This window comes from Streptomyces sp. NPDC003247 (assembly GCF_042888135.1).
Classification (GTDB): domain Bacteria; phylum Actinomycetota; class Actinomycetes; order Streptomycetales; family Streptomycetaceae; genus Streptomyces.
Window position 1 is genome coordinate 1 of the sequence record NZ_JBIAPF010000018.1, and the last position, 57671, is coordinate 57671.

The window sequence follows — 57671 nt, forward strand, 5'->3', positions numbered from 1 at the left end:
ATCGCCCGCCTCCACAACCTCACCCTCGCCAGATGAGAGGCAACGATGCTGGTCAACCGGCATGTCGTAGATCATTTACGGGACAACGCTTAGCTGACCGGCCAAGAAAATCACCGGACGCAAGCGGCACATCGTCACCGACACGCTCGGCCTCCTGCTGGCCGTCACCGCCGCCAGCGTCCACGACTCCGCCGCCGGCATCCAACTCCTGACTCGCGTCCGCGAGCGCCACCCCACCATCACCGAAGCCTGGGCCGACAACGGCTACAAGACCAAAGCCGTCGAACACGCCGCCGGGATCGGCGTCGACCTGGAAATCGTCCAGCGCGATCCCCCCGTCCGCGGCTTCCGGGTCCAATCCCGCCGCTGGGTCATCCAACGCACCCTTGGCTGGCTCATGCACCACCGCCACCTGGCCCGCGACTACGAAACCCACCCGCACCGATCAGCCGCCATGATCCAACTCGCCGCCATCAACCTCCTCACCCGCCGCCTCACCCATGAAGCCACCCCGAACTGGCGCGACAGCTAAACCGAACGAAACGGACAAGCAAGAACCAAACGCTCACTTCGAGGTCGCTTTCTCCCTTAAATCGTGCTTTATCCTGCATTTTTCGATGCCGAGGTGTTGTTCCGGTGGAGCTGCTGGAGCGAGTGCGGCGGATGGGCCTCATGGGGTGACGGCTGGGGTGGATGATGGCTTGCGCCTGTCTCATCCCAAGACGCCCGTCGCGTGGTCCGTGCTCCCGTTGCTTGCGGTGTACGTCTGGGCGCACGCCCCTGGCCGGCGGTATCTCCAGGTCATGGCCGAACGTCGTCCGTATCCCAGTGATTTGTCCGAAGTCCGCTGGGCGTTGACCGAGCCGGTGCTGAGCGCCTGGCGGGCCGAGCGCCGTCGGCATGCCCTGGACATCGGGCGCCCGCCCGAGCACGATCTGCGCGAGATCATGAACGCGATCCTGCACCGGCAGGCGGACAGGACAAGCACGAACAGCGGGAGGCGCGGCGGGGCCACCCACCGGAACGAGCAGGGTGCGGGGAAGAGCACGGTGGAGGAGAGCAGCAACACCTGCCCTGGCACCCGGAGCGAGCGCCCCGGACCGAGACCGGAAGCCGGCCGGCGCGGCCGCACGGCAGGCGGGGCGCGGGAAAACGGGCGCAGGCGGGGCGCGGGGACGCCGAGCACCGGATACGGCACGGGCAGACGCCGGCAGCACGGCACGGAGACCGGGACGCGGCAGGATGACGCGGAGGCGCGGGGGACGCACGAGACGTGCATACGAACCGGGCGGGCCGGTACAGGCGGGCCGACGGCACTGGGACGGCGCGCGCGGTACGACGACCGCGCGACGGACCGGCGCGGGCCGGGGCGCGGCGGGCGGCCGGGCGGCGCGGCGGCGGGCGTACGACGACCGCGCGACGGACCGGGGGTGAGCGGACCGGGGCGGCCGGCGGGGACGGCGGCGAGGCGACAGGCGGGCGGTGGCGCGGCGCAGCGGGGCGGGCGCGGCGCGGGCGGCGCGACGGCGAGGGCCGAGGCGGCCCGGCAGGCACGGGCAGAGCGACGAGCGGCCTGAGACAGGGCTCGGACGTGCCGGCAGACGACGATGTCTCAAGCGGCTCATACCGCCCTCGCAGACACGACCTGCCAGAGGGACTGATCCCCACGCCGGAGTCGGCCTGACGAAGCGTCAGCCATCCGGCCCGCCGTGGGAATCGTATGGCTCCCCTGGCGGGACTTCCGGCTTCCCACCGACCCCATGGACGCGATGCGCAAACTCCACCTCGCCCACGAGCGCGCCGCGAGCGAACGCGTGGAGCTCCGCTGCGGGGACGGCATAGGCCGGACCGGTACGGCGCTGTCCGCGAGCTGCGTCTTCGAGGGCATGCATCCCGAGGAGGCGGTCCAGTGGGTGAGGCAGAACTGTCACCCCCGTGCGGTCGAGGTGCCCTGGCGGCGACGTTTCATCCGCCAGGTCGTCACCGCCGACGCCTCAGGCTCGCCACAGACGTGGCAGCCGGCCACATCGGCACGGACACCGGCATCCGGTGGGCGAGAGCGGACCCGCTGTCCGTGGAGGCTCGCGGCGGGAGGCTCCCGCTGTACCGAGGTGAACGGCGCCCTCGGACGGCTTGGCCGGACCGAGGAAGCGGAGGCGGAGGCCCGGCGGACGCGTAGGACGGAGCAGGGCCGCCGCTGGTTCCAGCACAACCTGATCGGCGCGCGGACCATCGCGGCCGCCACGAAGGCCGCCGACGCGGCCCGGGAGCGCACTGCGGGGGCGGATGTGCTCCGAGGTTCCTTGCCCCTCCTGTCGGATCCGACGCCTAGGCTGTTCTCCCGAGTTGATCAAGGAGTAGGACAGTGCGGATAAAGCGTCATCAGGTGGACGGGGCCGCCGTGTCGGCGGCACGCGAGGACTTCACGAACCGGATCGGGGGTCAGGTGCGGTCCATGTCGCGGGCCGGCCGGATGGCCACCTACGAATGGCAGTCGATCGCCGACGAGTTCCTCGCCTACCTGGGCGCTCTCTCCGTGGAGACACCCGACCTCGACACCCCGGAGGCCAAGGCCGCCCTCACGGACGCTGCCGAGGCTGCGGCCGGCGCCGTCTGTTACGCCGCCTACCACCCGCACTGCAGCTTCCAGGTCTTCCTGGAGTACGTGAACTTCGGCATGGGCTACGAGCCGGGCGAGGACGCCCCCGAGGAGAGCGTCACGGCCGGGGAGTGGACCGACGCGCTCTGCCTGGCGCTCCTGAGGGACAGGGCGAAGTGGCACGGCGAGGCCTTCCACTTCGCCCGGGACAAGTTCGCCGGGCAGGCGCAGGGGACGCCCGCCGGTGAACTCGCCACCGGACTGATGGCCGTGGTCCTGGACGACACCGGCAACGACGAGGAGTATCCGCCGAGCGCGCAGGCCAGGCTCGCCGCCATCGACGCCGCCCTGCACCGCATCGCCACCCGCGCCCAGGAGACCGGCGAGGCGCTGCTGGACCGGCCGGACACTGCGGCGCTGCGCACGCTGCGCGCTCTGGCGGCCGATGACCGGGAGGCCTTCGACACCGCGCTGGCCGGCCTTCTGGCCAGGCACAGCACCCTGCACGGTCCTTCGGCCTCCCCGAGCAGCCTTCTGCCGCTCGTCCCCATCGCCCTGGCGGCGCTCGCGTACCGGACCCTGGGCTGGGCGCCCGCCGTCCGCACCGACTACCTCCCGCATGCCCTGGTCACCGGCTTCGAGACCCGAGGCCCGCGGGTCGCGGGGTTCGGCCGGGACCGGCGGCCGGACGCGGTCGCCGAGCTCGCCGTCGGCCCGCTGGTGGTGGAGCGGCCCGCCTGCGAGCGGACCGTGCACCCGCAGACCGAGGCCATGTACGAGGACCACGTCCGGAAGGCGTTCACCTCCGCCGGCGGAGAACCCCTCGACGTCTCACGGCTCGGCACGGTCATGGGCGATCAGGAGCGCCTCTTCAAGTGGCGCGCCGGTGACCCCGGCGGCGGCGTGACGGACGCCCAGCTCGCGAACCTTCGGCTGGCCTCCCGGACGGGCGCGGCCCTGTTCCGCATCGCACTCGCGGAGCCGGGCACCGAGGCCGAGGTGACCATCGACGGCCGCACGCTGCGCTACCCGGCCGAGCGGGGCGCGGAAGCCTGCGCCGACACCTGGCAGAGAGCCACTGCCCTCGCCCTGATCACCGGCGCACGCGAGGACCTCGCCCCGCTGGTCCTCACCGGACCCGCCTTCGCCCGCCCGGACGGCTCCGCCTTCACCGCGTACCGCGAGGCCCTCCACGCCTACCTGAAGGGCGCCGACCCCGAGCCGGCCGTGCAGCGGGCGCTGCAGCAGGACGAGAAGGCCAAGGACTGGGGCTTCGCCATGCCGCCGGCCGTGCTGCTGTCGCAGCTCGTGGAGGGAGACGAGGAGAGCTTCAACCTGGCCCTGGCCGACGCGCTCGAAGCCCACCGCGCCCACTACCAAGTCGCCGACCGCGCCGACGATCCGGATGCTTCCGTCGACCTCGACGTCCTCGCCCTGGCCTGCCACGCACGCCGCCGCGGCTGGGCCATCCGCGTCGAATCCCCCTACCTCCCGCCGGCCCTCCTGCGGGCCGCCGAACCCTTCTAGGGGCTGGTCCGCGGCGGAACGCTCCTGCCGCCCGTGGAACGGATCGTGACGGCGACCAGCACGCCTCCGCCGTGCTGGTCGCCGGTCAGGGGGGACGAACCGACGCGGACCGTGCTGCCGATGCACAGGTCCTTGTCCACGGTGACGCACCACCTGACTGTTTGCGTCGCCCGTCCTTCCGCAGCTCTACGAGACGACGCCTCCTCCGGAGTCCCGTGGAGCGACTCCTTGGTGCCGGTGGAGCCGAGCCCACCGGCAGAAGTCCACGCTCTAGCGGAGGCGGGCCAGCAAGTGGGCATCGAGGAAGCCCCGCTCCGAGGCCGGGTCGTGGAGCAGCCGGGCGAAAGTGACGAGCCCGGCCCCGGCCAGCAACTCGGCGAACCGGTCCACCGGCCAGCTGTAGGCGGGCGTCACCTTGTGGTCGAAGCGGACCGGCTCCGGTCCGTCGGTCGCGAAGAACGAGACCAGGAGCAGGCCACCTGGTGCCAGGACACGCGCCTGCTCGGCGAGCAGCGCGGGCAGTTCCCCGGGCGGGGTGTGGATCATCGAGTAGTGGGCCAGCACTCCGCCGAGCGCGCCGTCCTCGACCGGCAGGGCCTCCATGCGCGCCTCATCGAATCGCAGCGCCGGATGGGCCCGCCGGGCGTGGTCGACCATGGCCGGGGAGAGGTCGAGCCCGAAGGCGTCCAGCCCCAGGTCGTGCAGCATGGCCGTCAGATGTCCGGGCCCGCACCCGACGTCGGCTGCCTGCGGGTTCCCCGTCGTACGCACCAGCTCGGCGAAGGTGCCGATCATGTTCCGCGAGAACGGCTGCGTCTCCAGCCGATTGGCGAACAGCGATGCATACAGCTCGACGACCCCGTCGTAGGCCGCCCTGGTCTCGTCCTGGTGTTCCACCACGGGAAGGAAGCTAACACCCGCGCCGTTCGCAGCCGTTCTCCGGTCCCCGCTGCCGAATCCCGCACCCGTCGTAGCGGACTCGCTCGGTACCACGTCGAGACCACCACCCGGCTCGGCGACGAGACCAGTGGGACCCGGAGCGATACGCCGCCGGCGGCCCACAGTCGGTCACCTGCTCCGCCTCCGAGGCCGCCGTGATGGTCGAGGGAGTGCTGCGGCACTGCACGGACGTGGAGATCGACCAGGCAGTACACCGACGCGCACGGCGCCCCCATTGCCGGGTTCGCCTTCGCGTGCATGCTCGGCTCCAGCCTGCTCCCGGGGCTGAAGAACATCGGCGGTTCCCACCTCGGCCCCGCCGCTGTGGCGTAAGCCCGGCTAGGTGGCCTGACCTGGATCGTCGGTCAGAGCAGCCGCGGTCAAGGTGAGGTGCTGGACCAGGATCGCGGCTGCGGTGTCGGCGTCGCGGGCCAGCGCCGCCTCCTCCAGCCTGCGGTGTTCCATGACGCCGTCCCGGCCGGGGTTGCGGTGCGCCGACCAACGGCGGGCCAGCTCACTGGCGGTCCACAACCGGTCGAAGGTCTCCAGCAGCGCGCGGTTGCCGCAGCCCTCCAGCAACGTGCGGTGGAAGGCCCTGTGCGCCTCGGCCCAAGCAGCGGTGTAGTACTCGCCCTCCTCCGGCACGTACGCCGGAGTGCGCGCCAGACGATGGTGGGCGGCCCGCACACGCGCCTCCCAGTCGACGTCGCCGCGCTCGATGGACATGCGCAGGACGACCGGCTCGACGGTCCGGCGGGCTTCCGCGATCTCCTGCCAGCGACGGTCGGAGAAGGACGGAACCACGAAACCGCGGTTGGGCAGCCGGTCGGCGAGCCCCTCGCCGACCACCCGCACGAGCGCCTCGCGCACCACGGCCAGGCTCACGCCCTGCTCCTTGGCAAGATCCTGCGGCTTCAGGGGGGTTCCAGGGGGATGCTCCCCGCGCATGATCGCGTCCCGCAGGTGTGCGTAGACCTGCTCGGAGAGCATCTGCTTCCCCGGCGGGGCCGGGGAGTGCGCCGTCTGAGTCATGAGCCCATCCTAGAGGACCTGGTAGACGATCCCTAGAATAATCGATTATCGGTGTTACAGTCGATTTCAACAGCCGATGAGGACGTCCTCGTCCGGAAAGGAACGACCGCCGTGTCTGCCGACGATCCCTTCGCCCGCCTCGCCCGGGCGGCCTCGTTCACCGTCACCAGCACCACCGTCACCGACGGCGCCGCGTGGCCGCCCGAGCAGCACTCCTCCGGCCTGCCCGGCGGGAAGGACACCTCCCCGCAGCTGTCCTGGAGCGGCGCCCCGGACGGCACCAAGAGCTACGCCGTCACCGTCTACGACCCCGACGCCCCCACCGGGTCCGGTTTCTGGCACTGGGCGGTCGCCGACATCCCCGCCACTGTCACCGAGCTCCCCGAGGGCGCCGGCGACGACACCGGCTCACAACTGCCCGAGGGCGCCTACCAGTTGCCCAACGACGCCCGCGTGGCCCGCTACCTCGGCGCCGCCCCGCCGGCCGGACACGGCCCGCACCGCTACTTCATCGTGGTGCACGCCCTCGACATCCCCTCGACAGGCGTCCCGGCCGACGCCACACCGGCCGTCCTCGGCTTCACCATGGCCGGTCACACCCTCGGACGCGCGGTGTTGACCGCCACTGCCGAAACACCCGCCTGACAGCCCCGCCCGACGCCCCCCGGAGACACCACCGCCATGCGCCTCGACGCCCTTCCCGACTCCGCCCGCCCCGGCGACGGCCCGATGGACCTGAACGCCGTCCGTGACGTCAGTCGCGCCGTCACTGCCGCCCACCTGTTCATCTATCTCGTCCCCGAGAGCGCCCAGGAGGCGGCCGAGCTCGGCGTGACCGACCGCGCGCCGGCGTATCTGGCCTTCCGGTCGGCCGCGATGGGCGCGGTTCCGTGGCACGTCACGGCCGCGGCCTTCTACAACTTCAGCCCGCGGGCGGTGCGGGCCATGGCGGGCGTGTGGGACGCCGCGCCGCCCGAGCGGTGGCAGGCCGCCCGCTTCCTGGCCGCAGGACGGGCGATGCGGCGCGTCGACGTACAGCTCACGGACGACCACCTCGCCGAGGCGCGCTCGCTGATCGACCCGGTCGTCGCCGGTGCCGACTACGCCGGCAAGGTGCTGGCCGCCGCGAACGCCTCGGTCGCGCTTCCCCCCGACCCTCTTGTCGCACTGTGGCAGCAGATCACGGTGGCGCGCGAGTGGCGCGGCGACGCCCATCTCGTCGTGCTCGCCGACAACGGCCTCGGGCCGTGCGACTGCCTCGTCCTGCACACCGCCACCGGCCGCCTCCCGACAGCTCTCGCGCGAGCGACCCGTCAGTGGAACGACGAGGAGTGGAACGCGGCGACGGCACGTCTCGTCGCGCGCGGCTGGCTCGACTCCCACGCCACGCTCACCGACGCCGGCCGTGCGGCACGCGAGCGCATCGAAGTGGAAACGGACGAGCACTGCGCCGCGCTGTGGGCACCGATCGGCGACGCAGGTGCCCGCCGCTTCGCCTCGCTCATCGCCCCGATCACCGACGCCTTCACCGCGGCGGGGACGTTCCAGGCCGTTCATGGACGGCCTGATCTCGGGTAGCGGGTGTGCCGCGGCGCACAAGCGGGAGTGCTCGTGCACGGTGTTTCGTCGGATTGCGGGGGCAGGCGCCGGTGGTCGCCGCGATGACGATGAAGGGGGCGGCAACGGGGTTGAACCGGCCCTGCGTCACACCCTGCCGGCGCTGGGGCGGAAGGGCCCCGAGCGGGCGAGAGGCGAGACGGTCGGCGGCTCTCGGATCGTGGGCCGGCAGCACGCTCACGTCGGGCCGGCGTGCGAACTCCTTGATCCCTGGGCGGCCGTCCTCGTCAGCCGGCGGGTGGGGTGAGGGCGGTGCGGTCGAACGGGCCGCCGTGCGAGGCGGCGTACGCGACTGCGTCGTTGACCGCGTCGAGAGGGAAGGACCGGACCCGTTCGGGGGCGAGGTCCAGCGCGCCCGAGGCGAGGAGCCGGATGATGCCGACGTTCGCGGTGCGCGGGCCCATCCACTGCCCGCGCACGGTGATGGAGTTGCGCATGATCCACGGGTAGGGGAGCGCGAGGTCGTCGCCGCCGAGCATGCCGATGCCGCCCATGAGGACGACGCGGCCGTACTCGCGCACGGTCATGGCCGCCGCGCGGGCCGCCGAGCTGGGTGCGCCCGGTGGGAGCAGGTCGATGACCATGTCGATCGGGCCGTCGGCGGCCGCGGACATCGCGGCGCGGTCGGCGGCCTCCTCCCCGCCCAGCGCTACCGGGCGTACCCGCGGGCCGAACCGGTCGGCCAAGAGGGCGAGAGCGGCCCGGTTGCGGCCGGGGACCACCACGCGGCCCGCCCCCATCGCGAGCCCGACCGCGACCGCGCTGCTGCCGAAGTTCCCGGTGGCCCCGCTGACGAGCAGCGTCTCCCCGGCCTGCAGCCCGCCGGCCAGCAGCCCGCCGTAGGGCACGGCGTGCACCGCGAGCGCGGCCCAGCGGGCCGGGTCGTCCCCCGCCGCGGCGGGCAGGGGGAAGACGTTCTCCGTCGGAACCCGCATGAGCTCGGCGAACGCCCCGTCGTGCAGGTGCCTGGCGAGTCTCGCGCCGCCGTCACCGCGGGAGCTCCAGCCCTGGAGCGCGATGTCGGGCGTGAGGGCGTCGTCCCGGGAACGCACCGTCGGGTCGCACCAGACCAGGTCGCCGACGCACAGCCGGGTGGCGTCCGCACCGGCGTGGACGATCCGTCCCACGCCGCCGAGACCCGGCACGACGGGAGGGACCAGGGGGTAGTTCCGTACGCCGCCGAAGACCTCGGCGGCGTACGGAAGCACGCAGGTGGCGAGCACTTCGACCAGTACCTCACCGCCCGCGGGCTCGGGGTCGGGCACCTCCCGCACCGTGAGCGGGGCGCCGAACTCCGTCAGAACTGCTGCTCGCACGTGATGACCTCCGCATGCGTCCGTGTCCTCGCGATCAACGCTAGGAGCCCGAGGGACATGCGGGAAGCGACGATCCGGCATCCGTGGTATGCGTATGACGCATGGACGTCTCCAGTTCGGGCCTGCGGGTCCTGCAGCAGATCGCGCAGTCAGGCAGCTTCACCGCGGCGGCCGCCCGGCTCGGCTACACGCAGTCGGCGGTCTCACGCCAGGCCGCCTCCCTCGAACGCAGCGCGGGCACCACCCTCTTCGAACGCCGCTCCGACGGGGTGCGGCTCACCCCCGCGGGGCTGACCCTGCTGCGGCACGCCCGCACGATCCTGGACTCCCTCACGGCGGCCGAACGCGACCTCACCGGCACCGCCCCGCGCACCGAATCGGTACGGCTCGGGGTGTTCCTCAGCGCGGGCGCGGTCATCCTGCCCATCGCGCTCGCACGGCTCGCCACGGCCCACCCGCAGATCACGGTCACCACCATCGAGGGCACCACGCCCAGCCTGACCCGGGCCCTGCGCGCGGGCACCATCGACCTCGCCGTGCTGACCTCCCGCCCGCCCCACCGGCCCCCGGACGGCGAGTCGCCGCGCCTGCACACCGACACCGTCCAGGACACCGAACTGGTCGTGGCGGCACCCTCGAACGGCGCGTTCGCCGGCCGCACCGCGGTGCACGTCGACGAGCTGGTCGACGCCCCCTGGATCGCCGCCCCGTCGTCGCGCTCCGAGCCGCTGCTCGGCGTCTGGCCGGGCCTGCCCGGACGACCGCGCATCGTCCACTCCACCCGCGACTGGCTGACCAAGCTGCATCTGGTCGCCGGCGGCTTCGGCGTGACGACCGTGCCCTCCCGCCTCTCCGCGCTGCTGCCGCCCGGGGTGAGCCTGCTGCACGTCGAAGGCGCACCCCCCGAGGTCCGTCGGGTCCTCATCGCACGCCTGCCCGGCCACCCCACCCCGGCGGTCACGGCCGTCACCCGAGCGATCACCTCGACCGCCTGACCCCTCTCGGGGTGGCGTACCCCTGACAGGCAGGAGCAGCGTTGCGCTGCCGGACGAAGTGATCCGGTGACCTGCCCTGTCATCGCCGCCCTGGGCGACTCCCCCGAGAGTGCGGCGGGCGTCGGCTGGGCGGCCGGCAAGACGTCGCTGCGCGGCCCGCCGGAACAGATTGCGCGTCAGGGACCGGCCACCGTACGGCAGTGCGGGCGGGCCTGAAGGAAGCAGCCTGCCGTAGTGCCTCGATGGCGGCCGGCCTGGAGACACAAGCTGCCGGCTACACCGGCGCGGTCGCCCGCGGCATGTCACGCCTGTCGGCGTTCAACCTCGTACCCGACGGCCTTCCCGGCAAGCACAGGACTGGGCGCGGCCCATGACGGTGCGGAGTGCACCCCGCGGCAGCCGCGCTCTCTCGCTGAAGAACGCCGGCTCCAGCGGCGGCGGGGATCGGCCGCCCGGCCCGGTCCGGCCGCTGCTCGCCGAGATGTCCGCGAAGTTGTCCACGAACTCCCCCGGAATCGTCCGTGATCGGTAACGGACGCATCCCCTGGCCGCCACCCCTCGTCCTGCCAAGTGGTCGCAAGACGACCAAGGACCGGCGAGGAACTACGGGAAAGCGGGGCGGACATGGCACGGCACGGCGGCGGACGGGGCTGGTACGGCAAGATGGTCGGGGCAGCAATCGGAGTGACGGTCCTGGCCGCCGGCGCCTCGCTGTGGACCGCGCAGGCCGACACCACGGGCAGCCCGTCGCCTCAGGCGGCCGCCTCGGCCACGCCGGGCAGTGACATCACGCCGGTGGCGGCGACCATCGTGCACGCCTCCGACCAGGGCGCGCGCGGCGTCAACATCACCATCGACGACGGCCCCGACCCCGTGTGGACCCCTCAGGTCCTCGACGTCCTGAGCGAGTACGGGGTGAAGGCCACGTTCTGCATGGTGGGCACGCAGGCGCAGGCGCACCCGGACCTCGTGAAGAAGGTGGTCGCCGCCGGGCACCGGCTGTGCGACCACTCGGTGTCGCACGACACCGCCATGGACAAGGAGTCCCAGGCCTACCAGTCACAGCAGATACTCGACGCCGAACGCATGATCACCGAGGCGTCCGGAGGCGTCCGGCCCATGTACTACCGGGCACCCGGCGGCGCCTTCACCCCCTACAGCCGCCAGCTGGCCGCCTCACGCGGCATGCGCCCGCTCGGCTGGAACGTCGACACCAAGGACTTCGAGCGGCCGGGCACCGACGCCATCGTCGCCACCGTCGAACGGGAACTGCCCAACGGACCGACACTCCTCTTCCACGACGCCGGCGGCGACCGCTCCCAGACCGTCGAGGCCCTCCGCCAACTCCTCCCCCAGCTCAAGGAACAGGGCTACACCTTCGGCTTCCCCCTGCGCTGAACCCCCACCCCGGCGCGGTTGCGGCCGGTCTGCCAGCGCACGTGGTCCGGGGCGAGGCCGTGCCCGGCGGCGGCATGGTCCTCGGTGAGGACTCCGGCTGTCGCCGTCCCATCCGCGGCCGGTGAGCTGTTGCAGGCCGACCGTGAGACTGTCCCTGATCGTTTCCACGGTGAATCCGTACGGCAGGTCCGGATCGGTGAAGTCCACGGTCTCGGGCACCTGGCCGATCAGCAGAACACGTGTCATCTTGGCATGTCCTTTCAGGGAGGGGGCGTCCCGTCCGTGACGTTCTCGCGGGCCAGCGCGCAAGAAATACCCGCAAGTGGATCAACGTAACGAAACGTCGTTTCGGGTGAGGGGCGCAACGGCGCATGCAGGCGACGGCGTCCAACGGGGCACCGGCTTCGTCCCGCAGGCCAAGAGGTGGATCGTGGAGAGACGCTCGGCATCCTCATGCTGTTCCGGCGGCTCCTGCGGGACTACGAGAGCGGGCCGAAGTCCTCGGAGTCCAGGGTGCGCTGGGCCGTGATCGACGTGACAGCGCGCCGCCTCACCAGCCAGACCACGCCCACCTGGTGCGGGTGAACCGCATGGATGTCCAGGTCACGCCGCTTCTGGAGCGGGGCGACGCACGCGAGCGGGAGCTCACCGCCGCCGCGGAACAACTCTCCACGCAGATCGACGAGCTCACCACGCGCCTGCGTGAACTCGACGGGGAGGGCGTCCTTGCCGTGGCCGAACCGGGCCTGTTCGCTCAGCGCCGCCCGTAGCCGCTCCCTCACTTCAAGCCGTACGTCACCGCTGCCGCACTCGTCATCCGGCTCACGACGCGATTGCTAGCGGCCCGTCGCGCGGAGCCACCGCATCGTTGTGACGAGCTCCTCTCCGAAGTCCTTGCACAGCGCGAGCAACTCGCGACCGGTGGACGAGTCGAGCAGCCCTGCGCAATCGGAGAGAGAGCGGAGAGCGCCGTGGCAAGCGGATTCGACGGCGAAGTTGCGTGACGCGAAATACCCCTCGCCCGCCCGGTCCGCCAGATTCGCGAGGTACTCGCGGTGGGCTTCCTCCGAGGGGTGCGAGTAGAACGAGCCCTCGACGAGGTCGTCGAGGTAGTCCGCCAGGCGGGCCGAGCCTTCGACCACTCGCTCTGCTATGTCTACGCCAGGCTTGTCCAGCAACTCGCTGAAGGTCAGCAGGCTGCTGATGCTCTCCAACTGGAAGAGCTGGACCGTGTCCGGGTCGACTTCAGACGTGAAGAGTGGGGCCGTGCACAGTTCGGCGATCGCTCGCCGGAATGCGCGATCCGACTGTTCACCAGCAGGTGACGCCGCCAGTTGGAACAGCGACTCCAGCACGGCCTGGTCGATACCCCACTCCGCATCGAGCTCGAACGCGAGCACTGGCGCACGCCACCGCCACAGGGCCAGGCCGGCAGCCTGACGCTGGTGGACGGGCTTCAGGTCTGCCAACCGCTCGATCTGCACCACGTCCTTGCGCCGACCCTTCTGATCTTCCGATCCTCACCTGCGCCCTCAATCGGAACACTGTAGAAGCCGCCGTCCGACCGCTGCTGCCGGTACACGCCTGGCTGCGCGGCTTCTACGCGTTCTTCCGCTGCTGGCGCGACCACGCCTTGGTCAAGAAGTTCCACGACCGGGTGCGCTCGAGGATCCGCGAGAGGGAGGGGTGGGACATGGAGTCGACGGCCGGCGTGATCGACTCGCGGTCCGTCAAGGCGGACGCCGTCGTCGGGTCGGACAGCCGCGGGTTCGACGGCGGCCAACTGATCAGCGGGCGCAAGCGGCATGTCGTGGTCGACTCGCTCGGCCTGCTGCTGGGCGTGATGGTCACCGCCGCGGACACCGGCGACCGCGCCGCCGCCCAGGCCCTGCTCGCGCAGGTGGCCGACTCCGGCCCCGGCCTGCGCGAGGGTGAACCGGCCCGGCGTGGGCTCGGTCAGCCGGCCGCGCGCGACCAGGCGTATCGCCTTCGACCGCAGTGCTTCCACGGCAGGGCGGCCATGGCCGTGCAGAGGCCGACTGGGAAGCCCAGGTCCGCCGGCTTGTCGCACGTAGTCCGAGTTCCAGGCTGGTGCGGAATGTCGAGGGTGGGGCACGGCCGTGACGGCCGCTGAGGTCACGGGTGTCCGCACGGGCCTGGACCGGTGGCCGGGTCGGTGGCAGCGAAGGCGCCGTTCGACTCCACCGTGTCGCCCATGGCGTCCAGCGGGTCGGTCCGGCCCTATGTTTTCCGGTTCGAGGGATGTGCTGTACGCGCCGCTTTCCTGTCGCCATACTCGGCCGCGTAGAAACCCCGGGACCCTGATGATACGGCATTCCTGCACATCCATAAGCGAGTTCTGCGCTTTTGTCCACGTCGGTCCGGGTTCCGTCAGCGAAGGGAAAAGACCGAATGCGGAGATTGAGAACGGGAAGAAAGAGACCCAGGTCGAGATTAGTGCCGCACTGCGTGGTGGCATTCATGGTCTCCTTGGCCCTGCTGGTGACCGGAGCCGTCACACCGGCCGCCGCGGCGGCGGAGGAGACCGTACCGGAGTCGGCGGGTTCGTTCGCTGCCTCGGTCGTGACCGCGGACGACGGCAGCCTCACCTTCACCCTTGACGCGGGGACCGTCTACGACCCGGTCGTCATGCAGAAGAAGCTCGACCAGGCGGAGGCCGAGAACCCCCTGCTGAGCGACACCATCAGGTCGCACATCGAGCAGTACCCGGTGGGCATCCCGGGTGAAAGCGGCTCCAGGTGGGCCGATTTCGACGGCACCCTGAGCATGACCGCGGGATACACCGGCCTGTCCCTCACCATTCCGGCTTCGGACGTACAGACCTCCGAAACCTGGCTCCAGTGGGCATTCGCCATGGCGATGGGCTGGCTGGCCGGCAGCCAGACCGAAACCGCCTGCCTGGGCCTCTTCCCTGAATTCGTCGTGGCCTGCCCCGCTGTCGCCGGATTCACCGGGGCGCTCGTCAAAGGGCTCCTCATCCAGTACTTCGACCACACACTGGGGGATCCGGAAGCCCTCACCAAAACCTTCCTGGATGCGCTCAAAGGGGCCATGTGGGGGTATGCGCGGGGCAGCTTCGGGAAGTGGATGGAGGAGAGATACCCCGGTCTGATCAAGGCCATCAGCGACTCGCTCAAGACCATAGCCTGGTCCGTGGCCAGGGACGCCGCGCACTGGGTCGCGGAGGTCCTGCGTGACATGGCCGACCTGCTGCCGGACGGGATCATCGAGTGGGGTCCGCCACCGACGAACGCGACGTCGGTCCGGCTGCTGCCGGTGGGCGACTCCATCACGTACGGCGTGGGATCGACGGACGGCAACGGCTACCGCAAGCTCCTGTGGGACGCGTTGGACGCGCAGGGGCTGGAGCCGGACTTCATCGGCTGCAACGCCTCGGGAGACATGCCCGATCCGGAGCACGAGGGCAACCGCGGCCACCTCATCGCCCAGATGGCGAATCCCGCGGTGCGGGACGCGACCTCGATGCGCCCCAACGTGGTGACGCTGATGGCCGGCACCAACGACGTCTACAGACAAGAGCAGATCGCGGAGGCGCCCGGCCGGCTGAGCAGTCTGATCGACCAGTTGCAGGAGGCCTCCCCGGACGTGGCGATCGCGGTGGCGACGATCGTGCCGGTGAAGAACGACACGGAGGCGCAGAAGCGGCGCGACGCGTACAACGCCCAGGTCCGGTCGCTGGTCCAGGACCGGCAGGACAGCGGGCAGAAGGTCATGCTGGCGGAACTGGGGCCGATGACCGAGTCGATGCTCTTCGACACGCTGCACCCCAACGACATCGGATACACCTACATCGCGCAGAGGTTCGGCGAGGCGGTCACCGCGATGGTGAGCAAGGGGTGGGTGGTCGACACCGCGGACGGGACCGCGAACGCCGACGCGTGCGTGATGGCGGGTGGCGGCTGGCAGCAGCTGGGGCGGATCGCGGAGGGCCCGATCAACCCGGACAGTTCCAGCGCCGGGATACGGGGTCAGGTGCGGCTGGCGGACTTCGACGGCAACGGCAGGACCGACTACGCGGTCGTCACCGACACCGGCGCCGTCTACCTGTGGACGAAGATCACGGGCGGCTGGGTGAACCGCGGCAAGGTCGCCGCGGGCAACGGCGTGCCCGGCCGGGGATCCCAGGTCCGGTTCGCCGACCTCGACGGTGACCACGACGCCGACTATCTCGTCGTCGACGACAACGGCGCGGTCCGGGCCTGGCGCAACGACGACGTGTGGATCAACGGCGGCAGCGCCTGGCACTACATGGGCACCGTCGCCGAGGGCACCGGAACCGGCGGCGGCTCGGACATCCACTTCGCCGACCTCGACGGCGACCTCCTGGACGACTACCTCGTCGTCCATGACGACGGCTCGATCGACGCCTGGATCAACGACGACGTCTTCGTGAACGGCCACAGCGCCTGGACGGGCCTCGGCCTGATCGCCGGCGGCGTCGGCTACCCCGGCTCGAAGGTCCGCCTCGCCGACCTCGACGGCGACAAGGACGCCGACTATCTGATCGTGCACAGCGACGGCTCGACGGAGGCGTGGCTCAACGCCAGCGTGCCCGAGGACCTGCGCAAGGGGTGGACGTCCATCGGCAAGATCGCGACGGGCACCGGGACCGGTGGCGACGCCGTGCAGTTCGCCGACACCGACGCCGACCGGGACGCCGACTACTTCGTCATCGACACCGCCGGAACCGCGACCGCGTGGGAGAACGACGAGGTCGCCACCCGCAGCGACAAGGAGAACGGCTTCAAGAAGATCGGCCTCTACGGCGACCACCTCGCGGACGCCGCCGCCAACGCCCGCTCCGTCCGCTTCGCCGACCTCGACGGCGACGCGGACGCCGACTACCTCCTCGTAGGGCCGAAGGGCGAGGTCGAGGCCTGGCGCAACGACGGTGTCGCCACCCGCGGCACCAACGCCTGGACCAAGATCGGCAGAGTCGCCGAAGGCGTCTCCCCGGGCGAGACCGAACGGGTCGTGTTCGCCGACTACAACGGCGACGGCCGCGACGACTACCTCGTCGTGGACGACACCAACGGCAGAGTCAGAGGCTGGCGCAACGACGGCCCCTTCACAGGCGGCATCACCGCCTGGACCGGCCTCGGCGTCATCGCCGCGGGTCCCGCCACCGCGCCCGAACACGAAGTCCAGTTCGCCGACATCGACGGCGACGGTGACGACGACTACCTGCTCGTCGCGGTCGACCACTCCGTCACCGCCTGGAAGAACAACGGCACCGACGCGCCCGGCGGGGGCGGCTGGGCCGCACAGGGCCTGCTCGCACGGCCCCAGGAGGCCACCGTCACCCAGAAGACCGTGTTCGCCCGCATGAACACCGACGAGCTCGCCGACTACGTCCTGCGCGACCCCGGCGAGAACAACGCGCTCTACGGCTGGATGAACCTGGGCGCCTTCACCAACCAGTGGACCGCCAAGAAGAAGGTCGCCCACGGCGTCGTGATGGGCTTCCCCGTCGAGGTCACCCTCGCCGACCTCTCCGGCGACGGCCTCGACGACTACCTCGTCGTCGATCCGACCAACGGCGCCACCCGCGCCTGGGTCAACCTCGGAGGCAACCTGGCCGACCCCTGACAGAGCCCGTGGGGCGGGTAGCCACGAATCCGTCGCTACCCGCCCCCCGCACCGGCCAGCGGTTCGGAAGCGAGGCCGGCACAACCGAACAACAACGCGTAACCGAACCACAAGACAATCACCGGCCCGTCGACATCGGCCACCTCATACCACTCGCCAAGCCCAGTGCTGGATTCCTCTTCGCTGGGACCATGTCCTGGCAGGGTGGGTTCGGCTACTCGGGGGCGGGTGCTGGACGGTGGCGTTACGGGCACGGCTGAGCCGTGACGAGAGCGAGGAACGGGTCCGCTCCGGCGGCCTGGACCGAGCTTGCCGCGGCCGGCCCCGCCCCCGCAGCCGACCAACAGCTCCCCACCGCAGCGGAGTTCGCCGGCCGGGCATGGTCCGGTTCGCTGAGCGTCGTGTGACGCACCGGTGCCGGCCTCGGCCATGACCTGCCGGCCGACCTGGACCGCTTGCGCGGCCGCGCCGAGCTCCTCACCCGCCCCGCCCGCCCCGTCGCCGCGCGCGGGCGGCCCGGAAGACAGCCGACGCCCAGCGTCGCCGGCCCGGTCGGCGACGGAGCGGGCGGGCAGGGAAGAGGAGCTGCCCGCGGGCCTGCTGGACACCCGATCGTCGCCGCGGGCCCGGCCGAGGCTCCGCCGGCCAAGGATGCCGCAGAGGTGCCGCGCGAGCTCGAGGCGCTGCTGGCCTGGTACGCCGAGTCGAACGAGCTGCTGCTGAGTGCGCTGCGCGAGGCTGGCCCGGAGCGCGAGTGCTGGGCGTGGTGGGGTGCCGGCGTGTCGCCGGCGAATGCCTGGGGTGTTGCCCGGCGCCGGGTGCACGAGGTGCTGGTGCACACCTACGACGCCCAGCTCGCCGCAGGCGCCGTGCAGCCGATGCCGGCGGACGTCGCGATCGACGGCGTGGCCGAGTTTCTCGACACCTGCAACTCCACCCCGGCGGCCTGGCCGCACGAGGCCGCCACCATCCACTACCACGCCACCGAGGGCCGCTCCTGGCTCCTCGCGCTGGACGGCACCGGCGCCTGGCCCGCACCCCTCACGGACGACGCCGCGCCCGCCTCCGCTTCGGCCAGGGGCACGGCCGAGCAGCTGCTCCTCTTCGTCTGGGGCCGCCTCACGCTGAGCGACCTGAAGATCGAGGGCGACCAGCAGGTGTTCGAGCAGCTGATCGCCTGGGAGCCCGAGGAGTAGCCGGTCAATACCGCCGGCGGACGGCCTCGATGACGTCCGCGTCGGTGAACATCGCTAACAGCTCCGCCTCCGCGCGGCGGACGGCCAGTGCGGCCTCGTACGGCTCGGGCCCGAGCGCCTCCCGCAGCACCGCCGACTCAGCCAGGAAGGGGACACGGCTACGACCAGGCAGGGCATGATGCGGCGCCAGAAGCCCGCGGGGAGTGCTGGCCCTGGCCATCGCGGTGTTCGCGGTGATGATCTTCCTGCGGTAGGTGTACTGCGGGCGGTCGCGCCGACTACGAACGCGTAGTAGTTGTCAGCTGCGGGACCCCGATCAGCACGATGACCGCACCCGACACCACACGTCCCCCTGAGCCGCTATCCTGTCCTGTATGACAGGACAGGATGCCGCGAGCTCAGCCGTCACTTCCGGTCACTACCGCGAGCGCAACTCGACCGCGGACAGGGCCCTCGACATCCTCAATCTCTTCAGTGACGGCCGCCTGTCCCTGTCCGGCCAGGACGTGGCCAAGGAACTGGGCACGGCACGGTCCACCGCCTACCGCTACGTGCAGAGCCTCACGGCCGGCGGCTTCCTGGAGGAGGATCCGCGCGGGGGCTTCCGGCTCGGTCCGCGCATTCTGGAGCTGTCCCGGCTGGCCCGCCGGGCCTACGGCTTGTCGGAGGTGGCCCTGCCGGTGATGGACGACCTCCGGGATCGGACCGGGGAGACGGTGCTGCTGACCCGTCGCGTCGGCGGCAACGCCATCTGCCTGGAGCGGTCGGAGGCCGACCATCCGGCTCGTATCTCCTACGAGCGCGGCAGCGTCCTCCCCATCAACGCGGGCGCTTCCGCCCTGGTCCTGCTGGCCTGGCTGCCGACGGAGGAGGCCGAGAAGCTGCTCTCCCGCGAGCCGCTGACCCGCTTCACCCCGAACACCCCGACCGACGTCAAGGAATTGTCCGCCCGGCTGGATCGGATCCGGGAGGAGGGCCACTGCGTCTCCCGCGGCGAACTCGACGACAACATCCTGGGCATAGCCGCACCTCTGCGCGACGCTCACGGCTCGGTCACCGCCGCGATCAGCATCGCGGCTCTGGAGCGCCGGGTGCCGGCCGAACGCCTCCCGGACGTCTTGGACATGGTCCGCGACGCGGCCCGCCGCATCAGCGAGACACTGCAACTCGCCGACAGCTGAGCACGGCGGCACCACGGGAAACGGAACCGGGGCCGGCTTCCGCGCGGCCCCGGTCCGGGAAGCGAGGTGTCGGCCGGTCCTACTGCACCGGCTGGTACGCCTCGGTCCCGTCGTTCAGCAGGCGCTCCGCCTCGGCCTCGATCTCCTCGATCGGCAGATCGAGGTCGAGGCTCTTGCGGAACGGCTGACGCACGTCCTTCTCCACCCGGACGTACACCTCGTTGCGGTTGCCCTCGGGGTCGAAGAAGTAGATGCCGTAGGCGTTGCCGTGCGTGACCTCCTGCTGTACCAGCACGCCCTCGTCGCGGAAGCGCTTGTGGTACTCGACCAGCGTCTCCAGGGAGTCGATCCGCCAGGAGATCTGGTGGGTCAGCTTCGCGCCGTCCGGAGCGGTGCGCCCGGTCTGGAGCACGAACTCGTGGTGCTCCTCCTCCGGCTTGGAACTGAAGAAGACGATGCCGCGCTCCGGGTCCTCGTCGGTCACGGTCAGACCGAGCAGACGGGTGTAGAAGTCGCGCATCTTCTCGAGGTCGTGGACCCACAGTCCGGTGTGGCCCAGTCCGGTGATCGCCATGTTCTTGCTCGCTTTCGTTCGGGGTGATGGGTTCTCGGGGTGGAGGGAAGGGGCGGATGGTGATGGCCGGAGTCCCGGCTCACGCCCGGGACGTGGCCTCCTCGGCCCGGACCTCGCTGGCCAGTTCGCCCAGCCCATCGATGGTCACGACGACCCGGTCGCCCGGGTTGAGGAAGACCTGCGGGTCCCTGCGGAAGCCGACGCCTCCGGGCGTGCCGGTGAGGATGACGTCCCCCGGGAGCAGGGTGGTGAACTCCGAGACGGTGCTCACCAGGGTGGGGATGTCGAAGATGAGCCGGGAGGTGTCCGAGGACTGGAGGACCTCGCCGTTGAGGGACAGGGTCACCGCGAGCCGGCCGACGCGGTCGCCGATCTCGTCCGCGGTGACCAGCCAGGGCCCGAGGGGGGTACTGGCGTCCCACGCCTTGCCCTGGAGCCACTGGTGGGTCTTGTACTGGTAGTCGCGCATCGTCACGTCGTTGGCGATGGTGTAGCCGGCGACCACCCCGAGCGCGTCCGCACGAGTCACCCGACGGGCTCGCTTCCCGATCACGACGGCGAGCTCCGCCTCGTAGTCCACCTGGGTGGACTCCGCGGGCACCAGGATCGGTTCATGCGCTCCGATCAGGCTGGTGGGGAACTTGGTGAAAAGGACCGGGTAGGTGGGCAGGTCGCGCTTCGTCTCGGTGACGTGGGAGCGGTAGTTGAGCCCCACGCAGAAGATCTTCTGCGGCTCCGGCACCACCGGACGCAGGGTCACCTCCGCCAGCGGGACCCGGCCGGACTCGTCGAGGTCGGGCTCGGCGAGGACCTCGTTCGGGGTGTCACGTCCCAGCGCGGTGACACCGCGCAGGGGGACGATGTCGTCTCCGTCGACCAGACCGGCCCGAGGAGTGCCGTCCTGCCAGTACGAGACGTAACGCATGGGAGTGCCCTTTCGGTTGCGTGAGGCCGGCGAGGCGTTCGCAGGCCCCGGGTTCAGGCCGCGGCGATGTGCGCGGTGGGGGCCTTCCCGGCCATGAGCCGGAGCAGGATGTCCCCCACCGCGGAAGCCTGGTCCGGGCGCAGGACCGCGGCGATGTAGCGGTCGGGGCGCACCACCAGGAGTTGTCCGCCGCACGGGGACAGGAGGCGGTCGAGGCGGCCGTCGTAGTCGGCGATGGCCGTACGGCCCGTCGAGTGCCGCGGCAGGCGGTCCCCGCACAGCACGTCGATCTCACGGGCCCCCAGTTCCCCCAGCGGGGAGCGCGCGACCTGACGCCAGCCGTCCTCGTCGAGGTTGACACCGAGGAGGGCGAAGCCGTCGCCCAGCACGCTGTCGAGGCGGCCTGCCGTGTGCCCTTCCGGCAGCAGCACCCACGGCTGCTCCAGGGCGCGCCCGAGCAGCGGGGACGCCAGGCCGTGCGGGGCGGCGACGACCAGCCCGCCGCGCAGGGCGGGCGAGGGACGGTACTTCATGCCCTCGAGGTAGGCACGGCCCGCGGGCAGGAGCATGGCCAGCGAGACGAGGGCGTCACGGACGACGGCATTGGAACGGTTCGTGGTCATGACGGTGGACCGGAGTCGCTCGGAGAGCCGCACCACGGCCTCCGCGTGCGGCCTGCGTTCGGTCTCGTAGGTGTCGAGGAGGTCGTCACCGGCCTGCCCGTTCAGCACGACGGCGATCTTCCAGCACAGGTTCGCGGCGTCCCGGACACCGGAGTTGAGTCCCTGGCCGGCGAAGGGCGGCATCATGTGCGCCGCGTCGCCGAGGAGGAAGGTGCGGCCGGTGCGCCAGCGTTCGGCGACCACGGCGTTGAACCGATAGTTGACGCTGCGTTCCACCTGCTCGGGGGTGATGGTGCGGTAGGGCGCGAGCAGGGTGCGGATGATGTCGAAGGAGGGCGGCTCGCCGGGCTCCCCCTCACCGGGGTGCAGCAGGAATTCGTAACGGCACCGGCCTTCGCGGCCGGCCACCACCACGTGCGGCCGGCGCGGGTCTCCGTGGTGCATGCCGAAGCGTTCGTCGTGCGGATCGTCGACGGTGTCCACGACCAGCCACACGTCCGGGTAGCTGGTCCCCGACATGCCCACCCCGGTGAGCTGACGCAGGGTGCTGCGCCCTCCGTCGCAGCCCAGGACGTACCGCGCCCGGATCCGCTCCTCCCGTTCGCCGGTCGCCACCAGCGCCGTCACCCCGTCCGCGTCCTGTTCCAGGGCCCGCAGCTCGCATCCGAACCGGGTCGGCGCCGACAGAGACCGCAACAGAAGACCCTCCAGTTCCGGCTGTGCGAACTGGTTCTTGAACGAGTGGCCGAACTGGAAGCGTGTCGTCCCCCGCGCATGAAAGAGGGGGCGGCCGTTGCGGCCGTAGTACCGCGTGCCGGTGCCGGGGACGATGACGGGCCTCAGGTCGTCCGCGAGACCGCAGCTCTGGAGCGTACGCAGCGACTCGTCGTCCAGGCTGATGGCCTTCGCCTCGTCGCTGGTGGACTCGTGGCGTTCGATCAGAAGAACCCGTACGCCCAGGGTGGCGAGGAGATGGGCCGCGGTCAGTCCGACCGGACCGCCTCCCACCACCAGCACCTGGAACTCCGTGGTCATCGTGGCTCTCCTCCTCGTCGAGTGCGCCGCGGCTTGGCGCCGCCGACCCAACATAAGACAGTGCTGTTCTATTAACAAGGACTAGTGTCTCGACATACAGGACTGCACGGCCCCAGGGTCTACCCCACCACCCGCCTCCTGGCCGCATGCGGCGACCCTGGGTCAGCCCCTGCCGGCACCGTCCTCGTCGCCGTCGGCGCGTCCGGCAGGCTGTCCTCGACCGTCACCTCGGCAGGTGCCTTCACGTCCCGGAGGCGCCCCCTCGCCGTGGGCGGAGGCCGCCGGCCAGGAACACGTTGCCCGCCGTTCGTCCTCCGTCCTCGCTCCGGGACGCCGAAACCCGGCCGATTTCTTGTCGTCCCGCGCTGGAGTGTCAGGGGCGTACGGCGAGCCAGGATTGCTCGAGTGGGGCCCGGAGCAGCGCCCCGCGGAAAGTGAGCGACGATGAGTGTTCACGCCGGCGTCATGACGGACGGCACCGTGCTGTCGAAGGCCCGGGAGCGTCTGCTGGCGGTCCTCGGCCCCGACGGGGTCCTGACCGCGCCCGAGGAGGTCGCGGAGTTCCACGATCCTTACGAGGGGAAGGACGCCACTCGCTTCCAGCCCTCGTTCGTCGTGCAGCCCTCGACGGTGGAAGAGGTGCGGCAGGTCGTCAGGGTCGCAGCCGAACTGGGCGTCCACCTGTGGACCTCCTCCACCGGGCGCAACTTCGGCTACGGCGGATCGGCCCCGGTCGACAACGGCGCCATCGTGCTGAACCTGCGCAGGATGAACCGCATCCTGGAGATCGACGAGAAGGCCGGCTACGCCCTGGTCGAGCCCGGGGTCCGCTTCTTCGACCTCTACGAGGAGATCAAGCGGCGCGGTCTGAAGCTGTGGATGTCCGTCCCGGACCTCGGCTGGGGCAGCCTCGCGGGCAACGCCCTGGAACACGGCTACGGCTACACCGTCCACGGCGACCACGCCTCGGCCGTATGCGGTCTGGAGGTCGTGCTCGCCGACGGCGACCTCGTCCGGACCGGGATGGGCGGCATCGACGGCAGCCCGCTGTGGCAGCGTCACAAGCGCGGGTTCGGCCCGTCGCTGGACTCGCTGTTCATGCAGTCGAACTTCGGCGTCGTGACCAAGATGGGCGTCTGGCTGATGCCTCAGCCCGAGACGTTCGTGACCGGTTCGGTCGTCTGCCACCGTGACGAGGACGTGGCCGGGCTCATCGACGCACTCGCCCCCCTCATGCTCGACGGCACGATCCAGGGCCACCCCCTCATCACGAGTTCCCCCGAGCCCGCGGGCGGGCGTCCGGGGTTCGCGGACGACACCGTCGGCATGTCCGCGCAGCAGAAGCTGTGCGCCGCCTTCCCGCCCGGCCGGTGGAACGCGCGCGTGTCGTTCTACGGTGACACGCAGGTCGTCCGTGCCCGGGAAGCGGCCCTGCGCAGGGCCGTGGCGCATCTGCCGGGCGTCACCGTCGACCTGCGCAGCTACCCGGGCGACGTGCCCGCCGACGAGGTGCACCCGCACGACCTGGTGCCGGCGGGCATCCCGAACATGTTCCTGCTGGACGTGATGAAGCGGCACCTCGGGGACCGGATCGGCCACATCGACTTCTCCCCCGTCCTGCCGTTCACCGGCGAGGACGCCGCGCGGCACGAGGCGATGGTCCAGCGAATCCTCGCGGAGGAGGGCCTGGTCGCGGGCTTCGCCTGGATCGCCACCTCCCGCTCCCTGGTGGGCGTCAGCATGGTCCTCTTCGATGTCGACGACCCGGAGCAGGCCGAGGCCGCGCGGCGCGCGGTGTCCCGGATGTGTGACGAAGCCGAGCGGTGGGGCTGGAGCGAGTACCGGGCCCATCCCTCGATGGTCGACCGCGTGGCGGCCGGCTACGGCTTCAACGACTGCGCCCTGCCCCGCCTCTACCGGCGTCTGAAGGACGCCCTCGATCCCGCCGGGATCCTGTCCCCCGGCAACCACGGCATCCGGCCGAGCGCCCGACAAGGCTGACGCCCCCGCCCCGGGCCGCTCCACCCCTGGTCCGGTCCACGGAGCGCCACCCGCATCGCAATCGCCATCGCAATCGCGTGAAAGGTACGTCATGAGCACTCTCCCTCCCCCCGGCGTCGTCATCACCTCGCCGATGAACATCGCCGGGGCACCGGAGGGCCCCTCGCAGCAGTGGCCCACCGAGAACAAGTTCCTCAACGGGCCGTTCACCCCGTGGCACGAGGAGACGCAGGCCTACGACCTGCCGGTGATCGGACACATCCCGGAGGACATCGCGGGAGCCCTGTTCCGCATCTCGTCCAACCCGCGCTTCCGGCCCCGCAACACCGACCGCTACCACTGGTGGGAGGGCGACGGCATGGTGGCCGGCCTCTACCTGCGGGACGGCAAGGCCGCCTTCCGCACCAGCTGGGTGCTGACCGACTCCATGAAGATCGAGGTCGAGCAGGGCGAGGCGGTCTACAGCGGTTTCGTCAACGGCGGCACCCCCGGCCGGCTGCCGAAGAACGCGCCGCTCGCGAAGAACGTCGCCAACACCAACGTCGGCATCTTCGACGACCACCTCCTCGTCTACTTCGAGGGCGGGCTGCCGTACCGCATGCACCCGCGAACGCTGGAGACCTTCGGTACTCACGACTTCCACGGCGGCATCGACACCCTGTGCACCGCCCACTACAAGATCGACCCGGTCACCGGCGACATGCTGTTCTTCGCCGCCACCGGCCCGGTCATCACCTGGTACCGGGCAGACGCCAGGACCGGGCACGTCATCGAGAGCCACGCCATCGACGTCGGCGTGCCGGTCCTGATGCACGACTTCGCCGTCAGCGAGAACTACGCCGTCTTCCTGGTGGCGCCCAACCTGTTCCGCACCGACCTGATCGCCCAGGGCCTGCCCGGCGTGGTCTGGGACGAGAGCGTGCTGCCGCACGGCTCGCAGATCGTGCTGCTGGATCGCCGCACCCTCAAGGTCACCTGGCACGAGATGGGCGACACCTCCGCGCCCACCCACTTCTTCAACGCCCACGAGGCCGGCGATGAAGTCGTCGTCGACTGCCACCGCATCACACGCCTGGGCACCCCCGCCTCCCGGCTGGGCACCCCGGTCACCTCCCACGAGTGGTTCCCTCCGGCGTACTCCTGGCAGTGGCGCGTGAACACGGCCACCGGCAAGGTCAGCAACCGCCGGCTCAGCGGCATCGCCGGCGAGTTCCCGAAGATCAACGACAACATGCTGGGCAAGGCGCAGCGCTACGGCTACTTCGCCACCACCCGGTCGCTGGCCGCGGACACGATGACCGACGGACTCGCCCGGCACGACTTCCGCCACGGCAACACCCTCGTGGTGGAGGGGCCCGGCGCGCTGACCAACCCGAGCGAGCCCGTCTTCGTCGCCCGCCCCGGTGCCGAGCACGAGGAGGACGGCTACGTCCTCACCCTGTGGTGGAACCGCGACACCGAACTCTCGGAACTGCTGATCCACGACGCGGCCTCCTTCGACTCCGAGCCCGTGGCCCGCGTGCCGCTGCCGGTGCGCGTCCCCTTCGGATTCCACGGCAACTGGGCCGACCAGGCGGCGCTCGACAGGGCCGTCGCCGCTGCCGACGTCGACGCCTGACCCACCCCGACCCTTCTCGAGGACACATCATGACCGACACCTCCACCGAGCCCCGCTGGCACGGCAAGATCTTCGACGGCACCTGGCGGGAGGGCCGCGGCGGCACACTGGACGTCACCGCCCCCGCCACCGGCAAGACGCTGGCCACGATCGGCAACGCCACCCCCGAGGACCTCGACGCGTCCGTGGCGCTCGCCCGCGTCGCTCAGCGCGAGTGGGCCCGTCTGACGTACGCGGAGCGGGCCCAGGTCTTCGTCCGGGCCGCCGCGATCCTGGCGGCCGACCCGAGCCGGGTCGTCGACTGGCTGGTACCCGAGTCCGGCTCCGGGCAGGGCAAGGCGCAGTTCGAGGCCGGCCTGGTCGTCTCCGAGCTCCAGGAGGCCGCGGCGCTGACCTCCCAGCCGTACGGTGAGCTTCTGCGCAGCCACAAGCCGCGGCTGTCCGCGGTACGCCGGGTGCCGCTCGGGGTGGTCGGCGTCATCAGCCCGTTCAACTTCCCCGCCATCCTCGCCGTGCGGTCCGTGGCGCCGGCGCTCGCCGCGGGCAACGCCGTCGTCCTCAAGCCGGACCCGCGCACCTCCGTCTCCGGCGGCCTGGCGCTGGCCGAGGTCCTGGAGGAGGCGGGACTGCCGGCCGGGCTGCTGCACGTGCTGCCGGGCGGCGCCGACGTCGGCCAGGCCCTGGTGGCGCACCCGGACGTGCCCTGCATCTCCTTCACCGGGTCCACCCCCGCCGGCCGCGCCATCGCCACCGCCGCCGCCCCGCTGCTGAAGAAGGTCCACCTGGAGCTGGGCGGCAACAACGCGCTGTTGGTGCTTCCCGACGCCGACCTGGACGCGGCGGCCTCGGCCGGCGCCTGGGGTTCCTTCCTGCACCAGGGCCAGATCTGCATGGCCACCGGCCGGCACCTCGTCCACCGGTCGCAGGCCGCCGAGTACGCGGCCAGGCTGGCCGAGAAGGCGGCGGGCATCCCGGTCGGCGACCCGACCGACCCGGCCAACGTGCTCGGCCCGATCATCGACGAGCGCCAGCGGGACAGGGTGCACGACATCGTGACCCGTTCCGTCGAGCAGGGGGCGGTCCTGGCCGCCGGCGGCACCTACGACGGCCTGTTCTACCGGCCCACGGTGCTCACGGACGTGCCGCTCGACGCTCCGGCCTTCGCCGAGGAGATCTTCGGCCCGGTCGCGCCGGTGGTCGCCTACGACACGATCGACGAGGCCATCGAGCTGATCAACTCCTCCGAGTACGGGCTGTCGGTGTCGATCCTCACCGCCGACGCCTTCACCGCCTGGGAGCTGGCCGACCGCATCGAGTCCGGCGCCGTGCACATCAACGACCAGACGGTCGACGACGAGGCGGTGGCCCCGTTCGGCGGCAGCAAGGCGTCGGGGGTCGGCGGACGCTTCGGCGGCTCGGCGAGCCTCGACACCTTCTCCGAGGTGCAGTGGCTCACGGCGCAGTCAAGCATCCAGCGCTACCCCTTCTGACCGGGCACCCCCCGCTGGCCGGCACTGGACGGCGGCGGCGGTGTGCGGTCCGCCGGGGCGGCTCAGAGGGCGGACGGCCGCAGGATCTCCGGCTCCAGTGACCAGGGGCACTCCCGGGCCAGCAGCAGGGCGGCCACCGTGTCGGTGGCCCGCTCCGCCGCCGGCCGGCCCAGCCTCTGCTCCGCCTGCCGCACCCGGTAGGCGACCGTGTTGGGAGCCAGGGACAGTTCCTGTGCCGCCGCCTGCCGGCTGCCGCCGTGCTCCAGGTAGGAGCGCAGCGTCTCGCGGATCGCGGCCGAGCGGCTGTCCCTCCCGGTCAGCCCGGCGAGCACCCGCGCCACGAAGCGCCGGGTTTCCTCCCCGGCCACCGCGGCGAGGGAGGCCAGCGCGGTGTCGTCGTAGAACCAGCGGCCCACTCCCCCGACGCTCCGGCCGAACCGGAGCATCTGGCGGGCGCCGAGCACGCTGGTGCGCAGGCCCGCGACGTCCGTCCCGGCCGGCCCCACAGCGACGGACAGCCCGTCGGGCGAGGCGATGTCCCGGATCCGGGGTACGGGGTCGCCCTCGGTGGTTCGGTAGGACCACAGGGCGGTGCTGGTTCCGTCGGCGCCGTCCAGCAGCAGGAACCCGGCCGCCTCGGTGTCGGCCGCGACCTGGTGGGCGTAGGAATGGGCGGGTCCCGCGGTCTCGGTCTGGCCGACGGGCCCGCACACCCAGAGCACGGCCGCGACGTGCCTGCGGGCGAGGCGCATGCCGAGGATGTCCTCGGCCCCGTCGGGGGCGTGGGCCGTGGCGAGGATGTCCTCCAGCACCTGCCTCCGGGAGATGGACAGCTTGTTCAGCCACGCCGTGCGTTCCTCTTCGTACGACGAGGAGAGTTCGCGGGTGAGGAGGTCCACGAAGTGCAGCAGGCTGGACGACAGCCGCCGGACCTCCGTCAGCGGCGACTCGGAGGAGGCGGACGTCTCGAGCGCGTCCAGCAGGGCGTCCTGCACGGCTGTGTGGGACATCCACACCACCCGGAGGACGGTTCCCACCGGCGCCCCCTGGCGCACGGCGAGCCGGACGTGTTCCACCGCCTCGTCGGGCGCCTTGCGCAGCGGGCGTCCGCCGGGGACCAGGAAGGCGAGGACGGAGAGTAGGGACGCCTCGCAGGCGGGACGCTCGCTGTGCGTGAGCCGCAGGGTCGGGTCACGGTCGGCGGTCGCAGTGATGTCCTCGTCGATGCGCGCGGCAAGCTGCACGGCCCACTGTGTCACCTGCGGCCCCAGCACCTGCGTGGCCTCGGCGATGGTCTCCATGGCGCTCGTGGGCGCCAGGAAGGGGTGGCTCGGCTTCAGTTCCAAGATCCAGTGTGACCGCACGACGCCTCCCAGCACATGCCGCATGTATCGCTCGACAGACAGCACGACCTGCCTTGCAGGACTCTACGGGACCGGTCAGCGGTTTCCGGCCCCAGAGACCGGAGTACGACATGGAGAACGCCCCCTCGACCCGGCACGCCCGTTTCGAGGCGGGACAGGGTCCGTACGCCTGGACGAACCACACCTTGTTCGTCGGCGACCTGCGCCCGCCGACCAGGGGTGATCAGGTCACGATCGACGTGCACCGCGTCATGTGACACCCGGACGGCGCCTCCCCGCGGCACCCGGGGTCGGCCGCGGAAGCGCCCGCGCTTCCAGGTGCTCCGGGTCGGGCCCCACGGCTGTCGCGGTCGCACCGGAGGACCCCGGCCGGCTCGGTCAGCGCCGCGACGACCGCGCCACGCCGCCCTCCGAGGCTCTCCAGCATCCGGGCCTCGATCGGCACGCCGGCACAGCGATAGCCTCTCGGCACCGCCCTTCGGGGGTACGCGGGCGGAGGTGTCGACCTGGAAAGCAGTCTCGCAGCAGGTCGCAGTCGACCGCTGAGACGGCCTCACCGCAAACAGGTTCCGTGTCCCGGACGGCGTGCAGGTGGCTCCGGCGAGTCGAAGAACTTGGGACTCCGACACGCCGCCTGTCACCAGCAGCACCACGCCGGTGATCACCGGAGAGAGCAGCGTCAGGGCTGAATGTTCTCCAGGTCCTCGAGGAGGCGCCACCGTGGTGGCGTCGTACCCCTGCTCGGTGAACAGGTCGACGGCCGCGACGACGAGTCGCTGGGGCGCTCCTGGTGGCCGTGGCGGCCAGCACCGAACTCCAGGAACGCGACGCCCTCAAGAGCGTCGGTCTCGCGGCAGCCATGACAGCCGCGCTCATCGCCCGCGGTGTCCCCGAGCCGACTGCGCATCTCGCGGGCGAGCTGGGAGTCCTCGCGTTCAAGCGGGGCTACGCCCAGTGGTGCGAGAGCGATCGTGATGATGCGGAGGGGCTCGCGCCTCATGCGCTGGCAGCCCTGGAGGAGCTGCGCGCGGCGACTGCGTCGCTGGGCTGATCGATGCCGCCCGGCTGTTCACCGGCCGGGTCCTGTCGGCGCCGTGAGTGCTGCACAGCGTGCCGCGTCACATGGCTCGGCCTGCGGCAACAGGTGCGGAATCAGGCACTCGACTTTTTGTTCGACGTCCGTTGTCCGCGTGGTTGCGTGCTGCGACGAGGTTCGGTCCCGGTTCTGTGGTGGGTGGGGCGGCTGTAGGACGGGCCTGTGGCGAGGACCCGGCCGGTGCACGCGTACTTCACGGCCAACGCCTTCCTGATCCCCGCCACGTCCGTCACCGTCTCAGGGCTTGCGGGCGACGCCGGCGTAGAACAGGTCCGTGGGGCCGGTGGTGGGCGGGGTCGGGGAAGGGGCGGGCCGCCACTGGACGCCGGGGACCAGTCCCGGGTCGATCAGCTCCAGTCCGGTGAAGAACCGGCTGATCTCGGCGTGGCTGCGGACGGTGAGGAAGACGCCGCGGTCGCGGTAGACCTGGAGCGCGCGGGCCGTACTCTCCGGGTCGAAGTCGGCGGTGGTGTGGGACAGCACGAGGTAGCTGCCGGGTGCGAGGGCCGCGAGGAGCCGGGTGACGCTGTCGTAGGCATGGTCGTCGGGCAGGAAGTGCAGCAGGGCGATCAGGGACAGGCCTACGGGCCGGGACAGGTCCAGGGTGCGGGCAGCTGCCTCGAGGATGGCGTCGGGGTCGCGGGCGTCGGCCTGGACGTAGTCGGTGGAGCCCTCGGGAGCACTGCGGAGCAGGGCCTGGGCATGGGCGAGGACGATCGGGTCGTTGTCGACGTAGACCACGCGGGCTGCGGGGTCGGTGCTCTGCGCGACCTCGTGCAGGTTCGGGCTGGTGGGGATGCCGGTGCCGATGTCGAGGAACTGCCGCACTCCGCCCTCCTCGGCCAGGAAGCGGACGGCGCGGTGCATGAACGCCCGGTTGGCGAGGGCGGGGCCGCGACCGTGCGGGAGCCCTTGCAGGACGCGTTCGGCGGCCTCCGCGTCGACCGGGTAGTTGTCCTTGCCGCCCAGGTAGTAGTCGTACATCCGGGCCGGGTGCGGCTTGGACGTGTCGATCTCGAATCCTGGCCCATGGGTGTCGTGCGTCATGACGGCCTCGTCGCTTCAGGAAGTGGATACCGGAGAGAGCGAATGTATCTTCCTTTGCAGGCAGAGGAGTTGGCGGGGTGAGCCGGGACGGGAGGCACGGGGACGTGGCCGCGTCGCCAAGGGCTGCCGCGGGCGTCATCGCCCCTGCGGCGCGGGGTCCACGGCGTGCGGGTGGGGACCTTCTCGGCGGAGGCGACGTCCTCCGCGGTGGTCCCCGCCGCCCCGCGGGCTCGGACGAACCGGACCGCCTCTTCGACGATCTCCGTAGGCACCGTCACGGCGTCGTCCTGCCGGTGGACAACAGCTGGGCAGCTGGGCCGGGGCGGTGTCGGCCCGGCACGCAGCACGTTTTTGATCACGGCACCACATCACGGCACCACACCTACTGGTCGGACTGTTCGCCAGTGTCCGGCTCCTGATGCGGACGCCGTGCCGTCGTCCGCCGCCCGGGTCGGTCCAGGACGGGTTCCCGTGTCGGATTGCCGGTGCCGGGCCGCGGGTAGGTTGCCGCCGCTGTCGACCGCGCGTGTGTCCGTGAGGGAGCGGGAGCCGCATGACCGTGACGACGCCCGCCCGGCCCAGCCGGGGTGCACCGCGACGGCGGCCCCCTCGCGCGCGTGGTACCGGGTCCGCGCCGCGAGCGCCCGGCGGCCGAGGGCAGGAAGGGCCGACCCATGGGTGACTGCGGCAGAGCACGCCGAGAGGCAGCCGGCGACCGGACACCGTCGAGGAGGGGCACATGAGGGTCATCATCACGGGTGCAGCCGGCTTCCTGGGACGCCGGCTCACCGAAGCGCTTCTGCGGCAGCGGACGTTCGACGGCGTGCCGATCACCCGGCTGGTGCTCGCCGACCGCGTCGCGCAGCCCGGCGCCCCGGCGGCGGCGGACCCGCTCGTCGACCTGGTGCACGGTGACCTGACCGACCACCTCGACGACCTCTTCGCGCAACCGGTCGGTGTGGTGTTCCACCTCGCCGCCGCGGTGTCGGCCGCGTGCGAGGCCGACTTCGATCTCGGCCTGCGCGTCAACGTCGACACCACCCGCGCCCTGCTCGACGCCGCCCGGACCCAGACGGCGGCCGGCGGACCGGTGCCCCGCCTGCTGTTCTCCAGCAGCCTCGCCGTGTACGGCCACACCGAGTCCCTGCCCCTGCCGCCGACGGTCAGCGAGACGACCCTGCCGTTGCCGCGGTCGAGCTACGGCGCCCAGAAGCTCATCTGCGAGCACCTGATCGGTGACTACACCCGCCGCGGCTATGTCGACGGACGCGTCGCCCGTCTGATGACCGTCGCGGTACGGCCCGGCCGGCCGAACGCTGCCGCATCCGGCTTCCTGTCCTCCCTGATCCGCGAACCCCTCGCGGGTCTCCCGGCCACCTGCCCGGTCGGCCTCGGCCTGAAAGTGGCCCTGGCGTCCCCCCGGCGCACCGTCGAGGGCATCCTCCGAGTCGCCGAAGCCGAACGCGGCACCGGACCGGGACGCCTGGAGGGACCACTGCCCGTCAACCTTCCCGCGCTCACCGTCTCGGTCGCCGACATCCTCGCCACCCTGCGCGAGACGGGCGGCGACGCCGCCGCCGACCTGGTGACCGTCGCACCCGACCCAGCCGTCGAAGCCATCGTGGCCACCTGGCCGGCCGTCTTCGACAACCGGCGCGCCACCGCGCTCGGCCTGCGCCCCGACCCGGACCTCCGGTCCCTCGTCCGCGACCACCTCGCCGCCCGGCCCACCGGCCGGGCCCGATAGGTTCGCCGGGTCGGTGGAGGAAGAGCGGCCCCTTGCGGGCACGTGGAGGCGGAAGCGAATGGGTGACAACCGCCTGACGGTGATTCCGACCGATCCGTACTGGCGGCCCGGCAGGGATGCGGCGGATCGTGCCGCGGCCGTGTTGTGCGGGATGCTTCCCGACGACGACGCCCGCCGTGGCCTGGACGCCACGTGGCACGACAGCGTCGAGGTGGTCCCGTGCGGTGCCGATCTGGAGGAGATCTCCTGCCCGCGCTGCGGTGCGGAGCCCACACCGGGCTGGTGGGGGCAGGCCGTCACGGAGCGGTACGACACGGGCTTCTCGACGCTCAGGGTGACGGTCCCCTGTTGTGGCGCCGTGACGTCGCTCAATGATCTGGTGTACGACTGGCCGATGGGGTTCGCGCGGTTCAGGATCGAGGTCCTTATCCGAACCGGTCCTGGCTGACGGACGAGGAACTGACCTCCCTCACGGATGCGCCCCGTACCACCAGGTGGGCAGGACAGCCGCCTCCTGCGAAGCGGCGGTCTGCCGGGACGAACCGTGTCGAGGCTTCGGCCGAAATACAACCCATTTCAAACTCTTCTTCTGGAACGCCATCCAAGTCCCGCCCTGAGACGTATCCCATGTGCAGCAAGTTCCAGGAGGAATGTGATGGCGATCTTCAGCAAGCTGATCCCCGCCAATCGCCGGGACCGCAACAATGACACGTCGCGCCGCGACGACTTCTCGGGGCATGGTCACGGACACGGCCATGACCACGGCCACCGTCACGGACACGACCGCGGCGACCGTCACGGACACGGCCACGGCGACCGCCACGGACACGGACGCTGGTGACCACACCACGGAGGCCGAGCGGACCGGAGACCGGAAGGTGCTGGTCCGCTCCGTCCGTCCGCACCTCTGCGAGGAACGCATGCCATGGTGCATGTCCTGCGGCGTCTGCTGTCGGTGGGTGAGGCTTCCGATGTGGTGGCGGCCGCGCCCCCGGTGTCGCCGCGCGAGGTGTTCCGCCGGTTCTGGCCCTACACCCGCGGCGGCCGGCGCTGGCTCGCTCCCATCGTCCTCTTCAGCCTGATCGGCCCCGCCCTCGACGCCGCGGAGATCTGGCTCTTCAAGATCGTGGTGGACGATGTGCTCGTTCCCCGCGATGTCGCACCGCTTGCGTGGATCGGACCGACCTATCTGGGGCTCATCATCGGCTCCGGCATTCTGGGGTTCGCCGACGATGTGACGTCCACGTGGGTCAGCGAACGCTTCCTGCTGACGCTTCGCTCCGATGCGTTCCGGCACGTCCAAAGTTTGTCGCTCGGGTTCTTCGAACGCCGGCGGCTCGGAGACGTGCTGTCGCGGGTGACGGGCGATGTCGACGCGGTCGAGACGTTCCTGCTCTCGGGAGTGGCGGACGCCCTCTACTACGTGATCCGCCTGGGCGCCTTCCTCGGTCTGCTGTTCTATCTCCAGTGGGACCTGACCCTCCTCGCCCTCGTCATCGTGCCGCTGTTCTGGGGCGCCGCCCGGCACTTCTCGCGGCTGATCAAGGAAGCGTCCCGGGAGCGCAGGCGCCGCAGCGGTTCGATCAGCGCGATCGCCGAGGAGTCGCTGGGCAACGTCGCCCTGGTACAGGCGTACAACCGGCAGAGGTGGGAGGAGCGCCGGTTCGAGCGTGAGAACGTCGGGAGGTTCCGGGCCACGATGGCCTCGACGCGGATCCGCGCCGTCTACGGATCCCTCGTCGACGTCATCGAGGTGTGCGGCGTCCTCGCGGTCATGAGCCTGGGCACCTGGAAGCTGGCCCAGGGACAGCTCACGCTGGGCGGACTGCTGGTCTTCCTGACGCTGGTCGGCAGCCTCTACGGTCCGGTCCGCGGACTGTCCCACCTCGGCACCACCTTCTACGCGGCGTCCGCCGCGGCCGAACGCATCATCGAGTTGCTGGACCAGCGGCCGCAGGTCGTCGAGGCCGCCGGCGCCCGCCGGATCGGCCGCGCGCGGGGTGACGTGGAGTTCGACCACGTCTCCTTCCGCTATCCCGGTACGCCGTCCTGGGCGCTGTCGGACGTGTCGTTCCACGCGGCGGCCGGAGAGACGCTGGCGCTGGTCGGGGCCAGCGGGGCGGGCAAGTCGACGGTCGCGAAGCTGCAACTGCGCTTCTACGACCCCGACCGAGGCACGGTCCGCCTCGACGGGACGGATCTGCGCGACCTGCGCCTGTCCGACCTGCGGGAGAGCGTCGCGGTGGTGTTGCAGGAGACGCTCGTCTTCCACGGCACCGTGCGGGACAACATCGCCTACGGCCGGCCGGAGGCGACGGAGGCGGACATCGTCGCGGCCGCGCGTGCCGCGGACGCGCACGAGTTCATCGAGCTGCTCCCGGAGGGCTACGACACGATGGTCGGCCAGCGCGGCCGGACGCTCTCCGGCGGGCAGCGCCAGCGCCTGGCGATCGCCCGCGCCATGATCAGGGACGCGCCCGTGCTCCTCCTCGACGAACCGACCACCGGCCTCGACATGCGGTCCGGCCGCCGGATCATGGACCCGCTGCGCCGGCTGATGGCCGGGCGGACGACCGTCGTCATCTCCCACAACCTGCTGACCGTCCGGGACGCCACGCGCATCGTGGTCCTCGACCACGGCAGGATCGTCGAGTGCGGCGCCCATGACGACCTGCTCGAGCGCGGCGGGACATACGCCCGGCTGTACCGGCTGGGCACCCTGGCCGGTACAGCCCCGGCCGGGTCCTCGGCCCCGGGGGCGGTGCTGCCGTGAGTGTCCCGGCGGTGCGGGCCGCCCCTCCCCTGGCACCCGGCACGAGACCGGTCCCGGGCTACGAGGTCCTGGCGCATCTGGCGCGCAGCGGCTGGCTCGACGTCTACGACGTCTGGAGCGACGAACGGGACTGCCACTGCGTGATCAAGGCCGTGCGCCCCGACCGCCGGGACCAGGAGCAGCTCCGCGACCAGTTGCTGCGTGAGGGGCGGTGGCTGGAAGCCTTCACCCATCCGCACCTGGTCCGCGCGTACGAGACGTTCGAGTCGCCGGTGCCGTTCGTCGTGCTGGAGACGCTGACCGGCGAAACGCTGTCCCACCTCGTCCACCGGCTGCGGCGCCGGCCGTCCGCCGCCGACGTGGCGCTGCTCGGGGTGCAGTTGTGTTCCGCGATCCACTACCTCCACGGTCAGGGTCTGCTGCACCTGGACCTCAAGCCGTCGAACGTGGTGGTGGACCGCGGACACGTCAAGGTGTTCGACCTGAGCATCGCGCGGCCGCCCGGGCCCGCGCCCGCGGGGGTGGGAACGTTCCGCTACCTCGCTCCCGAGCAGGCCCGCGGCGGACCGCTGTCGGCGGCCGCCGACGTGTGGGGCATCGGCATCACGTTGTACGAGGTCGCCGCCGGGGACGTACCGTTCGGCCGCGGGGACTCCCGCGAGGTCTCGTCCCGTGGGGGGAACAGGGACGAGCCCTGCGACGGCAGCGTCACGAGCGGCCGGGACGACCGGTATCCGCAGGTGGAAGGGGCCGCCCCGCCGATCGGCTCGCGGCGGCGGCTGCCCGGAAGGCTCGCGGCGGCCATCGACGGCTGCCTCCGGACCGATCCGTCGTCCCGGCCCTCGGTTGCCGGACTGGCCGCCGCACTCGACGCGACGCTGCCCGGCCCGGGGCACCGCACCGCCTGTCCCTGAGGTCGTGGCGGGGCGCCGATCTCACGCGCTGGGGCCGGTCTCGAAGGGGCCGGTGGCGAGGACGGTGCCGTCGGGGGTGGTCAGACGGGTGCCGGAGAGCGCCGCGGGGTCGACCGTGGCCGCCGCGCCCCAGTCACCACGTCCGTTGCTCAGGGAGAACGTGCCCACGCGGATCATGGTGCCGTCCGAGCGCTCCAGGAGGCAGACGACCTTGCCGCTGTACGGCGTGCCGGCGGCGGCGAGGTCGACGGCCATGTAGATCCAACCCGGTTTCCCCGGGTCTCCGGGGTGGGCGTAGACGTCACCGACCGACGGCCCGAGGCCCGAGGCCGAGGTCAGCTCTCCCTCCATCAAGGGCGTCTCGGTCTCCACGGCAGGGGTGTTCGAGGCCGTGACACTCTCGATGGCGGTGCCGACCGCCCAGCCGACGAATCCGAACATAAGGGCGAACAGGGCCGCGGCGGATGCGACCCGCAGCCGGACACGGCGTGCGCGGCTGCGGACCGCCTTGTACGCGAGGCCGGACGCCCGTGTGTGGGGGTCCCCCTCGTGCGCCGTCGCGTCCTGGGGCAGTCTGCGCGCCACCCGGGTCTCGAACCCGAGCGGCGGCTCGCCGCCCGGCACCAGCCCGACCAGTCCGTCGCCCACCAGGGTCATGTGCTCGATGTACTCCCGGCAGGCCGCGCACCGGTCCAGATGGGCGACCGCCGCCGCCCGCTCACGGCCGGGCAGCACGCCCAGTGCCATCTCGGCGCCGATCTCGCGCAGCGCCTCGCAGGTCACGTCACTGGCCATGATCCCCTCGATTCGGAGAGGCGAGCGTGTTGCGCAGCTTGCCCATCGCTGTCCTGATCCGCGTCTTCGCGGTGCCCAACGGGATCCTCTCCCGGTCGGCGATCTGCTGGGCCGTCATTCCGTAGATGCCCGCCATCACCAGGGCACGTCCCTGCTCCCGCGGCAGCTGCGCCACGGCGTCCCGCAGCCGGGACGAGGCCTCGTCGGCCAGCGCCCACTGCTCGGGGGTGTCGGTCACGGCATCGAGGAGGGCGTCGAGGTCCTCGGGTGCCACCGGCTCCGTCCGCCGCGCGCGGACGGCGTCGATGGCGAGATTGTGCGCGATGGTCGTCAGCCAGGTCGTCACCGACCCGCGACGCGCGTCGTAGATCTGCGCATGACGCCATGCACGCTCGAACGTCTGCTGGGCGATGTCCTCGGCGAGTTCCCGGTCTCCGGTCACGGCGACGGCGACACCGAAGACCGCGCGCTGGAACCTCCGTACGAAGATGACCGCCAGCTCCGGATCACCGGTGGCCAGCCCGGACAGCAGCGCCTCGTCGGGGAGACGGTCGGCGGGAAACCGGAAGCTCGGCACACCCATATATACGGTCCGCCCCCGCCAGGGGATTGCCCGGCCGCTTCGGAAGATCACATTCCCATTCTGCGCCGACTTCCCCGGCCGCGCTCAGGCCGCCGGATCGGTTCGGCTCTCCGGCCCGGATCCGCGAGGCCGCGGACGCCGACGGCAACCGGGTACAGGCCGTCCCGGACAAGCCTCCGACCAGGCCGGACAACCGTCCGCTGTCCGGGACAGCCGACAGCCCTTGTCCCGCCCCAACCGTCTCAACGACCTTGGTGCTGCCCGATCGGGCACACCACCCAACTCTTCCGGAGACTCTCATGCGTTCATGGACCCGTGGCGTGGTCACGGCGGGCATCACCGCCGTCAGCGCCCTCGGCATCTTCGTGTCCCAGGCGACGGCGGTGACGCCCGTCGGCTCGTGGAAGGGGAACACCTACAGCGCCTCCGACATCGCCGGCTCGCACGCATGGGGTGACTCGTACGTGAGCGGCAGCCGCGTCTACGTGACGGGGCAGGTCAGGGACACCCTGTCGGACGGTCACGGCGCATGCCTGAACATCCGCGCCTGGTACAGCGACAGCGTCATCCCGCGCGACGAGTTCGTGGCCGACACCGACGGCAACAACTCCAGCTACACGCCCTTCACCTTCACCTTCGACGCCGGCACCGTCGAGTACGTCGACATCCAGGAATGCCTCACCGAATCGGGCGACGTCTGGGACGAGGCGCCCGGCTGGCAGGCCATCGTCTCGCCGTAGCGGCTTCGGCCTCCGGCTCACCGACCGGATGACGGGCTCGGTCGGTGAGCGGAACGCGGGAGGTCCGTCCGGGAAGCGACGGCTCCCGGACAGGGCTCCCGCGTTCCGGCCGTCTTCGCTCAGTCGACCCGCAACGGGATCGCGCGCAGGCCGCGCACCGAACCCGGCCGGCGCTCCAGCTCCGCCACCGGGACGGCCGGCCGCAGACGGGGGTAGCGGCGCAGCGCGGTGGCTATCACGATCTCCACCTCCAGGGAGGCCAGGCGTGCCCCCACGCAGTAGTGCAGTCCGTGGCCGAAGCCCAGCGAACGCGCCGTGAACGACCGTCCGATGTCGAACGTCGCCGGGTCCGGCCAGTGCTCGGGGTCGCGGTTGGCGGAGGCGGTGCTGACGACGACGTAGGAGCCCTTGGGGATGGTCGTGCCACCGATCTCGACGTCTTCCAGGGCGTAGCGGCTCAGTCCCGGCGTGACCGGACCGTCATACCGCATGGTCTCCTCGATCACGGCCGGGATCAGGCCGAAGTCGGCCCGTACGGCGGCGAGTTGGTCGGGGTGCTGCAACAGCGCGACCAGGGCGTTGCCGATCAGCTGCGCGGAGGGCTCGTAGCCGCCGAAGAGGACGATCCCGATCATGCTGACGAGTTCGTCCTCCGTCAGGCCTTCGCCGTCCGTCCCGGCGGTGACGAGGTCGCTGATGAGGTCGGCCCGCGGTGCGACACGGCGGGCGTCGATCAGTTCGCGTACGTAGGCGTCGAAGGCGTCCAGGGCCGCGACGACGCGCAGGGCGGCCTCGTCGTCGGCGATATGGCCGCCGACCACGGAGGCGGCGGTGCGGAAGAGCCCGGTGTCGGTGGCCGGGACGCCCAGCAGCTCGCAGATCACCGTGATGGGGAGCCGGTTCGCCACCGTTTCGACCAGGTCGAACTCGGGCACGTCCCCCAGCGCGTCGAACAGTTCGTCCGTGCTCTGCTGGATGCGGTCGCGCAGTCCCTCGATGCGCTTCGCGCTGAACCCCCGGACGATGAGCTTGCGCAGGCGGTCGTGGTCCGGCGGGTCGAGGTTGGCCATCGCGCGGCCGAGGAGCTGGGTGGTGCGCAGGCTGACCTGGGCGCGCGGTGGCAGCGGCTCGGGCGGCAGGCTCTGCTGGAGACCGCGCCCGAGCTCGTTGCTCAGCCGGAGGTCCTCGAGGGCCTGGATCACGTCGTCGTGGCGGGTGACGAGCCAGCGTTCGGCGCCGTTGGGCAGCGTGACCAGGTGCACCGGGCCTTCGGTGCGCAGCCGGTCGAGGGCGGGGAAGGGGTCCTGGACGAAGTCGGGCCCGAGGGCGTGGTCGGTGGCGGGGGCGCCTGCCAGATGCGGGCAGCAGCGCTGTGCGAGCGAGGTCATCGGCGTCCTTCGTTTCTCGTCCGTCATGCGTCCGGTGAGTCGGGGCGTGGAGGCCGTCGGTCAGGGTCGGGGCGGGGTGGTACGGGAACGGGCGGGCCGGTTTCGTGAGGGGTTTCCGCCGCTGTCCCGCGACGGGGCCGGCGGGCGCCGAGGACGAAGCACGCGGCGGCCAGGACCTGGCACAGGGTCAGCAGGGCGAACACGGTGTGCAGCGGCAGGCTCTCCGCCGCCGCTCCGCTGGTGACCAGGCCGACGCTTCCGCCGGTCAGCCCGAAGGCGGCGATCAGGGTGAGCGCCGTCGACCGCAGCGGGGCCGGGATGCGCGCGGTGCGCACGGCCGCGATGGGGCCGTTGGACAGGCCGTTGAGCAGCCCTGCGGTGAACAGGACGGCGGCGAGTCCGGGCGCGTTCAGCGGCAGCAGCAGGGCGAAGAAGGCCGCGGTCTGGCCGATCCTGCCGAGGACCGACAGCCGGGTCGGGGAGAGGCGTCGCAGTGCCCGTCCGACGAGCAGGGTGCCGCTGAGCGCTCCGCCGCCGAAGGCGCCGAGCAGCAGACCGGCCAGGGTGGCCGAGCCGCCGTACTGCTCGCGGGCGAGGACCGGCAGCAGGACGAACAGGGCCTGCCACGCCGTTTCGGTCAGGACCTGTCCGATGGTCCAGCAGCTCAGCAGCCGGTCGCGGCGCAGCACGTGCACCGCGGCCCCGGTGTTCCGGCGGGCGGTGGGGACCGGCGGGGCGAGGCCGCGCGGGATGCGGAGACCGAGGATCAGCGCGGAGGCCAGATAGGTCCCGGCGTCCAGGAGCAGGACGGTCGGCGCACCGAGCCAGCTCACGAGCAGTCCGGAGACGGGCGGGCCGATCAGGACGGCGAGGCGGGTCGCGCCCTGGAGGTCGGCGTTGGCCTGGCTGAGCAGTTTCTCGTCCTCGCCGGCGAGGAACGGCAGCAGCGCCTGCTGACTCGCGGTGTAGGGGGCGAAGAAGGAGCCGATGGCGAAGAGCAGGAGCATGATCACCGGCAGCGGCAGCAGACCGGCCTGGTGCAGCAGCGGCACCAGCGCCACCAGCAGGGCACGGCTGTGGTCGGACGCCACCAGCACACGGCGGGGGCCGAGGCGTCCGCTCAGCGGGGCCCCCAGTACGCCGAAGAGGGCGACGGCGATCATCTGGGCCGCCATCACCACCCCCATGTCCGCCGCCGAACCCGTGCTCTCCAGGACGAACCAGGGCATGGCCACGGCGCTGAGCTGCGAGCCGCTCATGGAGAGCACTTCGGCGGCCAGCACCGTGCGCAGCACGCGGCGCGACGCGTCGCCGGGCGGTGGAGACATCAGCCGTCACTCCCCCGGACGCCTGCCCGGCCGCGCGGGCCCCGGTTCGCCATCGCCCGGCGAGCCCGCGCCGCGCGGTCGCGGAGCCCGTCGGCGGGTGCGGCGGGCTGTGCTTCGGACGCCGTGAGGAACCGCGCCAGGGCGGCGACCGTGGTGTGCTCGTAGAGCGCGGTCAGCGTCAGGGCGGTGAACCCGCGCCCGGTGAGCGACGTGTGCAGCCGGGTGAGCAGGAGGGAGTTGCCTCCCAGGTCGAAGAAGTTGTCGTGCACGCCGATCTCGTCGCGGCCCAGGACGTCGGCCCAGGCGGCTGTGATCCGCCGTTCCGTGTCGTCGCGCGGGGCGGTCCGCTCGGCGGCCACCGGCAGGTCCTCGCGGCGCGGCCGCGGCAGCCGCGCGGTGTCGACCTTCCCGCTGGCGTTCAGGGGCAGCCGGTCCAGCCATACGTACGCCTCGGGGACCGAGGGGGCGGGCAGCCGGGACCGCAGGTCGTCCAGCAGTTCGGTGCGGTCGGGCCGCTGCGCCGCCGGTGACGCGGCGACGAGGTAGGCCACCAGGCCGGGCGTGCGGCCCGGGTCGCCGTGCACGAGGGCGGAGGACACCGCGGGGTGCCGCAGCAGCGCCGCCTCGATCTCGCCCGGTTCGATCCGGTGTCCCCGGATCTTCAGCTGCCGGTCCGCCCGGCCCAGGTACTCGACGGTGCCGTCCAACAGCCACCGGCCTCGGTCCCCGGTGCGGTAGACCGGGCCGGCGCGGCCGTGGAAGCGCTCCGCCGTCAGCTCCGGCCGCCGCCAGTAGCCGGCCGCGACGCCCGCGCCCTGCAGGAAGATCTCGCCGGGCACTCCGGCGGGGCAGCGCTGCCCCGCCGGGTCCAGGATCTCGGCCCGGGTTCCGGCGATGGGCCGTCCGATGGTGTTCACCGGCCCGGTGGCACCGCCGGAGAGGTCGTGGGTGAGCGCGATCACGGTCGACTCGGTGGGACCGTAGGCGTTGCGTATGCGGTACGGAGTGCCGGCGGGCGGCGTCCTCGTCAGGGCGGCGGCGCCGACGAGCAGCTGGCGGAGCCGCGGCAGTGCCGCCCCGGACGCCCACAGTGCTTCCGCGAGCGGTGTGGCGAGCAGGACGACGGAGATCCGCCGCCGGGTGAGCCAGTCCGCGAGGTCGTCGGCGGCCGGTGCTCCCTCGTGGGGGACGACGCAGCCGCCGGAGGCGAGGGCGGACCACACGTCCCACTGGGTGGCGTCGAAGGCGACTCCCAGGAGCTGCCCGGTCCGGTCTCCGGGTCCCAGGCCGAACGACTCCCGTCCCCAGGAGGCGAGCTGGGCCAGGCCGCGGTGGCGGACGACGACGCCCTTCGGCCTGCCCGTCGTGCCGGAGGTGTAGACGATGTACGCCGCCGCCTGCGGCGAGGCCAGGTGCGGGCCGACGGCGTCCGGCCCCGTCGCCGGCCGGTCCTGCCCCGGCCGGCCGCCGACGGCATCCGACACGACGTCCTGGACCGGCCGGCCGTCCACGGCATCCGACACGACGTCCGGGACCGCCCGGCCTTGCACGGCACCCGGCACGACGTCCGGGACCGCCCGGCCGTCCACGGCACCCGGCACGTCCAGGACCGGGCAGCCGTCCACGACACCCGGCACGTCCGGGACCGCCCGGCCGTCCACCGCACCCGGCACGTCCAGGACCGGGCAGCCGTCCACGGCACCCGGCACGTCCGGGACCGCCCGGCCGTCCACCGCACCCGGCACGTCCAGGACCGCCCGGCCATCCACCGCACCCGGCACATCCAGGACCGCCCGGCCATCCACCGCACCCGGCACATCCAGGACCGGGAGACCGGCCGCGGCGGGGTGCGCGGCGCCGGAGGGGCCGTCGGCGATCACCGCGCAGGCGCCCAGGTCGTCGAGCAGCTCGCCCACCCGGGCCGCCGGGACGTCCGGGTCGAGAGGGCAGAAGGCGGCGCCCGCGTACCAGGCGGCGAGCATCGCGACGACCAGGTCCTCGCCCCGGCGCAGGAGCACGGCCACCACCGGGTCGTCGGCCGGGCACAGCGGCCGCAGGCGCGCGGCGAGGGCCAGGGCGCGCCGGTGCAGTCCGGCGTAGGTGAGGACGCCTCGCGCGGTGTCCACGGCCGGGGCGTCGGGCGTCCGCCGGACCCATCGGCCGAGCAGTTCCGGGACGGTGGTCGCCGGGCCGGCCTCGCCGCCGTTCTCCCAGGCGTCCAGGCGGGCGAGCTCCGCGGCGTCGTCCGCCACGAGGTCGAGGGTGTCGAGGCGGCTGCCGAGGGTCTCCGGGAGCCGGGCCAGCAGTCGCCCGTACAGCGCCGCCAGCTGGGCGACGTCGGCCCGGTGGGCGTGGTCGCCGCGGTAGGAGAAGGCCGCTTCGAAGGTGTCGCCGGAGAGCGTCAGCACCACGGTCAGTCCGAACTTGGCCCGGTAGTCGGCGTCCTGCGAGGACAGCGGCAGTCTGACCAGCGTGCTCCCGCCCAGCCGGGGCGGCTCGGCGGGGACGGTCTCCAGGCTCAGGGTCACGTCGGCGTACGGGATGCGGCCGGAGCGGCGCGGTGGGTTCAGTCGCTCCACCACCTTCTCGAAGGGGACGCCGCTGTGTTGGTACGCGTCGAGGACCTCACCGCGCAGGCTGACGAGCAGGTCTCGCAGCGTCGCGTCGGCGGCGGGGCGCGAGCGCAGCACCACCGTGTTGAGGCACGGCCCGATCAGCCCCGCGAAGCGCGGGTCGTCGCGCTGCGCGAGCGGGGCGCCGAAGACGACGTCGTCCCGGCCGGTCCAGCGGTGCAGGACGGCGGCCAGGGCCGTCGCCGCGAGCTGGTACAGGGTGCAGACCTGGTCCTGCTGGACGCGGCGCAGCCGGGCGGCCAGGCCCGCGGGGAGGGGAACGGTCACGGTGCCGTTGCCCTCGGGGTCCGGCCCGGAGGGCGAGAGGTCCAGGTGGGCGGGCGCCCCGGCGAGGTGGTCGGTCCAGTACGCCAGCTCGGCGGCCCGCTGCCCGGTGTCGCCGCCGTCCTGCGCGGCGACGAAGTCCCGGTACTGTGCGTGTCCGCCGCGCGGACCGGCCACCGCCGGGAGGGGGCGGTGGCCGGGCTTCGGGCCGCCGCCGGACGCCTGCGCGTAGCAGTCGGCCAGCTCCCGCAGGAAGATCTGGGCGGACTCGCCGTCCCACACCAGGTGGTGCAGGCGGACGAAGAGCACCTGTCCGTCGGGGCCGCCCGTCTCCAGCAGCGCGGCGGTCAGCAGCCGGCCCGACGCCGGGTCGAACGGTTCGTCGGCGGCCCGGCCGAGCCACGCGTGCAGCGCGTCCTGCGGGGCGCCGTCCCCGCGCAGGTCGACCCGGTCCACCCGGGGGCTCCAGGGCCCGCCGATCCGCTGCCGCAGGGTGCCGTCCCGCTCCTCGAACCGGGTGCGCAGGATCTCGAACCGTGCCACCAGCAGCGCGAGGGCACGGCGCAGGGTGTCGGCGTCGAGCGGCGGGCCGGTCACCCGCCAGGCCAGCGGCACGTTGTACGTGGCGGCGGCGTCCATCCGTTCCGCGAGCCAGATCCGCTGCTGGAACGCCGAGGCCGGGACCACCACCTCCTCGTCCGGCTCCGGGGCGCCGGACGGGCGGCCCTGGGTGGTGCGGTCGGGGACCGTCATGGCAACTGCTCCTTCGTCGAGTAGGTGTCAGCACGGCGGGTGACGCCGCTCCCTCGTCAGACCAGGTCCTCGGAGAGCGGGTGGGGCCCGGTGGCGGTGAGCCAGCTCGTGCTCTGCCCGGCGTAGTCGGCGCTGTCGTCGTCGGAGGCGGCGTCCCGCAGCCGCCGCAGGTGCCCGGCCACACGGTGCCGGGCCGCCTCGCAGTACAGGTCGGCCAGGCGCTGGCCGTCCTCGGCCGCCGGCGCGGCGGTCCGGGTCAGGCCGGAGGCGCGCGCCAGGACGACGGCCATGGTGAAGAGTTCGGCGGAGATCCGGGAGAGCAGGACCAGCACGCGCTGGCGGGCGGCGAGCGCGGACCGGTCCGGATGGCGGCGGGCCAGCTCCCGGCAGGTCAGCCCGAACCGGTGGGTCTCCTCGACGACCGCCGCGAGATGGGCGCGGTTGCGGTCGGTCAGGTCGGCGTCCAGGAGGCCCGCGTCCGGGGCGGCCGGGGCCTCGGGTTCGTCGGGCTCGGGGTAGTAGTACGACAGGATGTTGCGGCCCGCGAGCCAGTAGTCGATCATGAAGTCGACGCCGCCGGAGATCCGCATGTTGCGCACGTCGCGGACGGCCTGCTCCACCGGCAGCGCCGGTGCCCCGCGGCGCTTCTTGCTCGCCGCCGTCTCGTAGCCCTCCGCCGCCGTGAGGGAGAGGGTCCGGTCGGCCACGCGGCCGGCGACGACGGAGGCGATGTTCTTCGCGACGTTCTGTTCGAAGGCCGTGTTGCGTCCCAGGTCCTGGTCCTCGTTGAGCAGGGCGGCGCGGGCGACGCTCTCCACGGCGAAGGTCTCCGCGAGCGAGTCGGCGAGCCTGCGCCGGATCTCCTCGTACTCCCCGAGCGGGCGCCCGTCCACCACTCGGCGGTTGACGAACTCCCGGGACCACCGGCAGCACAGCTTCGCCACGGCCAGCGACGGCGCGACGATCATGTGCAGCCGGCCCCGGGTGACGAGCCGTGAGACGGCGGGGGTCAGGCGGGCCTGCCCGTTCCCCTCCTCCAGGAGCTGGTGCGAGGCGGGCACCCGGACCTTGTCCAAGGTGATCCAGCCGTTGGGGAAGCCGTGGATGCCGGAGAACTCGTGCCACGGCCCGCGCGAGAAGCCCGGGGTGTCGGCCTCCACGAAGAAGACCTGGTTGGTGGCGGTGCCGTTCTCCCGGACGGTCGCGGTCACGCTGAACAGCGTGCCGAGGGGCGCGTGCCCCACGAAGACCTTGTGGCCGTCGAGGACGTACGCCGCACCGCCGTCGACCGGCACGGCGGTGGTGGCCCGGTGCTGGTTGGCGGCGCCGCCGGGTTCGGTGTCCGCGGTGCCGGACAGGCCGCCGAGCTTCTGGTGCCGGTGCAGCAGGTCCTTCAGCGGCCCGTCCGGCACCACCGGCCAGAAGGCGGGTGCGCCGACCGAGTTCTCGATGCCCATCACGAGGGCGACCGGGAAGCAGTGGCTCGCGGCGGCCTGCACCACCCGGAACACGTTGAAGTGCGACAGGCCCAGGCCGCCGAGCGACGGGTCGAGTTGCAGGCTCAGGTAGCCCCGGGACCGCAGCAGCGGGTACAGGCTCTCGGGCAGCCGCCGCGACGCCTCCACCTCGGCCGGGTCGACGTGTTCGCGCAGGAAGGCCCCCAGTCCGGCGACGGCCCGGTCCCCGGCCGCGCGGTCGGCCGGGTCCTGCTCGGCGAAGGGGTGGACCAGGTCCCAGCGGAAGCGGCCCTGGTACAGCTCCTCCAGGAAGCTGGGGCGGTCGGGGTCGGAGGAGAAGTTGCGTGGCTGGGCAGGACGTCGTTGCACCATGGGCAAGCCAATCGGGGTGGGGGGAGTGCGTCAGCGGCGGTCGGAGTGCGTCAGCGGCGGTCGGGGTCCGCCGGCGTCGCCAGGGCCTGGTCGATCGCGGCGGCGAGCGCGGGTACGTGCCGGCTGCCCAGGATGCTGTGGTGGTCGCCCGGCAGGGGGCGCACGGTCACCCCGGCGCCGTACAGCGGGGCGATGCGCCGGCCGAGCTTGGTACGCCGGTCCTGGTCGGTGCCGGCCTTGAGCAGCAGCATCGGTGCGCGGACCGGCCGGGGGCGGTGCCGCAGCAGGGCGCTGATGCTGGTGTTGTGCAGCCGTACGTAGTCCGGCACACCGGCGGTGAGGCGCAGCCCGGCCAGCTCCCGCACCCGGGCCGGCTCGCCCTCGGGCCGTTCCGGCACCGGGCGCCGGGAGCGGGCGCCGCGGAAGCGGGCCTCCCACTGGAGGTGCAGGCTGGGCACCAGCCAGTGCGGCAGGGCGCCGACCGGCAGGCCACCGGTGGCGGGCAGGAAGCCGTCGATGCCCACGACAAGCTCCACCGACTCCCCCATCGTCTCCAGCAGACGGGTCATCTCGTGGGCGACCATCGCTCCGTACGACCAGCCGCCCAGCAGGTACGGCCCGTTGCGCTGGACCTGCCGCAACACGGTGACGTGGTGCGCGGCGATGTCCTCGAGGCGGGCCAGCGGACGGCGGTGGTCGTTGAGGCCGGGCGCGTCCAGGCCGTAGACCGGCCGGCTGCCGTCGAGATGCTCGGCGAGCAGCCGGTAGCAGAGGGCGCTGCCCGTGGCCGGTGCCGCCAGGAACAGCGGGCGGCCCGAGTCGGCCGCGCGGAGCAGGGTGAGGTGGTCGGGCAGGTGGGCGGGCGTGGGGTCGGGAAGCGGCGCCGGTGCCGTGGCGTCGGGGGCGCGGGTCTGCTCCACGGCGGGGACGAGTTGCCGGACGGTACCGACCAGGGCGGCGAAGGTGAGGTCGTGCGGCAGTGACGTGACGGGCACGTGGTGTCCCAGACGGCTGGCGATCAGTCCGCTGAGCTGCACGAGCATCAGCGAGTCTCCGCCGAGCCCGTGGAAGTCGGCGTCGTCGCCCACCGCCGGGGTGCCCAGCACCTCGCACCACAGGGCGGCCAGGTCCGTCGCGAGGCCGTCCGCGCCGGCCGTGCCGGACGGTTCGGCCGGGGACGGTGTGGTCGGTGCGGCCGGCGTGACCTGCGTGGCCGGCTCCGGCGCCGCGGATCCGGCGTCCGGAACCGGGGCCGTCGGGTCCGCCTCGGGTGCGGGTGGGCCGTCCGGCAGTCGCAGGCGTCCGGGCGGCGGGTCCAGGGCGAGCAGACGCGCCAGCCGGCCGGGATCGACGCGGGGGACCTCCAGGTGCCCCCAGGTGTGGCTGTCCGACGCGGGATCCAGTCCGCGGCGCAGCCGCTCGCCCTGCCAGGAGTCGGGGTCCTCGGTCACCACCCAGGCGGGGGCGCGGCCGGGCTGCCGCTCGCGCACCTCCCGCCACCGGTCCGCGGAGTCCGGGCCGGTCCGGGGCAGGTAGAGCAACCCGCCGTCGCTCGGCGGCTGTCGGGGTCCGGGGCCGGCCGCGAACACCACCACGTGGTCACTGGCGAGACTGGCGTCCACCGCCCGGACGTCGGTGAATCCGGCGTCGTCGATCGCCCGCAGCCAGGTGGGCGCGTCGAGGTGGATGGAGTCGGTGCGCAGTTCGTCCCCGAAGTCCCACCATCCCGGGGCCAGGCCCCACATGACATGGGACCAGCGGGCGATCTCCGTGACCTCGACCAGGCCCAGCCGGCCGCCGGGCCGCAGCAGCCCCGCGAGCCGTTTCAGCGCGGTGGGAACCGACTCGGCCACGTGGACGACGTTGTACCCGAGCACCAGGTCGTAGCTGCCCCGCACCAGTTGCTGGCCGACCGGGTCCGTTCCGATGTCGTAGGTGGAGAACCTCAGGTCGGTCAGACCGAGTTCGGCAGCGTGCGCCTCGGCACGCCGCACGATCAGCGGACTGACGTCGGTGATGTGGTACTCGATGCCCCGCCGGCCGGGCCACTCGGTCAGCAGGGGCCAGGTGAGCCGGCCGGCTCCCGCGCCGATCTCCAGGACGCGCAGCGTCCGGCCGGTCTCCTGGGCTCCGGCGGTCGCGGTGCGCACGACGTCGCGCAGGGCCTCCAGCGCGGCGGCGCAGTCGTCCAGCGGAATCCGGTTGTCGCGCAGGCAGTCGTCGAGGAACCCGGTGTCGGCGTCGGGGTAGAGGACCGATACGGGGGTGCGGCGACCGGCGAAGACGTCGGGGTAGGCGGCGGTGACATGGCGCAGCATCCGCTTCAGGCCCGGCAGGTCGTCCAGCTCGGACTCGACGGCCAGCGCGGCGGCCAGCGAGGAGGTGAGCGTGTCGGCGGCCTGCCAGTGGTCGCCGTCGCGTGACAGCCAGCCCTCCTGCTCCAGTACGCGCAGGCAGAAGTCGGTCAGGGCGGGCAGGCGCCGGTCCGGATCGACGCGGCGGCGCAGCTCCCGGTCCGTGATCCGCCGTCCGTCCGTGAGGCCGGTCATCGCCACGATCTGCTGCCCGGTCAGCCCGGCGCAGTACAGGTCCAGCGTCCGGCTCAGCTCGGTCCGCCGGGTGAGCGGCGTGGTCCGGCTGGTCCAGGCCACACCGTCCACGGCGGCGTGCACCGCAGCGGTGAGATCGGGCAGCGGCGCGGCCTCGACGTACTCCCGTACCGGCAGGCCGTGCTCGGCGAGATCGGCGGCCAGCGCGGCGGCGCGCGGGTGGCCGTCGCCGACCACGGTCCAGGACGGGGGTGCGCCGTCCGCCGTGGAGGCGGAGAGCTCTACGGGCCTCGGTCGGAGATCCCACCAGGTCCCGCCGCGCCAGGCGTGCGCGTCGGCCCCGGGGGCGGGCAGCCGGGTCGGTGCGGCGCCGTCACCGAGGTCGAGCAGGGCGACGGACCGTCCGGTCCGTAAGTGGTGCGCGGCCCAGGCGCCCCAGTCGGGGGCGGCGGCCGCCGGGGCGGCGGCCAGGACGTCGGTCAGCCCGCGGCCCGCGACGAACAGGGGGGCGCCGAGCCGCCCGGCGGTCTCGACCGCTTCGGCGAGCACCGGGGCGACGCCCGGCGCGTCCGGACCGGGCGGCGCTTCCCGCTCCGGCGGAACGGCGATCACCAGGGGGCGGCGCCCGGCCCGGACCGCGAAGTCACCGGCCGCCGCCGCGAGGGCACCGGGCCGCCAGGCGACCGCGGTGACCCCGTGACCGGACAGGGCCGCGCCGAGCCCGGCGGGGTCTCCGGCGAGCAGCACGTCGTAGGCGTCGGGACGGGCGGCACCGGCCTGCGTCCACACCGGGGCGACGGCCTGCTCGGTGCGGTACGGGGAGGACGGGGCCGTGACCGGCGCGGCCGCCGGCGGACGGGGCGGGGCCGGCACGGCGGTACGGGCCAGCGGATGGGGCGGCAGGGAGCAGATCCGTCCGGCGCGGACGGGCGCCAGGGACTCCCAGTCCACGCTCACCCCCTCCTCCCACAGCCGCGCGAGACCGGCGAGCAGGTTCCTGCGCTCATCGGCCGGGGAGCGGCCCAGGAGCGGGACGGCGACGAGGTCCGCCGACCGGCGGATCGCCTCCCGGGTCAGCGAGTCCCCGGGACCCAGCTCCACCAGGACCGGCGCGCCGCCCTCGGCGAGCGTGCGCATCCCGAGGTCCAGCCGGATGGTGCCCGTGAGCTGCCGGGCCCAGTAGTCGGGGTCCCGCGCCTGCCCGGGGGCCGTCCGCTCGCCGGTGAGTCCGGAGATCCACGCCTGGTGCGGCGTCTTCCCCGGCACGGTGGCCACGGCCTTCCGCAGTTCGTCGGCGGCGGTCGCCATCAGCGGGGAGTGGAAGGCGTGCGCGGTCGGCAGGAGCCGGGTCGCGGTGCCGGCGGCCTGCCGGTCGGCGGCGAGCGCCTCGATCCGTTCCGCCGGGCCGGACACGACGACGTAGCCGGACCCCACGGTGGCGAGCGACACGCTGTCGTCCAGCAGCGGCGTCACCTCGTCGAGCGGTGCTCGCACCACGAGCATCCGGCCGGAGGGCGCCCGGTGCATCGCGGTCGCGCGCGCATGGACGAGGTCCAGTGCGTCCTGCCGGTCCCAGCCACCGGCGACCGCGGCGGCCGCGTACTCGCCGACGCTGTGTCCCAGCGAGGACTCGGGGGTGACGCCCCAGGCGGACAGCTGCCGGGCCAGCGCGTAGCCGTACACGAACAGGCCGAGTTGCTGGTGGCGGGTGTCGAGGAACCAGTCGGGGGAGGTGCCGGGGTCCAGCGCCGGTGCCAGGTCGATGTCGTGGCGGGCGCGGAGGTGGGCCCGGCAGGTCTCGAAGACCTCGCGGAACACCGGGAGCAGTGCGTGGGCGGCCTGTCCGTGACCGGCTTGCAGGGCGCCCTGTCCGGGGAAGAGGAAGGCCACCCGGGGAGCTTCCGCGGCCCGGGCGGTCCGGTCGGTGTCCCGCAGCAGCGCGGCGGCCTCGGCGGCGTTCCGGGCGACGACCGACAGGCGGTACGGGAAGCGCCGGCGCGCGGCCAGGGTCCGTGCCGCGTCCGCCGGCCGGGGCGCGTCGGCCGCGCCGAACCGGTCGGCCAGCCGGGTGCGCAGCGTGTGCAGCGCCTCCGGGGTGGCGGCGGACAGGCAGAGTGCGTGTGCCCCGTCCGCCTCGGCCTGCTCGTCCGCCTCATCGGGATCGCCCGGCTCGGTGCGGGGCGGTTCCTCCAGGACGAGGTGGGCGTTGGTGCCGCCGATGCCGAAGGAGCTGACGCCGGCGAGCCGTGAACCGGCCTGCTCCCAGGGACGGTACTCGGTGCTGACCCGGAACGGTGACGCGTCGAGGTCCAGGGCCGGGTTGGGGCGGGAGAAGTGCGGGGTCGGGACGAAGACGCGGTGGTGCAGCATGAGCGAGGTCTTGATCAGGCCGGCGATGCCCGCCGCGGCGCCCGTGTGGCCGATGTTGGCCTTCACGGTGCCGAGCAGGCAGGGACCGGTCCGGGAGCCCTCGCTCTCGGCGGCGAACGCCGCGGTCAGCGCGGCCGCCTCGACCGGGTCCCCGACGGGGGTGCCGGTGCCGTGCGCCTCCACATAGCCGATCTCGTCGGAGGAGACGCCCGCCCGGGCCAGCGCCATCCTGATCACGTCCCGCTGCCCCGCCACCGAGGGCGCCGTGTAGCCGACCTTCTCCCGGCCGTCGTTGTTCACCGCCGATCCCCGGATCACGGCGACGATCCGGTCGCCGTTCTCCAGCGCGTCGGTGAGACGTTTCAGCACGACGACGCCCACCCCGCCGCTGTTGACGGTGCCGGAGGCGTCGGCATCGAAGGCGCGGCAGCGGCCGTCCGCGGAGAGGATCGACCCCTCCTGGTGGAGATGGCCGCCGACCTGCGGCAGGTGGAGCGCGGCGGCTCCGGCGAGAGCCACGTCGCACTCGTGGCCGAGCAGCGCCTGGCACGCCTGGTGGACCGCTACCAGCCCGGTCGAGCAGGCGGTCTGCACGGTGATCGCCGGGCCGCGCAGGTCGAGTTTGTACGCGGCCCGGGTGGCCAGGAAGTCCTTCTCGCGCCCGATCAGACGCTGAGTGGCCGTGGCGGTGTCGACGGAGCCGGCCGGCGGGGCGGGCGTGTGGTCACCGCCCGCGAACAGGCCGGTCCACGTCCCCGACCGGTCGGGGTCGATGCCCGCGTCGTCCAGGGCCTGTGCGGCGCACTCCAGGAAAACGCGGTGCTGCGGGTCCATCGTCGCCGCCTCGGCGGCGCTGTATCCGAAGAACTCCCGGTCGAACAGTTCACCGTCGGGCACCACTCCGCGCGCCGGAACGAACCTGGGATCCGTGACGAGCGCGGCGTCGAGTCCCGACGCGTCGAGTGCGGACCGATCGAAGTGGCTGATGCTGTCGATGCCCGCGCAAAGGTTTCTCCAGTACTCCTCGACGTTGTGAGCACCGGGGAATCGGCAACTCAACCCGACTACGGCGACAGAGTTTTCCTGCGTCATCGGATCTCCGTGAGCTGTGTGGCGTTCCTGTTCGTCACGCCCGCCCGCCGCAAAGACCTTGCGGCGCATTGCTTGTCACCCCGTTGCGTGGTCCAGCATCGCAAGAACCGAACCCGTGTCAACCCCAGGACGGCCTCGCTCGTGCGCTATTGCCACTGCGTTCCGGCCGTCACTCCTCGGAACCTCATAGCAATCTATCCACGTCGATCGCCGGTAATGTTGCGGGATCATGAAATGTGGAAGCCGTGCCGGCCGCCGCGGCGAAGCCGTACTTTTCGCTGCTCATTTCGCGTGCCGTCGCATTCCATGGACAAGGGCGAAGAAACGACGGAGACGGACCATTCAGGACATGACGACAGGTTTCATAAGTGCGTCCCGACCTTCCACATTTCATGATCCCGTAACATTACCGGCGGCCGATCGGGCTAGATTGCTATGAGGTTCCGAGTAGTGACGGCCAGAGCTCAGCGCTCAACAGAGTGAAATGAGTCGAACGTGTCGCTGAAGTCATTGGGGCGGTCGCCAGAAAAGGGACATGCGCGGCAGACGGTACGGACGTAATTCGAATCCGGTGAATTACGTGAGTCTGAAGAATCTCGCGAGGTCTCAATGTCTAGTTTTGCCGGATGGTCGGCTTATTCCGAGAAGGCTGAGGTACGCGAAGCGGACTTCAGCCGCCTGATGACGGACCTCGCTGTGCGCGGCAGGGCCGGACACGGGACATGGCGGCACGAGAATGCCGCCCTTGTGCAGACGGTCGGTCCCACCTGGACCGGGCCCACAGGGCCGGCGGTGCTCGGACGCGCCGGGGCCCCGCCGGTGGCCGTGGTCTTCGACGGTCACCTCGCCGACGCCACCGGCCTCGCGGCCTCGCTGGCGGTGCGCCCGGGGTACTCGCCCTCGGAACTGGTGGCCCACGCCTACCTCAGGTGGGGGCGAGCCGCTGTCGAGCGGTTCCAGGGCGACTTCGCGTTCGCCGTCCTGGACGCGGACCGGGTGCTGCTGGGACGCGACCGCCTCGGCCTCAAACCACTCAGCTATCTGGTGACCGAGAACGGCCTGCTGTTCTCCTCCGACCTCGCCGCCCTCGCGCGGCACCCGTGGGTCCGGCCCCGGCTCACCGCCGACGGCCTGAGCGCGTTGATCACACAACTGCGTCCGCCGGGGCGCGGGGTGCTCGCGGACGTGCGGGAGGTGGTGCCGGGAACCACGGTCGAGTTCCGGGCCGCCGGTGCCGGCTCCGAGACGCGTTACTGGTCGCTTCAGGATCCACCGGAGGCCGCACGGGGCCGCCCCGTCGACCAGGTCAGAGAGCTGCTGGACGAGGCCGTGCGCCGTGCGCTGGGCGACGCCGAGCCCGCCGTGCTGCTGTCCGGAGGACTGGACTCCAGCGTGCTGACCGGCCTCACCGCCGGCATCGCGAAACACCCCCCGAAGACCTTCACGGTCGTGTTCGACCAGACCGGCGTCCCGGTTCCCGACCGGCCGTACGCGCAGGAGGTCGTCGACTTCCTCGGGTGCGAGCACCACGAGGCCGAGATCGACCCCCGTGAGCTCTCCGCACCCGGTCTGCTGGCCGAGGTCGCCGCGGCCAAGGACCACCCGACCCCGTTCGGCGACAAGAACATCACGCCGTACGTCTTCGGACGCCGGGTCGCGGAGGCGGTGCCGGTGGTGCTCAGCGGGGAAGGCGCGGACGCGGTGTTCACCGGGCTCGGCGGGGATCCCGACCCCACCCGTGCTCTCACATCGTTTCCCTGGATCGAACGTTCCCGGCGTTTCGGTCTGCCGTACGGCATCGGGGCCGGGCTGTTCGACGCGGATCTGCTCTCCGCCATCGACGTGTCCGGCTGGATCGACTCGCTGTTCCGCGAAGCCGTCGCGGAGGTGCGGCACCCGCCGGGTGCGTCCCGCACCGACCGCCTCGCCCGCGAGATCGATCACCTGACGATCACCCGGCTGCTCGAGCAGACGGTGCTCCACTCGGAGCGGATATCGACGGCCGCCGGGCTCCAGGTGCGCTTCCCGTTCGCCGACCCTCAGGTGGTGTCGGCCGTGTACCACCTGCCGGCGCGGGCGAAGTCCTTCGACGGCAGGGAGAAGAGCCTGCTGCGCGCCCTCGGGCACGACCTGGTACCGGAGTCGGTGCGCACCCGGCCGAAGGTGCCCTACCCCATCACCTACGACACGTACTACAAATCCGCTCTCCTGAGCCGCCTCCGGGCGCTGTTGGACGACTCGGCGGCCCCTGTGCACGCGCTGCTGGACCGTCGTGCCGCCGCCGCTGTCGTCGACGATCCGAGCCGGCTCGACCGTGGTGGCTGGCTCGGCCGGGCGGACGTCGAGATGGTGTTGCAGCTCGACGCCTGGCTCAGACGGCTGCACGTGCGGATCCAGGTGTGATCCAGCCGCTCGCCGACGCGGCGCCGCCCACACCGTCCGGGCACTGAGCCCGGAGATCCGCCGCCTCGGCCGTACCCGTCTGCCCATGGCCCCGGTCCTCGCCCCGGCGGGGAGAGCCACCGATGCCGCCGCCCGAGGGCCGGCAGACGTCTCCCGTCGTTGCGCGCGGCAGCGCGTCAACACCCCCCACACACATCCGGCTGTCCGCCATGGACCGACCTGACTTCGCCGTGCCGAACAAGCACCGGGCGGCGAGGAAGAAGCCGGAAGCGACGCGGAAATGAGGCACATGTGAGTGACCCGAAGCAGGTCCCGCTCTCGGTCGGGCAGGAAGCCATCTGGGTCGCGTGGAAACGTGACCGGACCGCCTGGACGAACATCATCCCGACGCCGTTCGAAGTGACCGGTTCGCTCGACGTGGCACGCCTGCGTGAGGCGGTCAGGGAGATCGGCGAACTCTACCCCCAGCTCCGTGGCCGGGTCCTGGCCACACCGGGCGGCCTGGTCCTGGACCGCTCGGGCGGCCCGGAGATCCCGGTGACGGAGACGAGGACGGACCTCCCCAGGGACGAGGCCGTACGCAAGAGCTGGCAACGGCCGTTCAACCTGCGCCGCGGACCGCTCGCCCGGGTGGAGCTGCTGCGGGGCACGGACTTCACCGTCCTGGTCCTGGCCGTGCACCACCTGGTGTTCGACGGCGCGTCGATCCTCGTGCTCCTGGAGGCGCTGAGGGAGACCTACGCGGGTGTCGCTCCGGTCGCCCCCGACCACGGCGAACTGGTGCACCACGCCGAGCGGTCGCACGCGCTGGCCGACGGTCCGGAAGGCGAACCCGACCGGGAGTACTGGCGGGAGACGCTGGGCGGGCGGGACATCGGCTTCCGGCTGCCGCCGAGCGTGGACGAGACGCAGTACACCGTGCTGGAGGAGCTGTTACCCGGAGAACTCACCGCCCGGCTGCGCTCACGCGCCACCGAGCTCGGTGTCTCCTACACCTCGGTGCTCCTGGGAAGCTACTTCGCGTTGCTGCGCCGCTACGGCGGAGGCTCGGACGTCCTGTCGTTCGTGCCCTACCACGGCCGGTCCTCGGCGTCGCTGCGCGACCTCGTCTGGGACTTCGTGAACCCCCTGCCGGTCCTGGACCGGCCCACGGCGGACGACACCTACGCCTCGCTGACCCGTCGTGTCCACGCTCGCGTGAGGGACGCCGTCGCGCACGGGAACCTGCCACTGCCGGCGATCATGCGGGCGGCCGGCCTCACCGGGCCGGAAGCGGGGGCACGCACCCACCAGACGGTGTTCCAGGTCTGGAACGCCGGCCTGCGGGACGGGGTCGACGTGCAGGATCTGCCCCTGCACCATGGCGGGCACCGGGCGTCGCTGCGGCTGCTCGGCATGGAGAGCTCCGCCGGTTTCACCCTGGCGACGATGGTGCGGGAGGACAGCACCGGCACCCACGTGCTGTGGAAGGACCCCACCGGAGCCGTCGGCCCCACCCGGATGGCGGAACTCGCCCACGACTACCGTTCCGTACTCGACTCGGTCGCCGAGAACCCCGAGACACCGCTGATCGACGTCCGACGGGACCTCGGGGCAGCCCCCGAAGCCGTGGAACAGCCACGGCCCGGCCCTTCTCCGAAGCGGGCCGCGGACGGGTCGGTGACGGAGATGGCCCGTCTCTGGGCCGACGTGCTCGGCGTGCGGGAGATCGGCCCGGAGGACTCGTTCTTCGAGCTGGGGGGCCACTCGCTGCTGGCGGAGAAGCTGGTGCTCGCGGTCAACCAGCGCTACGACGCCGAGGCGGCGTCGATCCGGACCCTGTTCGACCACCCCCGCCTGCACGACTTCACGGCGGCGCTGGCTCCGGCCGCCGCCCCGCAAGAGACGGGCGGCCTGCCGGCCGCGGACCCCGTGCCGCCCGAGCCGGACCGTACCGCCCCGAGGACCGCGCCCGCCGTCCTCGTCCGGCCCGCCTCCCCCCACCAGCAGCGCATGTGGTTCGTGGACCGGTTCGAGAACGGCGAGATCTATCCGGCGGCGCCGACCTACCACAACCTCAGGCTCGTGCTGCGGCTCCCCGAGGCCCCCGAGCGGTCCCGGCTGGACGCCGCCGTCTCGGCGGTGGTGCGGGCGCACGAGGCGCTGCGCACCACGTTCGACCACGTGGACGGCCAGGTCGTGCAGCGCATCCACGAGACCGTCCCCGTGCGCCCGCAGTGGCTGCCCGCCGGCACCGGCCCCGAAGCGCTGCGCGCGGCCGCCACCGCACCGTTCGACCTGGTCGAGGGCCCGCTGCTGCGCGTCAC

The 57671-nt window shown here is 72.2% G+C and carries 42 protein-coding genes and 4 pseudogenes (1 of these 46 running past the window's edge); 28 read left to right on the forward strand and 18 right to left on the reverse strand.

Translation table 11 applies throughout. The annotated features are described in order from the left end of the window. Nucleotides 1-103 precede the first annotated feature (103 nt). From ACFYWQ_RS39020 to ACFYWQ_RS39035, 4 genes and pseudogenes are all read left to right on the forward strand, one after another. Nucleotides 104-532 (forward strand): annotated as a pseudogene (locus ACFYWQ_RS39020) (transposase); the annotation flags it as partial. 271 nt (nt 533-803) lie between these two features. Beyond that, nucleotides 804-983, forward strand: a pseudogene (locus tag ACFYWQ_RS39025) (IS5/IS1182 family transposase); the annotation flags it as partial. A 786-nt stretch (nt 984-1769) separates the two neighbouring features. Continuing rightward, the gene (locus ACFYWQ_RS39030) at nt 1770-2375 is read left to right on the forward strand and encodes a hypothetical protein (RefSeq protein WP_389524396.1); all 606 of its coding nucleotides are present in this window, start codon (nt 1770-1772) and stop codon (nt 2373-2375) included. A gap of 11 nt (nt 2376-2386) precedes the next feature. Next, on the forward strand, nt 2387-4126 hold the full coding sequence (locus tag ACFYWQ_RS39035; protein WP_389524399.1) for an immunity 49 family protein: 1740 nt from the start codon (nt 2387-2389) through the stop codon (nt 4124-4126). Here the strand turns inward: ACFYWQ_RS39035 and ACFYWQ_RS39040 are convergent. The 3 genes from ACFYWQ_RS39040 to ACFYWQ_RS39050 form a co-directional block, all read right to left on the reverse strand. After that, the gene (locus ACFYWQ_RS39040) at nt 4123-4266 is read right to left on the reverse strand and encodes a hypothetical protein (protein ID WP_389524084.1); all 144 of its coding nucleotides are present in this window, start codon (nt 4264-4266) and stop codon (nt 4123-4125) included. The two genes, ACFYWQ_RS39035 and ACFYWQ_RS39040, sit on opposite strands and share 4 nt — an antisense overlap. 130 nt (nt 4267-4396) lie before the next feature. Next, the gene (locus ACFYWQ_RS39045) at nt 4397-5026 is read right to left on the reverse strand and encodes a class I SAM-dependent methyltransferase (protein ID WP_389524087.1); all 630 of its coding nucleotides are present in this window, start codon (nt 5024-5026) and stop codon (nt 4397-4399) included. 378 nt (nt 5027-5404) lie between these two features. After that, nucleotides 5405-6097 carry a GntR family transcriptional regulator gene (locus ACFYWQ_RS39050; protein ID WP_389524089.1) on the reverse strand — a complete coding sequence of 231 codons (693 nt, stop codon included), beginning with the start codon at nt 6095-6097 and terminating at the stop codon, nt 5405-5407. A gap of 111 nt (nt 6098-6208) precedes the next feature. Between ACFYWQ_RS39050 and ACFYWQ_RS39055 the strand changes: the two genes are divergently transcribed. After that, nucleotides 6209-6742 carry a YbhB/YbcL family Raf kinase inhibitor-like protein gene (locus tag ACFYWQ_RS39055; RefSeq protein ID WP_389524092.1) on the forward strand — a complete coding sequence of 178 codons (534 nt, stop codon included), beginning with the start codon at nt 6209-6211 and terminating at the stop codon, nt 6740-6742. Between the two features lie 36 nt (nt 6743-6778). Beyond that, the gene (locus tag ACFYWQ_RS39060; RefSeq protein ID WP_389524095.1) at nt 6779-7675 is read left to right on the forward strand and encodes a hypothetical protein; all 897 of its coding nucleotides are present in this window, start codon (nt 6779-6781) and stop codon (nt 7673-7675) included. Between the two features lie 266 nt (nt 7676-7941). On the opposite strand, the gene ACFYWQ_RS39065 is transcribed toward ACFYWQ_RS39060, so the two are convergent. Then, nucleotides 7942-9030, reverse strand: a complete 1089-nt coding sequence (locus tag ACFYWQ_RS39065) for an alcohol dehydrogenase catalytic domain-containing protein (RefSeq protein ID WP_389524097.1) — start codon at nt 9028-9030, stop codon at nt 7942-7944. A 101-nt stretch (nt 9031-9131) separates the two neighbouring features. Here ACFYWQ_RS39065 and ACFYWQ_RS39070 point away from each other — a divergent pair, with 101 nt between their 5' ends. The 5 genes from ACFYWQ_RS39070 to ACFYWQ_RS39090 all read left to right on the forward strand — a co-directional run bounded on the left by ACFYWQ_RS39070 (nt 9132) and on the right by ACFYWQ_RS39090 (nt 12193). After that, complete coding sequence (locus tag ACFYWQ_RS39070) at nt 9132-10025, forward strand: LysR family transcriptional regulator (protein WP_389524100.1); 894 nt, start codon at nt 9132-9134, stop codon at nt 10023-10025. 66 nt (nt 10026-10091) lie between these two features. Further along, nucleotides 10092-10241: a hypothetical protein gene (locus ACFYWQ_RS39075; protein ID WP_389524103.1), complete on the forward strand. Its 150-nt coding sequence runs from the start codon at nt 10092-10094 to the stop codon at nt 10239-10241. A 408-nt stretch (nt 10242-10649) separates the two neighbouring features. Next, on the forward strand, nt 10650-11423 hold the full coding sequence (locus tag ACFYWQ_RS39080) for a polysaccharide deacetylase family protein (protein ID WP_389524106.1): 774 nt from the start codon (nt 10650-10652) through the stop codon (nt 11421-11423). Nucleotides 11424-11846: 423 nt separating this feature from the next. Beyond that, nucleotides 11847-12008, forward strand: coding sequence for a hypothetical protein (locus tag ACFYWQ_RS39085; protein WP_389524108.1), 162 nt, complete (start codon nt 11847-11849; stop codon nt 12006-12008). Nucleotides 12009-12013: 5 nt separating this feature from the next. After that, on the forward strand, nt 12014-12193 hold the full coding sequence (locus tag ACFYWQ_RS39090; RefSeq protein ID WP_389524110.1) for a hypothetical protein: 180 nt from the start codon (nt 12014-12016) through the stop codon (nt 12191-12193). A 66-nt stretch (nt 12194-12259) separates the two neighbouring features. Here ACFYWQ_RS39090 and ACFYWQ_RS39095 read toward each other — a convergent pair whose 3' ends face one another. Beyond that, the gene (locus ACFYWQ_RS39095; protein WP_389524114.1) at nt 12260-12910 is read right to left on the reverse strand and encodes a hypothetical protein; all 651 of its coding nucleotides are present in this window, start codon (nt 12908-12910) and stop codon (nt 12260-12262) included. 206 nt (nt 12911-13116) lie between these two features. Between ACFYWQ_RS39095 and ACFYWQ_RS39100 the strand changes: the two are divergent. The 3 genes and pseudogenes from ACFYWQ_RS39100 to ACFYWQ_RS39110 all read left to right on the forward strand — a co-directional run. Next, nucleotides 13117-13272, forward strand: a pseudogene (locus ACFYWQ_RS39100) (transposase); the annotation flags it as partial. A gap of 632 nt (nt 13273-13904) precedes the next feature. Next, nucleotides 13905-17054, forward strand: coding sequence for an FG-GAP-like repeat-containing protein (locus ACFYWQ_RS39105; RefSeq protein WP_389524116.1), 3150 nt, complete (start codon nt 13905-13907; stop codon nt 17052-17054). Nucleotides 17055-17509: 455 nt separating this feature from the next. Then, nucleotides 17510-18250: a maleylpyruvate isomerase family mycothiol-dependent enzyme gene (locus ACFYWQ_RS39110; protein WP_389524119.1), complete on the forward strand. Its 741-nt coding sequence runs from the start codon at nt 17510-17512 to the stop codon at nt 18248-18250. 4 nt (nt 18251-18254) lie between these two features. Here the strand turns inward: ACFYWQ_RS39110 and ACFYWQ_RS39115 are convergent, their stop codons facing one another. Continuing rightward, the gene (locus ACFYWQ_RS39115; protein WP_389524122.1) at nt 18255-18380 is read right to left on the reverse strand and encodes a hypothetical protein; all 126 of its coding nucleotides are present in this window, start codon (nt 18378-18380) and stop codon (nt 18255-18257) included. Nucleotides 18381-18624: 244 nt separating this feature from the next. Between ACFYWQ_RS39115 and ACFYWQ_RS39120 the strand changes: the two genes are divergently transcribed. Next, nucleotides 18625-19431, forward strand: a complete 807-nt coding sequence (locus ACFYWQ_RS39120) for an IclR family transcriptional regulator (protein ID WP_389524125.1) — start codon at nt 18625-18627, stop codon at nt 19429-19431. A 79-nt stretch (nt 19432-19510) separates the two neighbouring features. Here ACFYWQ_RS39120 and ACFYWQ_RS39125 read toward each other — a convergent pair whose 3' ends face one another. The 3 genes from ACFYWQ_RS39125 to ACFYWQ_RS39135 form a co-directional block, all read right to left on the reverse strand. Next, nucleotides 19511-20005, reverse strand: a complete 495-nt coding sequence (locus ACFYWQ_RS39125; RefSeq protein ID WP_389524127.1) for a VOC family protein — start codon at nt 20003-20005, stop codon at nt 19511-19513. 79 nt (nt 20006-20084) lie between these two features. After that, nucleotides 20085-20930: a fumarylacetoacetate hydrolase family protein gene (locus tag ACFYWQ_RS39130; protein WP_389524130.1), complete on the reverse strand. Its 846-nt coding sequence runs from the start codon at nt 20928-20930 to the stop codon at nt 20085-20087. Between the two features lie 53 nt (nt 20931-20983). Beyond that, on the reverse strand, nt 20984-22588 hold the full coding sequence (locus ACFYWQ_RS39135; RefSeq protein WP_389524133.1) for an FAD-dependent monooxygenase: 1605 nt from the start codon (nt 22586-22588) through the stop codon (nt 20984-20986). Nucleotides 22589-23032: 444 nt separating this feature from the next. Between ACFYWQ_RS39135 and ACFYWQ_RS39140 the strand changes: the two genes are divergently transcribed. From ACFYWQ_RS39140 to ACFYWQ_RS39150, 3 genes are all read left to right on the forward strand, one after another. Then, complete coding sequence (locus ACFYWQ_RS39140) at nt 23033-24589, forward strand: FAD-binding protein (RefSeq protein WP_389524136.1); 1557 nt, start codon at nt 23033-23035, stop codon at nt 24587-24589. Between the two features lie 91 nt (nt 24590-24680). Then, the gene (locus ACFYWQ_RS39145; RefSeq protein ID WP_389524139.1) at nt 24681-26207 is read left to right on the forward strand and encodes a carotenoid oxygenase family protein; all 1527 of its coding nucleotides are present in this window, start codon (nt 24681-24683) and stop codon (nt 26205-26207) included. 29 nt (nt 26208-26236) lie between these two features. Next, a complete protein-coding gene (locus ACFYWQ_RS39150; RefSeq protein ID WP_389524142.1) occupies nt 26237-27697 on the forward strand; it encodes an aldehyde dehydrogenase family protein in 1461 nt (486 codons plus the stop codon). Between the two features lie 62 nt (nt 27698-27759). On the opposite strand, the gene ACFYWQ_RS39155 is transcribed toward ACFYWQ_RS39150, so the two are convergent. Next, a complete protein-coding gene (locus ACFYWQ_RS39155) occupies nt 27760-29043 on the reverse strand; it encodes a PucR family transcriptional regulator (RefSeq protein WP_389524145.1) in 1284 nt (427 codons plus the stop codon). A gap of 128 nt (nt 29044-29171) precedes the next feature. On the opposite strand from ACFYWQ_RS39155, the gene ACFYWQ_RS39160 reads away from it, so the two are divergent. Both ACFYWQ_RS39160 and ACFYWQ_RS39165 read left to right on the forward strand, forming a co-directional pair. Then, nucleotides 29172-29318, forward strand: a complete 147-nt coding sequence (locus tag ACFYWQ_RS39160; RefSeq protein WP_389524148.1) for a hypothetical protein — start codon at nt 29172-29174, stop codon at nt 29316-29318. Nucleotides 29319-29845: 527 nt separating this feature from the next. Next, nucleotides 29846-30112, forward strand: a pseudogene (locus ACFYWQ_RS39165) (TetR family transcriptional regulator); the annotation flags it as partial. Nucleotides 30113-30394: 282 nt separating this feature from the next. Here ACFYWQ_RS39165 and ACFYWQ_RS39170 read toward each other — a convergent pair. Further along, a complete protein-coding gene (locus ACFYWQ_RS39170) occupies nt 30395-31204 on the reverse strand; it encodes an SAM-dependent methyltransferase (protein ID WP_389524151.1) in 810 nt (269 codons plus the stop codon). A 739-nt stretch (nt 31205-31943) separates the two neighbouring features. Here ACFYWQ_RS39170 and denD point away from each other — a divergent pair. The 5 genes from denD (at nt 31944) to ACFYWQ_RS39195 (ending at nt 36638) form a co-directional block, all read left to right on the forward strand. Next, nucleotides 31944-32951: a D-erythronate dehydrogenase gene (denD, locus tag ACFYWQ_RS39175; RefSeq protein WP_389524153.1), complete on the forward strand. Its 1008-nt coding sequence runs from the start codon at nt 31944-31946 to the stop codon at nt 32949-32951. A gap of 58 nt (nt 32952-33009) precedes the next feature. Further along, nucleotides 33010-33399, forward strand: coding sequence for a hypothetical protein (locus ACFYWQ_RS39180; protein WP_389524156.1), 390 nt, complete (start codon nt 33010-33012; stop codon nt 33397-33399). A gap of 207 nt (nt 33400-33606) precedes the next feature. Next, nucleotides 33607-33792: a hypothetical protein gene (locus ACFYWQ_RS39185; protein WP_389524158.1), complete on the forward strand. Its 186-nt coding sequence runs from the start codon at nt 33607-33609 to the stop codon at nt 33790-33792. An 84-nt stretch (nt 33793-33876) separates the two neighbouring features. Then, nucleotides 33877-35724 carry an ABC transporter ATP-binding protein gene (locus ACFYWQ_RS39190; protein ID WP_389524160.1) on the forward strand — a complete coding sequence of 616 codons (1848 nt, stop codon included), beginning with the start codon at nt 33877-33879 and terminating at the stop codon, nt 35722-35724. Then, nucleotides 35721-36638: a serine/threonine-protein kinase gene (locus ACFYWQ_RS39195; RefSeq protein ID WP_389524163.1), complete on the forward strand. Its 918-nt coding sequence runs from the start codon at nt 35721-35723 to the stop codon at nt 36636-36638. The genes ACFYWQ_RS39190 and ACFYWQ_RS39195 overlap by 4 nt, the downstream gene beginning before the upstream one ends. A gap of 21 nt (nt 36639-36659) precedes the next feature. Here the strand turns inward: ACFYWQ_RS39195 and ACFYWQ_RS39200 are convergent, their stop codons facing one another. Both ACFYWQ_RS39200 and ACFYWQ_RS39205 read right to left on the reverse strand, forming a co-directional pair. Further along, nucleotides 36660-37433 (reverse strand): hypothetical protein, encoded by a 774-nt coding sequence (locus tag ACFYWQ_RS39200; protein ID WP_389524166.1) that lies wholly within the window; start codon nt 37431-37433, stop codon nt 36660-36662. Continuing rightward, entirely contained in the window at nt 37423-38016 is a 594-nt protein-coding gene (locus ACFYWQ_RS39205; protein WP_389524169.1) for an RNA polymerase sigma factor, read from the reverse strand. The genes ACFYWQ_RS39200 and ACFYWQ_RS39205 overlap by 11 nt, the downstream gene beginning before the upstream one ends. Nucleotides 38017-38315: 299 nt before the next feature. On the opposite strand from ACFYWQ_RS39205, the gene ACFYWQ_RS39210 reads away from it, so the two are divergent. After that, entirely contained in the window at nt 38316-38756 is a 441-nt protein-coding gene (locus ACFYWQ_RS39210; RefSeq protein WP_389524171.1) for a hypothetical protein, read from the forward strand. A gap of 119 nt (nt 38757-38875) precedes the next feature. Here ACFYWQ_RS39210 and ACFYWQ_RS39215 read toward each other — a convergent pair whose 3' ends face one another. From ACFYWQ_RS39215 to ACFYWQ_RS39235, 5 genes are read right to left on the reverse strand one after another with little or no spacing between them, the layout of a single operon-like run. Continuing rightward, nucleotides 38876-40144 (reverse strand): cytochrome P450, encoded by a 1269-nt coding sequence (locus ACFYWQ_RS39215; RefSeq protein ID WP_389524174.1) that lies wholly within the window; start codon nt 40142-40144, stop codon nt 38876-38878. Between the two features lie 23 nt (nt 40145-40167). Beyond that, nucleotides 40168-41472, reverse strand: a complete 1305-nt coding sequence (locus ACFYWQ_RS39220) for an MFS transporter (RefSeq protein ID WP_389524177.1) — start codon at nt 41470-41472, stop codon at nt 40168-40170. Further along, nucleotides 41472-45122 carry an AMP-binding protein gene (locus ACFYWQ_RS39225; protein WP_389524180.1) on the reverse strand — a complete coding sequence of 1217 codons (3651 nt, stop codon included), beginning with the start codon at nt 45120-45122 and terminating at the stop codon, nt 41472-41474. The genes ACFYWQ_RS39220 and ACFYWQ_RS39225 overlap by 1 nt, the downstream gene beginning before the upstream one ends. Nucleotides 45123-45178: 56 nt before the next feature. After that, nucleotides 45179-46951: an acyl-CoA dehydrogenase family protein gene (locus tag ACFYWQ_RS39230; protein ID WP_389524182.1), complete on the reverse strand. Its 1773-nt coding sequence runs from the start codon at nt 46949-46951 to the stop codon at nt 45179-45181. A gap of 50 nt (nt 46952-47001) precedes the next feature. Beyond that, the gene (locus ACFYWQ_RS39235) at nt 47002-53031 is read right to left on the reverse strand and encodes a beta-ketoacyl synthase N-terminal-like domain-containing protein (protein ID WP_389524185.1); all 6030 of its coding nucleotides are present in this window, start codon (nt 53029-53031) and stop codon (nt 47002-47004) included. A gap of 723 nt (nt 53032-53754) precedes the next feature. On the opposite strand from ACFYWQ_RS39235, the gene ACFYWQ_RS39240 reads away from it, so the two are divergent. Both ACFYWQ_RS39240 and ACFYWQ_RS39245 read left to right on the forward strand, forming a co-directional pair. Continuing rightward, the gene (locus ACFYWQ_RS39240) at nt 53755-55365 is read left to right on the forward strand and encodes an asparagine synthetase B family protein (protein WP_389524188.1); all 1611 of its coding nucleotides are present in this window, start codon (nt 53755-53757) and stop codon (nt 55363-55365) included. A gap of 291 nt (nt 55366-55656) precedes the next feature. Beyond that, nucleotides 55657-57671 carry the beginning of an amino acid adenylation domain-containing protein gene (locus ACFYWQ_RS39245; protein ID WP_389524190.1) on the forward strand. The gene runs 4042 nt beyond the window's last position, so the window shows 2015 of its 6057 coding nt (coding positions 1-2015); it begins with the start codon at nt 55657-55659; the stop codon falls past the right edge of the window.

Bases quoted from the DNA above. Each gene is read 5' to 3' on its own strand.
- ACFYWQ_RS39220 (WP_389524177.1), bottom strand. From the start codon at position 41,472: ATGTCTCCACCGCCCGGCGACGCGTCGCGCCGCGTGCTGCGCACGGTG.
- ACFYWQ_RS39135 (WP_389524133.1), bottom strand. From the start codon at position 22,588: ATGACCACGGAGTTCCAGGTGCTGGTGGTGGGAGGCGGTCCGGTCGGA.
- ACFYWQ_RS39235 (WP_389524185.1), bottom strand. From the start codon at position 53,031: ATGCGCCGCAAGGTCTTTGCGGCGGGCGGGCGTGACGAACAGGAACGC.
- ACFYWQ_RS39190 (WP_389524160.1), top strand. From the start codon at position 33,877: ATGGTGCATGTCCTGCGGCGTCTGCTGTCGGTGGGTGAGGCTTCCGAT.
- ACFYWQ_RS39150 (WP_389524142.1), top strand. From the start codon at position 26,237: ATGACCGACACCTCCACCGAGCCCCGCTGGCACGGCAAGATCTTCGAC.
- ACFYWQ_RS39215 (WP_389524174.1), bottom strand. From the start codon at position 40,144: ATGACCTCGCTCGCACAGCGCTGCTGCCCGCATCTGGCAGGCGCCCCC.
- ACFYWQ_RS39060 (WP_389524095.1), top strand. From the start codon at position 6,779: ATGCGCCTCGACGCCCTTCCCGACTCCGCCCGCCCCGGCGACGGCCCG.
- ACFYWQ_RS39050 (WP_389524089.1), bottom strand. From the start codon at position 6,097: ATGACTCAGACGGCGCACTCCCCGGCCCCGCCGGGGAAGCAGATGCTC.
- ACFYWQ_RS39140 (WP_389524136.1), top strand. From the start codon at position 23,033: ATGAGTGTTCACGCCGGCGTCATGACGGACGGCACCGTGCTGTCGAAG.
- ACFYWQ_RS39145 (WP_389524139.1), top strand. From the start codon at position 24,681: ATGAGCACTCTCCCTCCCCCCGGCGTCGTCATCACCTCGCCGATGAAC.
- ACFYWQ_RS39210 (WP_389524171.1), top strand. From the start codon at position 38,316: ATGCGTTCATGGACCCGTGGCGTGGTCACGGCGGGCATCACCGCCGTC.
- ACFYWQ_RS39125 (WP_389524127.1), bottom strand. From the start codon at position 20,005: ATGGCGATCACCGGACTGGGCCACACCGGACTGTGGGTCCACGACCTC.
- ACFYWQ_RS39070 (WP_389524100.1), top strand. From the start codon at position 9,132: ATGGACGTCTCCAGTTCGGGCCTGCGGGTCCTGCAGCAGATCGCGCAG.
- ACFYWQ_RS39120 (WP_389524125.1), top strand. From the start codon at position 18,625: ATGACAGGACAGGATGCCGCGAGCTCAGCCGTCACTTCCGGTCACTAC.
- ACFYWQ_RS39180 (WP_389524156.1), top strand. From the start codon at position 33,010: ATGGGTGACAACCGCCTGACGGTGATTCCGACCGATCCGTACTGGCGG.
- ACFYWQ_RS39185 (WP_389524158.1), top strand. From the start codon at position 33,607: ATGGCGATCTTCAGCAAGCTGATCCCCGCCAATCGCCGGGACCGCAAC.
- ACFYWQ_RS39130 (WP_389524130.1), bottom strand. From the start codon at position 20,930: ATGCGTTACGTCTCGTACTGGCAGGACGGCACTCCTCGGGCCGGTCTG.
- ACFYWQ_RS39105 (WP_389524116.1), top strand. From the start codon at position 13,905: ATGGTCTCCTTGGCCCTGCTGGTGACCGGAGCCGTCACACCGGCCGCC.
- ACFYWQ_RS39225 (WP_389524180.1), bottom strand. From the start codon at position 45,122: ATGACGGTCCCCGACCGCACCACCCAGGGCCGCCCGTCCGGCGCCCCG.
- ACFYWQ_RS39160 (WP_389524148.1), top strand. From the start codon at position 29,172: ATGGAGAACGCCCCCTCGACCCGGCACGCCCGTTTCGAGGCGGGACAG.
- ACFYWQ_RS39205 (WP_389524169.1), bottom strand. From the start codon at position 38,016: ATGGGTGTGCCGAGCTTCCGGTTTCCCGCCGACCGTCTCCCCGACGAG.
- ACFYWQ_RS39170 (WP_389524151.1), bottom strand. From the start codon at position 31,204: ATGACGCACGACACCCATGGGCCAGGATTCGAGATCGACACGTCCAAG.
- ACFYWQ_RS39090 (WP_389524110.1), top strand. From the start codon at position 12,014: ATGGATGTCCAGGTCACGCCGCTTCTGGAGCGGGGCGACGCACGCGAG.
- ACFYWQ_RS39230 (WP_389524182.1), bottom strand. From the start codon at position 46,951: ATGGTGCAACGACGTCCTGCCCAGCCACGCAACTTCTCCTCCGACCCC.
- ACFYWQ_RS39200 (WP_389524166.1), bottom strand. From the start codon at position 37,433: ATGGCCAGTGACGTGACCTGCGAGGCGCTGCGCGAGATCGGCGCCGAG.
- ACFYWQ_RS39080 (WP_389524106.1), top strand. From the start codon at position 10,650: ATGGCACGGCACGGCGGCGGACGGGGCTGGTACGGCAAGATGGTCGGG.
- ACFYWQ_RS39030 (WP_389524396.1), top strand. From the start codon at position 1,770: ATGCGCAAACTCCACCTCGCCCACGAGCGCGCCGCGAGCGAACGCGTG.
- denD (WP_389524153.1), top strand. From the start codon at position 31,944: ATGAGGGTCATCATCACGGGTGCAGCCGGCTTCCTGGGACGCCGGCTC.